The sequence below is a fragment of the Trichocoleus desertorum ATA4-8-CV12 genome (assembly GCA_019358975.1).
Classification (GTDB): Bacteria; Cyanobacteriota; Cyanobacteriia; order FACHB-46; family FACHB-46; genus Trichocoleus; species Trichocoleus desertorum_A.
On the sequence record JAHHIL010000051.1, the window covers coordinates 1 to 43690 of the forward strand.

The following is a 43690-nucleotide window of genomic DNA, read 5'->3' on the forward strand; positions in this document are numbered from 1 at the left end:
GCTTTAATCGTGTCATTGAACATCGTTGGAGGGTTTCCTTCACTAGCAAGCTTGAGCAAGGGAGGGAACTCCCGGCTCCATTCTTGCTAGAGTGACTGGTATCTTATTTATTTGCAAGCCCCTTACAGGTGATACAGTTACAGCTTGTAAAGATTAGGGCTGCTGTCGCACATAGTTGCGTTTCATAGGCATTTTTTGGCTGATCGGGATGCACATAGGTGTGCCTGCGATGGGATCGCGGATAATGCTGCTCTTGACGCCAAACACCTCTTCTACTAGGGATTCAGTCATAACTTCTGGTGGCATACCCTGAGCGTAGATATTTCCCTGCCGCATCACCACTAAATAATCTGCGTAGCGACAAGCTTGGTTTAAATCGTGCAACACCATGACGATTGTACGTCCTTGGGTTTGGTTCAACTCATATAGCAAATCTAGAACTTCGATTTGATGAGCCAGATCTAGAAATGTAGTAGGTTCGTCCAGCAGTAGGATGTCTGTGTCTTGGGCCAAAGACATGGCAATCCAGGCTCGCTGGCGTTGTCCCCCGGAAAGGCTGTCGAGCGGGCGATCGCTCAGTTCCGTCATGCCCGTGATCGCTAAGGCTTGTTCCGTCAACCGTTCATCTTCTTTCGACCATTGTTGCAACCAACTCTGGTGAGGATAGCGTCCCTGAGCTACAAGTTCACGTACAGTCAAACCTTCGGGAGCAGATGGGTTTTGGGGTAGCATACCCAAGCGCTTAGCAACTTCTTTGGTGGAGAGTTTGGCGATCGCTACGTTATCCAGATACACCACACCACTCTGAGGCTTGATTAATCGGGCGAGTCCTTTGAGCAAGGTAGATTTGCCACAACCATTAGGACCCACTAAAGCGGTGATTTGCTGAACTGGAATGTCTACATGCAAATCTCGAATAATAGTAGCCCGATCGTATGCCAGGGTGAGTTGCTGAGCGGTGAGTGCTGGTTCCATTGAGGTGCGTTTATGCATTCCGGTTTCGATAGAGCAGGTAGAGAAAATAGGGCGCACCCACTACAGCAGTAATCACCCCACAGGGCAGTTCGATCGGGGCAAAGAGCGATCGCCCCAAAAAGTCAGCGAGAGCCACCGTCAACCCACCTACCAAAGCCGCTGTCGGTAGCAGTCCCTCATGAGCAGGGCCAACCAACTGACGTGCCAAATGGGGTGACATTAGACCCACAAACCCGATTGTACCTGCTGTCGCTACACTTGCTCCCGACAAAGCCACACAAGTGATCAGCAATAAGCCGCGCTGCCACTCGATCGGCACACCTAAACCACGGGCAACCTCATCTCCTAAGTTAAGCGTGTTTAGATCACGAGCGCACAATAAAGAGAGTGGAATGAACACTCCCAACCAAGGCAATAACGCTTGCACATGCTCCCAAGTGCGGCCATAGACGCTACCTGCTAACCAAACCAAAGCTTGACTGACATCCTCAATATTGCCAAAGGTAATTAACAAGCTACTAAGAGCTGAGGCGATCGCACCCACACCAACCCCCACCAAAATCAGCCTAATTGGGGCGCTACCCCGCTCCCAAGCCAATCCATAAACTAACAGCGCTGCGATGAAGGCTCCTGCAAAGGCAGCAATGGGCAAAACAAAGGCAGGAAGAGAGGGAAACAGCACAATCAAAGATACTGCGGCTAAACCTGCACCCGCTTGCACGCCCACAATTTCTGGAGATGCCAAAGGGTTGCGAGTCAGCCCTTGCAGAATAGTGCCAGCGATCGCTAACCCAGCCCCTACCAAAAACGCCACAATGACGCGGGGCAAGCGCAAGGTGTTGATTACAAAAGCATCATCAGGGTTAGTAGTCGGCAACCCTAAGATAGTTTTGATCACATCCAATGGTGAAATCGGATACTCCCCATAGCCCACGCTCCAGATCATGACCAGCAGCGCAGCAACCGCAAGACCCAGCAGCACCAGCGGAGCCCGGCGGTTAATCTTAAATGAGAGTGGCCAAGCGGATGAACGAATGACTAGCCAAGGCGGTTCTATTGGTTTCATTGCATCCCTCTCACCGTTTTACTTGCGATCGCGCCAGGTAGATAAAAAACGGAGCGCCTACCAAAGCGGTCATAATGCCAACGGGTAGCTCCTGAGGTTTGATCACTAAGCGGGCAGCGAGATCAGCCAGAGATAGCAAAATTGCCCCCCACACAGCGGCATGAGGCAACAACCAACGGTAATCGACTCCCACCCAAAAGCGCACGATGTGAGGCACCACCAAACCGATGAAGCCGATCGGCCCTGCTAAAGCCACAGCGCTACCTGCCAGCAGTACTACTACCAAAGCCGCGATCGCCTTGACCCATCCAGTTTTTAGCCCTAACCCTTTCGCGACATCTTCACCCAACGTTAGCGCTGTAATTTGTTTACCCATGCTAAAAGCTAGGACTAGCCCAATTAGGAGGTAAGGGAGAACCTGCAAGAGAATATTGAGATCGCGTCCTGCCACTGAGCCTGCTAACCAAAACCGCACTTCATCTAAGGTGCGCTGGCTCAAGATCAAAGTTCCTGTGGTGAGGGCAGATAACAAATAGCTCAAAACGGCCCCTGCCAAAATGAGCTTTAGAGGTGTAATGCCACTGCGTCCCACAGAGCTTAACAAGTAGACACTAACAGCCGCGATCGCCCCTCCAGCAAACGCTACCCAGGCCTGTACTTGAACCGATACATTCCCCCAGAAAAACGTAGATAGCACCACTGCGAAGGCTGCCCCAGTGCTAATGCCTAAAATTCCCGGATCAGCGAGGGGATTGCGAGTTAACCCTTGCATCAGGGCACCTGCCACAGCTAACGCCGCCCCCACCAACAGTGCCACTAAGGCTCTCGGCAACCTCACATTGGTAATAATCAGGTGATTGGTGGAGCCATCAAAAGCCGTTAGAGCTTGCCACACAGTAGCAAGATCAACATCGGCTGCCCCTAACGTAATGCTGAGCATCAGGCAACCGATCAACAGAAAAATCCCCACAACCAGACCGACAAGCTGGAACTTATAGGGTTGGTTTTTCCCTCTAGTTGAGGAGTTTGAATCGTCTCCCCATTTCCTCATCTCCTCATTCACCATGCTTAAGGACGACGAGTTGAGATTCCCATCTTCACGCCTTCTATAGTGCGTAACTGATCCATCACCGTAATTACTTCACCATGAGGAACCTTTTCATCGGCATTGACTACCACCAACGCCTCCGAGCCATTTGCCATCATAGCTTTGACTTTCGCTGGTAAATCTTGAACTGTGGTTGGTTGGCGATTGAGAAACACGTTTCCTTGCGCGTCAACGGTGACTGCAATTTTGCTCTGTTGTTGCGACTGAGCCGTTTGCGCCTTAGGTAAGTTGACGGGTAGTCCCTCGGAGCGAGTCAAAAACAAAGATGACATGATGAAAAATGTCAAGATGGCAAAGATGACATCAATCATCGGCACGATATTAATTTGAGGAATATCATCTGCCTCTTCGGGAATGTTCATAACTGCTTAACTCATCACTTTTGAGACTGAACTAAAACCTTCATGACGGCTGAGATGCAGAACTTCAAGCTGACTGCCATACTCTTGAATTGCCGCAAGCTGCCGTCGATAGAAGCCCCGAAAGAGACTAGTAAAAACTAGCGTAAACAGCGCCACAATCAGACCTGCCGCAGTTGAAACCAGGGCTTCACTGATACCCCCCGTCACCTGCACGGCGCTCTCACTGCCAACACTTCCCAAGTTGAGGGAGGCAAATGAGCGAATTAAACCCAGAACAGTTCCTAGCAGCCCTAGCAAGGGAGATGCCGCAATAATCATGTCAAAGACCGAATTAAACCGTCTAAACATGGGCAACTCTGCCTGTGTCGCTCCTTCTAGCGTTAGCCGAAAGGCGTGAGGTGGAAAGTGATCGACTTCCAAAGCTTCTAAAAAGATACGAGCGATCGGGAGGTCAGCATTTTGTCTGAGCTTGAGTATTGCGCTATCAAAATCATGGGGATAAATGCGAAGTGTATCGCGGATTACTCGCTTTTGCCGCCGATTAACTCGGAACCAAAAGGTCAAACGTTCAATAATCAAGGCGATCGCCACAATCGAGAACCCCAACAGGGGAAACATGACGACGCCACCTGCAAGAAACAGTTCAACAATTAGCATTTCTAGCTCACACGGCAATAGAGCTGACCTTGGGAGCCAGCAAAATAATTTCAGAGAAGCATGATTGAAGAGACTCACTATTGACATCTCTTCTCAAAAGAGATTAGGTCTTGCAGTAATTAATGTCAAGTATTCGCATTACAGCAGTTATTATTTTAGAACCCTTTAAAGTGCTTTAACTTCCTGTATCTGAAGGTACCAGTACCTCAAAAGCCTTTGATTCAGTTGTTCTAGTGTTAGGCGAAGCAGCTAGTTAACAGCAATTAATGGATTGACAGTACAGCCGTTGAATTTTAGGATGGGCAAGTCAACTAGAAATATTTGCAATAACTATTCACCGCCCAGCAAACAGTAAAGCAAATGACATTCTCAGACACGGTTTTTCAACAACGCGAACAGCAAGAGAAGACCCTCAAGCGGTTTATTGCTTACAGTCTTGCGGGATCATTTGCCTTGCACGGAGTTGGACTGTGCCTGAAAGTCAATAATTTCTGGAAGCCAGAGCAGACAAAGGTAGAAGAGATCCTCATCGTCGCGACTGATACGCCAGAAGAAGAGTTAACCGAGCCAACTCCCGAACCAGAGAACCTCCCAGAAGCAACGGTGGAGACTGAGGTCGCAACTGCTGCTGGTACAGAGGAAGCGGGTACCACAACTGTACTAGCAGCTGCTCCAGCATCCTTTACCCCTGCTGTTGAAGCGGCTCTCCCAGACCCTATAGTGCCTGAAGAGCTAACCCCAGAACCCCCACCCGAACCAACCCCCGCTCCAGTCGTTGAAGATCTGCCATCGCCTACGCCTGAAGAGCCAACCCCAGAGCCACCTCCCGAAGAACCTGTAGCTGAAGATAAACCCCAAGAACCAACTCCCGAACCCCAGGCGGAGACGACTGAAGCAACTCCCTCTCCCGTGGCAGAGCAAAAACCAAAAGAGGAAGTCGCGAAGGCACCCCCCCCCGCTCCGCGCAACTCGAACAATTTTCTACAAGACCTATGGCGTCCTCGCGAACGAGCTAGCCAACCCACTGCAAATCGCAGTAGCTCGAATGCTTCTGCTACAACCTCAAGTCGTGCCACAGGCAGCTCAACTACAGGTAGTTCGACCGGAAATGGTTCTGGACAAGGCACGAGCACAGCGGTTGGGCCAAGCCGACCAGGTACTGGTTTAGGCCCAGGCTCGGGTGATGGCAAGAACCCAGGATCACAAACAGGTGCTAGCCAAACTCCTCCGGCAGAGAAGCCGCCTAAGCGAGGCAACCAATCGCGCGAGATTACATGTCAAGGTTGTGAAAATGCTACGTTTGTACGTCCCAAGGAGGCTAATGGAGCTAAAGGTGAGCCTGAGCTAATCTTTAGCTTCGGCGAGGGAGGAAAGCCACAGGTTACTCTCTCCAAATCCAGCGGTAACAGTGTGTTGGACGAAGCTGCATTAGAGCAAGCTCGTGAGCAATTAGAGAAAGAGAGTGACTGGGAAGGAGCCAAAGCTGGCGATAGGGTCCGGATTGTAGTTGAATTCACTGATAAGGATTCAGCGCGCGATCGCCCACAAGAACGCCGCAGTATCACTGTTTCTGAACCTGCCCCAGAACCCGTTGCATCTGAGATTCCTGAAGTCCCATCTGCTGCCGTAGATCAACCAGCAAGCTCAGAGACTACCACAACCACGAATACTCCATCGACTACTGCCAGCCCCTCTGCTATACCGAATCCAGAATCAGCAGATAGCTCGGAAACTCCACAGCCCCCAGTGGAATCTAGCTCACCAGCAGATTCTCCAGCACCAGAAGCAGAGCCGATCCCAGAGGCTGCACCAGAACCAGAGTCTATTCCCGAACCAGAGCCTATTCCCGAACCCGAACCGATCCCAGAAGCTGCACCAGAACCAGAGCCTATTCCCGAACCCGAACCGATCCCAGAAGCAGAGCCGATCCCAGAGGCTGCACCAGAACCAGAGCCTATTCCCGAACCCGAACCCGAAGCGATCCCTTAGTCTCAAGATCACTACTCAAGAAAGTTCGCTGAATATGGCAGCAAATCCACAGGCAGCGGCGATCGCTACCGTAGCCCATTTGAATGGCGGGTTGCGATCGAGCCAATCCGGGCGTTACTGAATGAGGGTATGAATCAAGCTGGAACAGGTACATCAGACTTCCTACATGAATAGGAAAGCGTGTGACAGTAGCCGATCGCGGTGAGGTCAAGCACGCTAGATTTGAGTAACTACTCAGGTAGGAGAACAGGGAAAGTAGGGGTTCCAGCAAACACTTGTTGAAGCGCATCCAGCACATCAATGCCTTGCTTTGTGAGGGTGGAAAGATAGCCTCGAATGCAACAAAACATCTGAGCGCCCTTGATGGAACGAAAGCCTCCCGAAATCTTCTGCCGCAATTTCATCAGGCGTAAATCCCGCTCCGCCTGATTATTATCAAACGGCACTCGAAAGTCATACATAAAAGCGAGCACTGCCGATTGCTAGGCCAGACGATTCAGTAAGTTTCTAGGTGGACTTTGTTTAGGGCGACCTCTTGACTTGGGTTTTAATCTCAATCAGTAAGCTCATCATCGACTCTGCCCAACATTGCCCGTAGCGTTCCATCACAAACAGCAACTCGCGCAGGGGGTGAGCGTTGCACAAGCCATGCTGACATCCATAGTGAGCGCATAGCTTGACCAGCCATCGTGAACGCTTGTGCCTGTAAAGTGGGGTAGAATCCCCATCGCGTCCATCGCCACCTGACCTCGTTTCGGGTGGATGAAGTAGTGGGCCAATGCCCCGCTACACGCGACATGTAACCAGATCAATTTAGCGCCAACCCGTATCCCTGTCTCGTCAAAATGCCCAACGGCATTCCACCCACGACGCCAGAGTCAAACTCAAGCACCTTTATCCTGTCTTTGAAGCGACAGAATCAACCCAGGTTAACGCACATCTTTAGCCTTGCCAGTCCAGTAGAGGATTTGCAGACCTTTCATAGAAGCAACAAAGCGCTCTCTAACTATAGGTTGTAGAGAGCGCTTTAAGAGCGATCGCCCCGTTGAATACACTGCATACAAACATTGAACAAGACGATCACTGATGTGATTTCAATCAGAATTTGCAGCGGCAGCGGAGCCGTAATCAGCCCAGCCAGGATGAAACCTAAACCGACAAAAATAGAGACAATCAGAATCACCTCATCGTCAAATAGCTTCAGACCGACCCATAAGGTGCCAAACCCAAGTGCCCAAAAGATGAAATGATTCATGGAGTGATGACTCGTGATTTAATGTGCCGATGCCTTACAGCAGTTTCCGCTTGAATAAGCCATACGATTCTCTAGATAAAGCAACTGCCTAGCACTGCACCTGGGGCTTATCAATCTGAAGATTGCTGTAAGTACCGGACAAAAATCGGAGGACATGCAAGCTAGTACTGTTTAGGATTGCTGGGCCACGGAGTTAATCATACTTGCGTTTTAGCTGTTTTGGAACTTTGCGCAAGGGGGTGCGTGGCTCTTGCCGTAAGTAGCGGAACCAGTCTTTGCCGATGAACTCTCGGTCCGCGCTCAAGCAGGCCAGCGATCGCTCTCCTATTTGGCTATGCAGTTCGTTTGCTCAATCCAGACTGGTTTCTCTCCGGTACACTCATCGGGTACTGGCTCTCAAATGTGCTGGGAATTCTCATGATGCAGTTTGGAGCAACGGATATGTTTCTGAGCGACGAGAAACGAAATACCAAACGGGATGTGCTGATTGGACTGGGCGGCTCAACCCTCTACACCCTCATAGCTGCAGCCTTAGTTTACTTTCATGTGCTGGATATCCCTGATTTTTTGGAAGGCTTCTAAGGGGGATGGGCGGCAAAGCCACCAAGTCATTACAGTTCCAAACCAGAAATGCTTGTGCGATACCCGTGTGATAACTGAAGGAAGGGTTAGCAGCTATGCCAGACGGACTCTATCCGAGGGTGGTTTAGTCGGCGGGCTAAATCAAGTAAAAGTAGAATGCTAAATGTTATTACACGGATTGAATTCTATGAAACTGAATTATTTGGTAAGACAGCTTTCGACTGTAGGCCGTTTGATGACTACGACTTTGCTTTGTGTGTTAGCGATCGCTTTCGCTTGGCAAGGTGCGTTTTTCTCTAACCCCTCAGCGATCGCTGCTCCTACTACTACCCTGATTGCAACATCAGATGTGGGGGATCAAGTTAAAAAGGAAAACAAAGGTTTTGTTCGAGATGCGGCAGAGAAAGTGAAGGAAACTGCCAACAAAAATGCAAGTCGCGTTGAGGACTCAACTGACGGCACTGCCAACCCGATTCAGCGCAAAGCTCAGAGAGATGTTGCTCGCATTGAAAAGAGAGCCGATGAAGATGCTGCTCGGACTCAGGAAGCAATTGATCACAATGTCAATGCATTTGAGCGTGCGGTTGACAGCATCAAGGATGCCTTTAGCGGCGAATAAATACTAGCTAGTATTGTGTCAAGCAATTTCTAATTAGCATAACGATTGTCAGGGTACCTCTCGTGGGTGCCCTGTTTGGTGAATGGTAGGCCCAGACAGGCACAAGACCTGCCCTTACTCCGCTAGATCCTGAAACAACACCCAAAAAGTTGTCCAGCCTGCTCTACTTTCTACCTGAAGCTCCCCCCCTAGCTGCTCTGCTAGCTTCTGCACCAAAGCAAGTCCTAATCCTGTTCCCCCTTGTCTCCAGGGGTCAGCATTGGGAACTCGGTAAAACTTCTCAAAAATATGGGAAAGAGCCGTAGCGGGAATTTCGACTTGATTACTCACCTCAAACCGAGTCGTAGGAGTTAGAGTTTGGTTGGGGTGGGATGAATTGAGAGACTGCTCAATCCGGAGCTGGATGGCGCTGTGGGGCGGAGTGTACTTACAGGCATTGTTCAGAAGCTCACTCAAAAGGCGCTCTAAACTATTGCTATCTGATTGAATGGGTAACAGTTCAGAGGGCAAGTCAACGCTGAACTTTTGGTTCCGCTCTTGGATGCGTGATAAGAAGGGTTCAATTACATTAGTAACCCAGTCTCGCAGATCAATGGTTTCAACAGATAGGGGATAGCGATCTGCCTCTAGTCGCTGCAAATCTAACAAATCATTGATCAGGCTAGCTTCTCGCCCACACTCAGATTGCAATATGTCTAAATACCGTTGCTGCCGCTCTGGGCTAGGAGACAGTTTTAGCATATGAATTGCTAACTTCATGTTGGAGATAGGTGTGCGGAGTTCGTGAGAGACAGTACTGAGAAAATCATCCTTTAGCTGATGGAGATTTTGTAGAGTCGTCACTTGAGCTTGGACTGCTTGATATAGTCGAGCTTGACGAATGGCGATCGCGCACTGGTTGGTAACTTGTTGGACTAAGCGAATCTCTAGGTCATCGAATACAAAGTTAGGCAGGCGAAACAGCCATAGATCTCCTAAGACTCCCTGACTATCAAAAATTGGACAAGCCAAAATAGCTGCTTGAGGTCTGTCAAACTTGGGAACCAACCGACAAAACTGTACCGTTTGACCGTTAAAAAGAGCTTGGTGAACATCAGCAGATGTTTCTACAGGTAAAGCGGTACTTTGACTAGAAGGCCAACCTGGTCTAGCAGCTTCGTAGTGAATGATGATGATGTTTTGCTCTAGGTCATACATCGCTGCATTGCAGCATTCAGCCGTGAGAGCTTGGTTTAATTCCTGAACCACTGTTTCTAGAATTTGGGCTTCGTCAAAACTGTCCCGCACTTTATCCGTGACTCGCTTCAGCATAGCCTCAAATTCGAGCGATCGCTGGAGTTGTGAGGTTCGTTCCTGAAGTTCCACAGTTCGTTGCTCAACCCGCAACTCTAGCTCATTTTTGGCTGCTGCCAGCTCTGTAAAAGATGCTAGTAGTTGAGCGGTCATTTGGTTATGAGCTTGGGCTAAAACTTCGAATTCATGAATGCCGCCCAAGGGCACACTTTGATCAAATTTACCCGCCGCGACTTCCTCTGAGGCAGCGCATAAGCGCAGGATCGGTTGAGTGACCCAATGAGAAGTCAACACGCCTACAACTATTGTCAAGAGCAATGCGCCTAAACAAAGCAAAATGGTGGTTCGCCTATTAGCTGCGATATGCTCCATAAAGTCGGCTTCTGGCACGACCACCACAATCACCCAATCCAATCCATAGGGGTCGGTAAAGGGCATGACTTGAGCAAACTGTCGTCTACCTGCAATGGCAAAGTCTAGTTGTTGGCGATGCTGAATGTTGTCGAAGCTGCCGAAGTGGTTCTGTATCTGTTGAGCAGTCGCGCGGGTGACGAGATTGCTGCTAGCGATCGCACTCAACCGTTGTCGCTCCGTGGGGATTGCTGACTGACTTGGCACAAAAGGCAGCTCCGCAGTCGAGCTAGCGATTAAGTTGCCTGAATGCTCCATAATAAAGGTCTGGCCAGAACGACCCACTTTGAGACGACTGAGAAATTCGCCGATTTCTGAGAGCGACACCGTGGCATTCGTCACTCCTAGCAAAGTACCCCCCTCGCCATAAATCGGTCGCGTGGCACTGACAGCTAGGCCCAGAGAAGAGAAGTATGGATAAACTTGTGTCCAGGTGGGTTTACCTGCTTGCACCGCTTTCTGGTACCAAGGGCGGGTACGAGGATCAAAAGTTGTATTAACTCGAATCAGTTTTTGGCGATCGCCCTGCGGGCCTGCCTTATAAGTGTGGTACTGCCTGTTTGTGGATTGATCGATAGCTCGAATAACAAGAGTACCATCTGGCAAGCGATCGACCGCATGAATCTCGCCTTGCTCGCTACCAAAGGCGATCGGACTTAGAGACGGGAACAACTGCATTTGCCAACTAAAATGGCGCTCTAGACTCTGGGGGTTCTGCAAATCCAACTCGCCCAACTGCACCAAATCTGCATTAATCTGCGTTACGAGTTGCGGAGTTTCTAAATAATCAATCAGATGTTGCTGGATACGGCTTGTAAGTTCATCCCTCAACTTAGCAGCCACCTCGTTAATCGCTCTCTGGCCATCCCTCAAGGAAAAATAGGCGGTGAGTCCTACCGCCGCTGAAATTTGCAGGACAAAGGGCACAATGAGCGCTACCCGAAGCGGCACCCCTAGTACATTTTGACGGAACCGATGCGAGAGACGTTGCCGTTGCATTTATCCTGACAAAGAATTGCGGGAAAGTGTACGAGCTGTTGAGTCAACATTCCAGACAAGGCAAAGATCTTAGTCTTTTTCGGGATTGATGTCATGTAGCTCAAGATTGAGAGAAGATAAAACGGGTGTGGTGGTACTGCAACGATCCACATAGAAGATTCTTTTGGCACAGTGTTTGGTCCCATTACAGAGTTTGCGGTGACCGTACAAACCCTACTTCAAACAGGTTGAAATCCGCTCCTGATTTATGTTTTCGCCTTATTTGAATTCAACCATAATAGATGTAGTTCCAGTGCGGAGAACCGATTTTGTCTTTACCTACAACGGTTGCTAGCTCTACTTCTACTGCCCCTGCAAGGACATCTACCTTTGGAACTGCAAAGCCCCGCTTATGGATACCCGATCGCGTTCTGTTCACACCAGCAGCTTTAGAGGAGGCTGGGGGACAACGAATTCTAGAGCGGGTGCGATCGCTCAACTTGCCGATTGAAGAGTTACCCCGCAATCGCTTAACCAATTTACGTGGAGAGACCGAGCGCGAAACCTACGATATTGCCAAGCGAACTTTGGCTGTGGTAACTGCGCCGCCGAGCCAATTTAAGCTCAGCCCCATTCCACCCTCCGCCGATTGGCAATTTCACTTAGCCGAGGGTTGTCCCGCTCACTGCCAGTACTGCTACTTGGCGGGCAGCCTTCAGGGGCCTCCAGTGATTCGAGCCTACGCCAACCTACCCCAGATTTTAGATAATTTGGCTGCTTACGAACGAGAAGGCCAAGCAACCAGTTTTGAGGTGAGTTGCTACACTGACCCGCTCGGCATTGAACATCTCACAGGCAGCTTAGCCGAGTGTATTCGCTACTTCGGCACTCGTGAGGACGGCTACCTACGCTGGGTTTCCAAGTTTGATGCGGTAGAGAGCTTGCTAGACTTGCCCCATAATGGCCATACGCGCTGTCGTGCTAGTGTCAATGCTACCCCTGTCTCTGGTCGCTTTGAGGGAGGTACGGCTTCAGTCGCGGCTCGACTCGCTGCCCTGCGGCAATTAGCTCTGCCACGAGAGCAAGGGGGCGGGGGTTATCCGATTGGCTTGGTCATTGCTCCCATCATGCCGATCGAAGATTGGCAGCAGCATTACACCCAGCTATTCGACGACATTAGCGCCGCTTTAGATTTTGACTGTGACCTGACGTTTGAGCTGATTTCTCACCGCTTTACTCCCGGTTCTAAAGAAGTGTTGCAGCAGTGGTATCCCCAGAGCAAGCTAGATTTAGATGAGTCTACGCGCAGCGTCAAACGCAATAAGTTTGGTGGCATTAAGTATGTCTACCACACAGATACGATGAAAGAACTCCGCCAGTTCTTCGAGCGGGAAATTGCTCAGCGCTTTCCTCAAGCCCAAATTCTCTATTGGACTTAATTCGATTCTCCTCTGTACTGGAACGCTGTTTCGCCTAGACCCGATCAAAGATTAGTGATAGAAACGCTCCTCTAACCAAACCCGCACCTCATCCTCAGATTGCAGATAGGTCTTCTGACCTGTCCTAGGATTGGCAACAGACCACCCCTGAGAGCCATCGCGATCGCTGAATTGCTGAATCTCAGGTTCTTCAGAAGTGATCAATTGATTGCTCAAAGCTTGTCTCACGTTGAGCCAGAGCAAATGGCAAATATTGAAGGGGTTGGTAGGTTGCCCCTGAGGAGCATCCAATGACCAGCATCGATTTAAGTGTTCCGTTTGTTCTTGATCAGAAAATGCTTTAATCCCAGCATCCACTAACGATCGCCAAATCTGAGCCAGGCGATCGCTAAACCGTAAATCCTGTGTTTGCCGTTGCGGTTGCAAATTGGCAATTAATTTCCAATCGCGATAATTTTGCCACTGATTTTTCATATCAACGCTCCATCCAATTGGCCTGACAAAATGAAGCGCGTTCCTTCGGGACAACCCCTACTTCCGTCTCCCGCTTAAAGTTTCACTTAAATTTCAGTCAAGCTTACTCAAGGTGGGTGGAGATGAACGATTTTATTTCTGTATTAAGTATGACAAAATTCTCTGCTTGCTAGTAATGATGTTTTATTTCCCTGACATCTGTAACTAATCCTTTATTCACGCAATTGAACTAATTTGTCTCTCCATTTAGCACCTTGGGAATACTGAGGATTGCAACCGCTTAAGGGGTTCCCCAATCCCTTAAGGCTGACAGCTCTAAGGATGAAACTGGGTGACGAATTATTTAACTGAAGAAACCATCTTTTCTCTAGGTGAAGTGATTTCGGAATCGATCGCCAGGATGGAACCTTCTGTGGCTCCACCCCTGAGCGCGAAAGTTCCTAAATCTGCGATCCGCTCTAGCCTCCGCGCTTCTACCTGGGATGGTGTTTTCGCCACACTCTTCAGCAATATCACCGGAGGCGTGTTACTCAGTAATTTTCTTGTAGAGCTAGATGCCAGTACTTTGCAGATCGGTATGCTCGCCTCAATCCCAATGGTGGCCAACTTACTGCAACCTTTAGGCGCTTATTGGGCCGATCGCACCATTAGTCGTCGGTGGTATAGCCTCTGCGTCTATGGCATTTCGCGCTTGTTGTGGTTGCCATTGGCGATCGCGATTCTCGCCTTTAGTGCCCACCCCACCAGCAACCAAACCCTGATTCTTGCCACGTTGGCTGTGATGTTGGCAACCCATCTATTAGGCGCGATCGGCAGTGCTTCTTGGCTGGCTTGGTTAGCGACATTAGTACCTCGGCAGTTACGGGGGCGCTATTTTGGCTTTCGTAATAGTGCCTTTAGCTTGACGAGTTTGGTAGCAATTCCGTTGTTGGGACTGGCCGTCTCTCGATTTCCCGGCGGTAGCATTCAAGGATTTGGCGTGCTGATGTTGGTGGGCATCGTAGCAGGACTGATCAGCTTAGGTTGTCAATCTGGGATGACCGATGTCAACCCTCAAGCTCGCTTGGCTGCTCTTCCAACTAAATCAGAGCCTACGGTGGGTGCTAGTGCTGCTGTTCCTATCTCGGACGCAGCTCACATCAGCATGCTCAAGCATCCTCATTTTTTGATGTATCTGCTCTACTTTGGACTGTGGGCCTTTGGCGTCAATCTCTGCAATCCTTTCTTCAATCTTTATTTGCTCGATAACTTGTCTGTAGACGTGAGTTGGGTGACGCTCTACAACGGCCTAGGCGCAGGCGCGACATTACTGATGCTGGTGCTTTGGGGCAAATTAGCCGATCGCATTGGTAATCGCCCCATTCTGGTGCTAGATGGCATCTTGGTGGCAATTATTCCCTTACTGTGGTTAGGCACGGGGCATAACTCACTCTCCCTTTGGTTGTGGTTTCCCTTGCTGCACCTACTGGGAGGAGGAGCAGGAGCCGCGATCGATCTCTGCATTAATAATTTGCAATTAGCGATCGCCCCTGTGCGTCACCATACTACCTACTTTGCTATTACTGCCGCGATCGGTGGCGTGTGTGGAGCAATGGGAGCAATGGTGGGAGGTACGTTAGCACAACTAGCAGGCTCTAATGGCATTACAGAATTATTTGTGATCTCTAGTGGGCTGCGATTAGTAGCATTATTACCCTTGTTCTGGCTGCAAGAACCGCAAAGCCGCCCCCTCGGACATGTTTGGGAGCAACTGAAGCAACAAGCCAACTATTGGTTTCTGGGTATCAAGCCAGCAGAGCTATAAATTGGTTAGGTTTCAGACATGAGAAGATGAGACTACAAGGTTCTATCAACGCTTCTCAGTCATGACTCAGGTTGTAATTGTTGGGGCTGGTCCGGCGGGGGCGGCACTGGCTCTGCTTCTAGGGCAGCGGGGTATCTCCGTGAAGCTCGTAGAAGCTGCTCCCACGTTTCGGCGCACCTTTCGGGGGGAGGGTTTGATGCCGAGCGGTCTGGATGCCCTAGAGCAAATGGGCTTATCTGCTGTGCTCGATCGCCTTCCTCATCGCGCCTTGGATGCCTGGGAATTTTGGCTCAACCAGCGACTTCTGTTTCGGGTGGCGGAACCGATCGAATCAGGGGGTAAACCTTGTACCCTAGTGTCGCAAACGGCTTTGCTAGAAGCAATGATTGAGCAGGCAAAGACTTATCCGAGCTTTGAGTTGGTGCAAGGCACGCCTGTGCAAGACTTGTTGTGGCAGGAACAACGAGTGGCAGGGATTAAGCTGAGCGATGGTCGTGAACTCGCAGCGGATTTGGTGATTGGGACAGACGGTCGCAATTCCATTGTGCGTCAGCGATCGCGCTTGACTCTAGAGCAACAGTCTCAGAGCTTTGACATCCTCTGGTTCAAGCTAGCCGATCATCCCCGCTTTGAATCGGAAAATGTCTTTTACTCGATTTTGCAAGATCGTGATGCCTTAGGTTTGTTTCGTAGTTCCGAGGGCGAGCTTCAACTGGGTTGGGCTTTGCGTTCATCGGAGTCAAAAGATTGGCAGCAGGTAAATTGGGCTGAGCGACTAGCTGCCACTTCCCCAGATTGGCTAGCTGAGCATTTCCGCCAAAACGCCGCGACCCTAGAAGGCCCGATTTTACTATCGGTGGTCGTGGGACGCTGCCCCCAATGGTCTGTACCAGGGCTGTTGCTCCTGGGGGATGCGGCTCATCCCATGTCTCCAATTCGCGCCCAAGGCATCAATATGGCGTTGCGAGATGTGATTGTGACGGCTAATCATCTAGTGCCTCTACTACAGGCAGAAGCAGAACCTATGGCGATCGCGGCTGTATTACCCCAGATTCAAGGCGATCGCGAACCAGAAATTATCCGAGTGCAGCAACTTCAGCGCCAAGAAGCAGCCCAAGCTGACCTTCTAGAGCATAGTGCCTTCCTGCGTTGGGGAGCGAGCCAGTTTGCGCCCTTGGTTCGTCCTCTAGTGCGGTACTCCTGGGTGCAACGTCAACATCAATTACGCCAAGGGGTTGCACCTATTCAGTTGATCGTGTGACTGGTCAGATCACGCAGTTTGTTGCATGAAATGGCTGAGGTTATCTCACTCCAGTGTGAGTACCCTGCAAATAGGCAGGCTAATGTACGAGAGAGTGGCTGATAACCCATGCGAAAGAGCGTCCGAGGCAAGCATTCTAGCGCCAATTTCTTTGGGGGGTATAACCGGATTATCCTGGCTACCTTTTCGCTAGTCACTGTCGTATCATGTGGGCTGTTTTACCTACAATTTCGTTCTCGTTACCAGAATGAAGTAGAGCAACTGCAAACTAAATTTTTAGAAGAAGCCTCCAGCCTCAACTATTTGGTCAAAGGAGCGGCTGACCATATCAGTGCGCTGCACACGGAAGCTGAATCCTATTTGCTGACTCATGCTCCAGGTGAGCCGCCTTCGACGCTGTTCTCTCAACTGAAGAATCTACCGAATCAAGATTATTTTGCGCTGGACCCTATCCAGCCGCCTTTTACCGAAAAAATGGTAGGAGCTTTGAGTGGTAAAGGTTCTTTAGAGCAACTATCACCTGGCGTTAAGCGAGAGATTGAGATGGCGATCGCGCTCAATGCTCTGTTTCAGTCATCCAAAAAAAATATCCCGAATCTGGCTTGGGTATATTACATCTCAAAAAGTAAGTTTGTCACTCTTTATCCTTGGGTGCCCAGCAAAGATTATTTGTTCAAAGAGGGTGACTACAATGAGGATTTTTACAAGTTAGGGTTACCGGAAAATAATCCGCAACGCCAACGGTTTTGGACTCGCGCCTATACAGATACAGCGGGTAAAGGTTTGATGGTGACGGTGGCTCAGCCTATCTATGACCAAGATACTTTTCTAGGCACCGTGGATTTAGATTTCACCCTAGATGTCCTGAATGACTTTATTAAAAACTCGGATGCTCAGCGCGATCGCCAAGCAAATTTATTTGTAATTAATCAATACGATCAGTTGTTAGCTCATCCTTATTTAGTCAGTTCTACAGATAAGGAAGTTAAATCAGCTCAAGTAGCATTGCCACCCAATCTACAAAGTCAGTTAAAACAAATCTTACAAACTCCCGCTGACCAAGTTAACTCCATTGATTCCTATTTAGTCTTGCATCACCCCTTAACTAATGCTCCCTGGCAGTTAGTTCTCTGGGTACCTCAGCAAGCCCTTGCTATAAAGGCTTTGTCTGGGACGAGTTGGCTATTTCTAGCGCTTCTCCCTGGACTGGGTTTGATTCTCGTTGCCGCCAGTCAACTAACGCGCCGAGAATTTATTGAGCCTGCTCGCAAATTGGTAGAACATATCGAAACTACCAGCCAAGGAGCTGGACAGGAATCTATCTCTGAAAAGTTGGATATCCCCAGTAGTTGGCAGCCTTGGTTTGAGAGGATTTCTCGTATTTTTGATGAGAACCGGAGATTGTTGCAGACCCTAGAAGCCTACACCCAAGAACTAGAAGCCAAGAACGCAGCTCTGCAAGCTACAGAAAACTTACTCGCTGAAAATAACCGTAATTTAGAGATGCAGGTTGAGGAGCGAACAAACCAATTGCAACAGGTGATTGCAACCTTGCGTCAGCAGACCCAAGATTTAGAAAGCACTCTTCAAGAACTGCAACAAACTCAGTCGCGGTTGATCCAAAGTGAGAAGATGTCGAGTCTCGGACAACTAGTGGCAGGCGTAGCGCATGAAATCAATAATCCTGTCAACTTTATCTATGGCAATTTGGCCCCTGCTCATGACTACATCCAAGAGCTACTAAACCTAATTAGTTTGTATCAGGAGCATTATCCTCAGCCAGTTGCTGTGATTGAAGCTGAGACAAAAGCGATGGATCTAGAGTTTCTCAGGGCAGATTTACCCAAGTTGCTGTCTTCCATGCAGATGGGGGCCGAGCGGATTCGGCAAATTGTGCTGTCGCTCCGCAATTTCTCCCGCTTAGATGAGGCAGAGTTCAAAGCAGTTGACATCCACCAAGGAATTGATAGCACCTTAATTATTTTGGAGAATCGCCTCAAAGCTAAGCCAGAATCCCCTGCGATCGCCGTGATCAAAGAATATGGCAACTTACCGTTGGTGGAGTGCTATGCAGGACAGCTCAACCAAGTATTCATGAATGTGCTGACCAATGCGATCGATGCTTTGGAAGAAAACAACAAACAACGCAGTTGGGAAGAACTGATCGCGTCACCCAGCCAAATCCGCATCAGCACTCACCTCAACCTTGACAACCAAGTTGTGATCAAGATTTCTGACAATGGTCCCGGCATGTCTCCAGCGGTAAAGCAGCATATCTTCAATCCCTTCTTCACCACTAAGCCAGTAGGTAAGGGAACGGGCATGGGGATGTCAATCAGCTACCAAATCATTACCGAAAACCACGGTGGATCGCTAGACTGTATCTCCATTCCCGGAAAAAGAACCGAATTTATCATTGAGATTCCTTTACACCAGCAGGTTAAAGCTTGGTCAGATTGATTAACGTCTAGGCACACGAATGTACCCCCACTCGCCGTCTGCAAAACTAGTTGTATACGGGCCTTCAGGACCTAGAGCTTGAGCAGTCCAGCGTCCACCCACATTCACCCGTGCCAACCCCTCGGAGAAAGAGTCTGCATCGGCAAACTGAGCCGCGATCGCAAACTTTCCAGTTTTATCAATAAAGCCTGCTTTGTCGCCCAGCCGTACCATTGCCAGCCCACCAGAGAACGGTAGAACCACCTCTCCCCCAAAAGGCTCTACGGAGGCTCCTGTCTCACTTCGAGCTTGGGGGGCATAAAATTGAGCTGGAATGGCGATCGCCCCTTGAGTGTTAATGAACCCCCATTTATTTGCGATTGACACAGCTGCTAAGCCTTCAGCGAAAGACTGGGCACGATAGAACTGAGGCTGGATCACGAGCTTGCCGCTTTTATCAACATATCCCCAACCCGCCTCTGTTTGCACAGCCGCCAGTCCCCCAGCAAAAGACTGAGCATCAACAAATTGAGGTGGAATCACAACCGCACCAGTCCGATCAATAAAGCCAAAACGATTGTCGCGTTCAATTCTTGCTAAACCTTCGCTAAACGCTTTCACTGAGCCAGAGAATTGCGGAGAAATTACCCACTGCCCTTGAGGATTGATGTAACCCCATTGCTGATTGAGTTGCGCCGCTGCCAATCCTTCGGTAAACGAGAGCACGCTGTCAAATTGAGGCGTAATCACCAGCTTGCCAGTACGATCAATAAAACCAAATTTATCGCCGACTCTCACCGCTGCTAGCCCTTCCGAGAAAGGCTCGGCATTAGCAAACTGAGGTTCTATCAGCCATTGCCCTTGCCGATCGATGTAGCCCCAGCGAGTCCCTGAGGCATCCGGAATCACACCTACAGCTGCAAAGCCATCCGAAAAGGGCAAAGCCACATTGAAACGAGGTGCGATCGCGGTCTTGCCCGTAGTGTCAATATAACCATAGCGTCCATCAATGCTAGCGACGGTTAATCCTTGAGAAAATCGCCGGAATCCAGTGGTTGCAGGCGGAATTGCAAACAAGTTTTGAGTCCCAGGACTGGAATTTCCAGCCACATATTGCCCTAGAATCGTTTCACCTGGAGCTAGCGCCTGACAAAGCAGGGCTGCGACTTCGCCTCTGGTGGCTCCTTGGTTGGGCCGTAGCTGTTTAACTTGAGGATAGTTCACTACCAAACGGTTGAGGGTAGCCGCTGCGATCGCGCCTTTGGCATAGGTTGGCACCTGAGCCGCATCAGTAAAGTTTTGCTGCAAAATCAAATCAGGATTACTAGGCGCTACCTGCTTTAGGGCACTGGTCACTACCGCGATCGCCTGCACTCGTGGAATCGGCTGAGTTGGCTTAAAAGTGCCATCAGGATAACCAGAGAAAAACTGGCGTTCCGCAGCATCTCGAATCGCTCGGTAAGCCCAATAGGTAGGCGATACATCACGAAACGTTGGAGCACTGCGCGATCGTGGCAGATCAGGAAAGGCGTTGAGCATAAAGACCGCAAACTCAGCTCGTGTAACGCTGGCATCGGGACGAAAGGTACCATTTGGATACCCGTTGACCAATCGGCGCTGGGACAACTGCTCGATACAAGCCCGCCCCCAATAAGCAGAGGTATCAGTAAAACCCCAAGCTACCGACGAACTCATACTCCATAAGGAAAAAGTAGCGATCGCCACCGTCCCCAATCTTTTGGCACCGGACATGAACAAGTTCTCCCAGAGATTCAGGCTTCATTACCAGTCTGAGCAATCTAGAGGGCTAACCACTACGCCTGATTGGATGAAGCTTTATAGTCATTTGGGACAACCTAGCTTGAGGTAACACAGTCACGCAACCAATTGCGCCATTCAGTTAGCTCCCGATCAGTCAACAGCGCTTGATGGGATTTCTGATACCAATTTAAATTAGGCAGAGGGCAGATAAGCTAGGCTGAGAGGAGTTGTTTCGTCTGCTCTGCTGATGGCTGGCGTCACCTCAATTGACGTGAAGGAAAGTTTGGATGACCTCGTAGAACAGTTGCGCCAAGCAGCTACGCCAACCGCCAAAGAACGCTTGCAAGTGCTCTACTGGCTCAAGCAAGAGCAGGCACCGAGTATCAGCGCGATCGCCCAAGCGGTGGGGAAACATCGCAACACGGTGCAAACCTGGTTATCGATGGATCGAGAAGGGGGAGTCGAAGCGATGCTGGACGTGAAGAAATCGCCGGGAGGGGTGCAGGTGATTCCGCGATGGGCAGAAGAGGCCCTAGCCAAGCGCCTAGAAGAACCTAATCATGGAGGATTTCAAAGCTACGGAGCGCTGCAGCAGTGGTTGGCTCAGACGCTGGGGATAGAGGCTCAATATCACGCGGTCTATCAGATGACGCGCTATCGACTCCAAGCCAAACTGAAAGTGGCCCGTCCTCAAAATTGCCGACAAGACCCTCAGCAGCGAGAGGCGTTTAAGCAAACCTTACAGACGACCTCAACCTGCTGAGTCAGCACGCCACTCCAGTGCGCCAAGACAACCGCCCGATTCGCTACTTTGCTCAGGATGAGAGCCGCTTTGGACTGCACACGCTGATCGGACACTTGATTACAGCTTGTGGAGTCAAGCCCATTGGACAGTGGCAGTGGTTGTTCAAAGCCTTCTGGCTCTATGGAGCAGTCGAACCAGCAACGGGAGAAGCCTTTTTTCTGCAATTTTCCCCTGTCGATACCGAGTGCTATCAGCGCTTCTTGGATGAGTTCTCTCAGGCTTATCCAGATAGTCTCAATATTGTTCAGGTCGATAACAGACGGTTCTACAAGGGTCAGGGTCTAGTGGTGCCAGAGAATATCATTCTGTTGTTTCGACCGCCTTACTGTCCCGAGTTAAATCCAACGGAGCGATTGTGGGAACATCTCAAGACAGATCTCAAATGGGCCTCGTTCAAGACCTTGGCTCAACTACAAACCAAAGTCGATCAGCTGCTAGCTGAGTTAACGCCTGAAGTGATTGCTTCTATCACAGGTTATCCCTTTATCTTGGATGCTCTATCTGCCTTGAACGCTGTTTAAATTGGTATCACAACTCGGTTTAGAATCCTTCGATGCGGCCTCGTCTCTGTTCAAGCAGTCTCAGGCCAACCGCTTGTTTGTGTGCCGAGGAGCCAAGTGGCAAGCGTTAACAGCTCAAGCTCTACGCGATCGCCTCAATCAAGGACTAGTTTGGGGAATCAGAAATGAAGAAGAAGTCTTGCAAAGTGTATTTCTTCAAAGCCACTTGGAAAGCTCTAATGAGGCACTGTGGGCGGGCTGTGTTGAAGGCAGAGCAGACAGCTTATCGATGCTATTGAGCGAGATGCGTCAATTAGCCCAACAGCAAGGCTATGAAGTGGTGAGTGGCTTTTTTCCGAATCGTCAACCAATCTTTAAGGCACTTGAAGAATCTGGCTATCAATCGCCTCCAGGAGAGGAGTTTTGGATTTACGAGAAACTATTGCGACAAAACGGAGCCAGATGAGTCAATCATGAGTCATCAATTTAACTGTTGTATCGTCTAGTTATTTTCAAAACGCTAATCCCCTAATCTATGAAAGCTTTGGTTTCAATTTTAGAAATCGTTTCAGAAGTTACAATCACGTTGTCACAATTCAGCTTTTCGTGAAAGTAATTGATTTGCCTCAGGGTCATCAACGCTATCTCTGTCCTGCTTGCCATCAAACTTTTTCCGAATCCTCGATAGTCTCTACTACCGTCGTCATATCAGTGCTGAACAAATTCGCCAAGTGCTGCAAGCCCACAGTGAAGGGAGTAGTTTGCGGGGTATCAGTCGCACGACTGGGCTGGCCTACAATACCGTCGTCAGCCTTGTTCGCGCTGCCAGTCAAAAAGCACAATTAGTACATAACGCCGAAGTTCAAGCAGTACAAACAAAGGAGGTGTGTGCCGATGAAATGTGGTCATTCGTTTCAAAAAACAGAAGCAATGTTCCCCTAAGAACGGGAGCAGGGAGATTGCTGGATTGGGCTAAGTCTTGCCCGTTGTAGTGGTTTAATTCTCGCTGCCCGTGTGGGCAAACACACTGATGTGTTCATTGAGCAGTTAGGGGTCAGCCCCGAAGGAAAAACAGCGTGCAAGCAGTTGAATCCGGATGACTAGGGAGGGTACGAACGAGTGTTACCTGGTGAGATTCAGCACCATATTGGCAAAGACACAACCCAGCGATTAGAGCGCCCCAATGGAACGATACGGCAACAAACGGGAAGATGGCTAAGCCTGCGGCACGCTACGCGAACGACGACAGAATAAGTTTGGCAAGGTGTGGGAACAAACGAGAGTGACAACTCGCCTAGTGGTGAGCTACTTCAACGGGATCTGGCAACATAGCCGATTCAAAACCACAGCAACACAGCGGGCAGGATTACCCACGCGATCGTGGAGCTGGCACGATATTTCCTCCTATCCCACAATGATTTAATGCACTACCGAGAATTGCAACTTTTCCCTCGTTTGGTTGCCCAATCCGAAACGCATAAACGTCGTACCAACGGTGTAAAGCTGCGGCACGATTCTCAAAGCGATTGGATTCACCCGTGAGCGCAATGTTGCCATAGATTTCAAACCAATGCTCTTCATGATCAGGCGCTAACTCACGCATTCGCTTGCCTTGTGCATCAATCAGTCCCGTTTGTTGCTCAAAGGCAGGATTGATTTCTAAGAAGCGGTAATCAATCGGCTTACTGTTTTCATCGAACAGCACCTCAATCACACAAAAGCCTTGATCAATTGACTCAAATAGCGTTCGATAACGGGTTTCAGATTGACGCAAAGCAACTTCTGTTTGTTTGCGATCAGTAATGTCATAGGATACGACCAGCACTGCTTCTACTTCACTGCGATCGTCGTATAAAGGAACGCCATGCGAGATATAGTGGCGATCGTGGCTATTATGCTCCCAGCTAAAGGGTTCACCGCACAACGCCTGACGGTAATGAAGCTCGTAAATTGCTGCGAGACTGGGATCGAGTGCCTCCCAGATAGTTTTGCCCACCAAATCTTGAGATGTAAAGCTTGTTGCCTCTAGTGCTTTGCCCTCTGCCAGTTGATAGCGCAACTCACGATCTACAATGAAGGCAACCCCATTTGGCAAGTTGGCAGCAACGGTACGGAGACGAGCTTCACTCTGATGCAATGCTGTCTGAGCATCAATCTCATTCTGAATATCCGTGCAGGTTCCGACCCACTTCGTGATTTGTCCAGCCTCATCTTTGATCGGAGTACCGCGAACCAACTGCCAGCGCCATTCACTTGTGTGGAAACGGAAGCGATGTTTAATCTCTAACGATTCACCTGTTTGCAGACTGTATCTCCAATCGCGCAGTGTGTTTGACAAATCCTCTGGGTGAACAACATTCTGCCAGTGCCAGTCATAAAGCTGCTCTGGCGGTAAACCGATGTAGTCTGCCCATTGCTGGCTCAGGTAGTCTACGGTGCCATCGGGTGTTGTTGTCCAAATGAGTTGGGGAATTGTAGCGGTCAATGTGCGGAACCGCTCCTCACTTTCCCGCAGAGCCATTTCTGCCTGCTTGCGCTTAGTAATATCAACAGCAGTCCCGTAAATGATCTGTTCGGCTGGGTAAGGCTTAGCATTCCAGAGCAACCAGCGGTAAGAGCCGTCTTTGTGCTGATAGCGATTTTCAAATGCAAAGATTTCGTTGCCAGAAAATAAGCTGGCAGTTTCCAGTTCGGAGGTGGGAATGTCATCCGGGTGGACAAGCTCAAGCCAGGGTCGAGAGATCATTTCGGCAGATGTCCAGCCCAGTAGTCGTTCAAAGGTGGGGCTGACCCAATGGAAATATCCATCGTTGCCCGTAATCACTTGCAAATCTGAACCAACTACCAGAAATCGGCGGAACTGTTCTTCAGATGCTTGTAAGGCGGCTTCTGTTTGCTGGCGATCTTCTTCGGCACGCTTGCGTTCGTTTTCAACGCGCTGGTGCTCTGTAATATCACGCGAGATGCACAACAACTGTTCAATGTGCCCCTCTGCTCCTCGCATGGGGCTGACCTTGCTATCCCACCACTTCGGTTCACCGCTGGTTGTTGGACGGTATCCCTGAAAGGTATACACTTCCCCTACCTTGGCTTTGGCGATCGCCTCAATCGAGACCCGCTAATCAGCTCCTTGCCAGAAATCCGCCCAAGCGGTATTGAGGAAAGGCGTTAGATCCTGGATACCCAACAACGCTTGCCCACTCCGGTTCATGAACAGAATTCGCCCGTCTAAATCCAACACCTGGATGCAGTCATCGCTACTATCGAGGATTTGCAGCGCTAAATCGGGCAGTTGGGGTGAACAACTTGCGACCTCTGTTGTTGATTGAGCATTCGTTTCGGTCATGCGTTGAGGACTGTTTTGAGACGAATTCTTGCCTGAAGAACTAGAGGAATGCAGATTGGGAGAATTAAGCCTCCACTCTTACTTTGAAAAGTATTGAACCAGCAGATCTTTACCTGTCTCGCCCATTTGATGCAGCAAGTACTCAATCTGTTTCAATGCAACAGGTAAGGGTTTGGTGCGCCCATTTTCCCAGCGATTCACACTTTGAAAAGAAACTCCCAGTTTTTCAGCAAACTTGGCTTGCGAGAGTTTAAGCCGCTATCGGGTTTCTCTCACCAACGCTGCCAGATCTAACTGTTCGATTCCTTCAGCGTTGCGCTTTGTGCTGATTGCAGGCATAGAGCGTGACCATACTAAATTGCGTACATTAGTTATACCGTCTGGTATAGTCTTGTCCTATGCATCGGAAGAGATAGAAACATGAAGAAACTAAGCATCCTTCCGTTGAGCCTTAAACAAATGCATGGCATTGAGTGTGACGAACAAGGAAGATCCCATATAGCAATCCTTTTTGATTCTTGAATGGGGTGCAGGGGTAAAGGGAGCTTTTCGGAAACCTATTTTTCAACTTTTTCTGGGTTGAGAAGATCGACGATCGCAGCAATTAATGCCGCTGACTCGATCGGTTTAGCAATGTGTTGCTGAAATCCTGCCGCGATCGCCTGTTGCTGATTGATCTCTCCAGCATAAGCAGTCAGGGCGATCGCGGGAATTTGACCGCCGGGTGGAGATAGCTGTCTCACCTGCTGCATTAGCATATAGCCATCCATGTCAGGCATACCAATATCGCTCAACAAAACATCTAGCTGGAACTGAGCGAATGCGGCGATCGCTTCTGCGGCTGAAGCGGCAGTCACAACCTCTGCCCCTTCCTGTTCTAAGACAAAGGCGACATACTCGCGCATATCAACCGTATCGTCTACCACTAACACCTTGATTCCCTGGAGACCTGAAGAAGGTTTGGACTCGCGACCCGTCTGAGGAAGCCTTGATTGTGGCGGCATCAGCGGGAACTTCACCAAAAAGGTAGCTCCCTGCCCTTCACCCGGGCTGGCTGCATGAACAGTGCCACCGTGTAGCTAACGATTTGACGGACGATCGCTAAGCCTAAGCCCAAGCCCCCAAATTGTCGAGTGGTGGTACTGTCAGCTTGCTGGAAGTACTCAAACACATGGGGCAAGAAGTGAGGAGCAATCCCTTTCCCGGTGTCGCTAACCGTAATCTGAGCCTGTGCCTCAACCTGCTCTAAGCGAATTTCGATACGTCCTCGTTGGGGAGTGAACTTAACAGCGTTAGATAACAGGTTCCAGATGACTTGCTGCAATCGACCAGAATCCCCTAAGATTTGCCCAACCTCTGGTTCCAGTACTGTCTGAATTTGAATCAACTTTGTAGATGCTGCTACCCGTACGGTTTCCAATGCAGCAGTAATGATTGTTGCTAGATTGACGGGAGTGGCATTGAGGCTAAGTTTGCCTTGCAGAATTCGAGACACATCGAGTAAATCATCAATCAGTTGCACTTGCAGTTTGGCGTTGCGCTCGATCGTCGCCAGGGCATCGGCGGTTCGCGCTTGATCAAACTTGCGGTCTTGCAACAGCTTTGACCAACCTAAGATGGGGTTGAGCGGCGATCGCAACTCATGCGATAGCACGGCTAAAAACTCATCTTTGAGGCGATTCACTCGTTCGGCTTCTTCTCGTGCCGCTCGTTCTCGTTTCAGAAGCTGCTCTCGCTCTGCTTCAATCTGTCTTTGGATGGTTTTGTCCTGCAAGATTTTGATCAATCCCTGTGCGACACCCGTTTCATCCTGTAACGGCATCACCAAGCCACTACCCCAGAAGCGGCTACCATCTTGCCGCACATGCCAACGTTCATTTTCTGCCTGCCCTTGCGTCAGAGCAGTTTGTCTTTCCCGCTCAGCAGCTCCCCGTGCAGCGTCTTCTGGCGTGAAAATGATGCGACCGTCTCGACCGAGAATGCCTGCTTCTGCATATCCCAGCAAGCGTTTGGCACCCGCGTTCCAACTGGTGACAATGCCATTGAAATCGAGGGTAAAAATGGCATATTCTTTCGCACTTTCAATCATTAACCGCAAGCGCGCTTCACTTTGGCGTAAGGCGATTTCAGTTTGTTTGCGATCGCTGATATCAATGATAAATTCCACGCCCTCTGTTTCATTGATCCGTTCTGCTGTAAACAAGCCCCACCAGCGTGAGCCATCCTTGCGGATGTATTCTTTTTCGTAGGGAGTTGTGTGCCCGGTAGATTCAAACTCCCGGATGGCACACAGAGAAGCGGGCATCCACTCTGGTGGTGTCATTACATCCCACCGCACCCGCCCTTGCTCAACATCTTCCTGGTTGTAGCCGATCATTTGTAAGAAAGTGGCGTTGGCATCGGTAATGCTGCCATCGGCTTTGAAGAAAATGACCCCAACCATTTCGATCGCTAACGCTCGTCGCAGCCGTTCTTCCGATTCGCGCAGAGCAAGATTGGAGCGATCGCGCTCAAGGGCGATGCTGGCGATTTGAGTGTCAAACTCAGCCGAGGTAAACCGCCCATCGCGATCGAAGGCATAAAACCCATCCCGGATGCTCGACAAAATGGTTTCAACTTGCTGCTTGGCGGCGACTGCCTCCTGCTGAAACTGCGATCGCTGCTGCTGCATCTGCACAAACTCGGTCACATCCTCTGATCGGTTAAGGATGTGCGTCAATTCTCCAGTTTCATCAAAGACGGGCGAGTTTACCACCTTCCAGTAGCGTTCTTCAGACCTACCCCCTTCAGATTCGGGGCGACGAATGTCATACTTCAGCACGTCCATTGTATGCGGCTGGCGATTCTGCACCACGCTCTCTAGGGATGCTCGTAAATTTTGGGCAGCCTTAGCATTTAGATGGTTGAAATTCTCTGGAAAGACATCAAACACATTCCGACCGATAACCGCTTCTCGTTTTGTGTTGGTTGCCTGAAAGTGAGCATCACTGCCCTCGACGATCACAAAATCGAGGGCTAATACGAGGTACAGATCTGGCACCGCTGCAAACAACCGTTGAAAATCCAGCATCAGTCTCCCCTCTTCACCCCCGCAAACAAATTCTCAGAAGCAGATTCACCACCTTCGCCCATCACGCACTCTATTCTTCCTGTGAGAAATACTGCGTTAGAACCTGCTGGCTACCCGATCGCAGCAAGTTTATAGAGATAGCATACATAAGAGATGTTATAATTCACCATCTCTTACATCCATAAAAGTTGCATTCCCTCGTTGGAAGTAGATATTGCGTTGCGATCGCCCTCCCTGCTTATGCTATAGCTTAAATTCTGACCAACCTGAGCATAATCACTTCTACTGGCTGAAACAGAGCGATTAACCGCACTACGACGATATGGCATTCTTGATACACCACCTGAACCTGCCTTCCAGCGCATCACCCTTCCAAATCTCTTGGTTGCTTCTTTATAGGATTCACTAGACTAGAGGAATAGCTTTATCTTGCCACTGAAAAGAGTGGAAACTGATGTAACGACTGCAAGATAGAACCAGTTAATAGGCGACATCACTAGGCATGATTTATGAGTGACGATCAAGTTAAGCTGCATTTTCAAGTGATTCGGCAGCGAATTGCAGCGTTGCAACGGGAAGATGTAGAAGCTTGGCAGGAAATTGATGCTGCACTTGAAGATCTGCACGTGATTTATGAGCAGATGCAGACAGATTTGGAGGCGATCGGGCTTATTCAGGACGATTTGCTCCACTATCACAGTTTGTTTCAGTCCGCTCCGATCGCTTATTTGGTCACCGATGCCAATGGTGTCATTCTGGAAGCGAATAGGGCGATCGCTCAACTCCTCAACGTGCCCGAACGTTATCTGGTCGGGCAACCTCTGGTTTTGTATGTGGCAGAAGGCGATTACCCCTCCGGGGAACTGCGAAGCAACCGCTTAGCCTTTCGGACTCAATTGAGCCAGCTTTCCCAACATCATGGGACACAAGTTTGGCAGATGAATGTACGCCCACGAAACGGGCAACCGTTTGCTTCTGAGTGGCATGTTGCGCCCGCTCGTAATCTGGATGGGCTAATTGAAAGCCTGCGGATTGGGGTGTACAACTTGAGCCAATCTCAGCAGGTGGTTTCGCCTACAGAGTTGCCCAAAGCGATCGCTCCCCTGGCTGGGCAACAACCCCTGAAAGCCACCTCAACAGAAGGAAGAACTCCCCTGTCACAATTACCTCAAGCTCTAGATGGCTTACGGGTGCTGGTGGTCGATGACGAAGCAGATATCCGCGAATTTATCACCACTGTTTTGGAATCCTATGGCATTGGTGTCAGGGCAGTTGCCAGCGCAGCGGCAGCGTTAGAGGAGCTAGAGCAATTTCATCCTGATGTGTTGATGAGTGATATTCGGATGCCTAATGGAGATGGCTACAGCCTGATTCGGCAAATTCGTGCTTTGGAAGCTGGGCAGGGGGGGCATATTCCTGCCGTCGCGATCACCGCTTATCTGGATGAGGATCGAGAGAAGGCGCTGAAGGCTGGCTATGAGGCGCGTTTACACAAATTAGCTCATCCCACCGAATGGATTGAGATGGTGGCTCAATTGGCTGGGTATTGAGGAAAGTGCTGAGTTTTCAGGGCTGAGTAAAGGGTTGAACTACAATTCAAAATTCAACCCCACTGGCAGCAATTCTCGGTTGGGCACGCTTATTACAAACCCGATCGTTTGACCCAGAGACAACAGCACGGGCGCTGGAAACGCTCGAACGCAATGCCACGAGTGAAGCAAAATTAGTAAAGGGCTTGCTGGATGTTTCCAGCATTCTCTTAATGAATTCTGCTGATCCTCTAGGAGAAGAGGGATAAGTGCTATGCAACGACAAACATCTGAAATCGTCACCTTAAACGATATTTTGATTACCGAAGAGCTATCCCAACGCCCTTCCCGTTCTCCTAACTGGCAGGCAGAAAATCGGGCAATGCGAACTCTGGCTCAAGAGATGACACATAATTCAGCAAGCTTGCAGCAAACCCTGGTCGAAATCGCGCTAGAGCTATGTCAGGCAGGAACGGCAGGGGTGAGCTTGCTAGAAACGACAGCGACAGGGGAAGAAGTCTTTCGCTGGACTGCATTAGCCGGAACCTTGGCGAAATCGGTCGGTGACACTACCCCCCGCGACTTTAGCCCCTGTGGGGTCTGTTTAGACCGGGGAACTCCTCAGCTTTTTGGGTATCCCGAACGCTATTTCACCTACCTCCAGGACGCGAACACACCGTTTAGCGCAGAGCGCAACTCCGAAGGAATTGTGGAAGGGCTAGTGTTGCCTTTGATTGCTGATGGTCATGCCCTCGGTACGATCTGGATTGTGTCGCACGATGAGCAGCGGCATTTTGACTTAGAAGATGTGCGGGTGATGAGCAGTCTGGCTGACTTTGCAGCTACCGCCCTCCTGCTAAACCAGCGGCAGGCTCAAGGATCGCGGTTGGCGAACAGCAACCTAACCCCACTGGAAGATCGGTATCGGTTGGCGCTAGAAGCAGCGGAATTGGCGGCGTGGGATTGGAATATTATCACCAACCGCGTGGTCTGGAACGATCAGCACTATCACTTGTTAGGGCTAGAACCCGACCATCGAGAGCAGTCGGCTGAAATGTTTATACAGTACGTTTATCCCGCCGATCGCCAGCAGATGAGCGAACGACTGGAACAAGCGATCGCCACCAACGGCACTTACCAGGCAGACTTTCGCATTGTGCGGGCTGACACGGGAGAAATTCGCTGGATGAGCGGCTACGGGCGGGTGATGGAAACCCACCACGGCAAGGCGACTCGTATGTCGGGGGTGATGAGCGACTCGACTGAGCGGCAACAAGCCGAAACGAATTTGCACGAATCGGAAGAAAAATATCGATCGCTGTTCAACTCTATTGATGAAGGCTATTTGCTCATTGATGTGATTTTTGATGAAGCCGATCAGCCCGTTGACCTCTTATATGTGGAGGCAAATCAAGCGGCGATCGCAATGGTTGGGCAAGATTTCACCGGACGGCGGCTCAGCAAAATTAACCCAGAATATGAACCCTTTTGGTATGAAATTTTTGGTCGTGTTGCCCGTACAGGTGAAAGCGAACGATTGGAACGATATGCCCAGCCAGATCAAAAATGGTATGACTTCTACGTGGTTAAAGTCGGTGATGACCGCGATCGCCGTGTTGCAGTCGTCTTCCAAGACATTACCGATCGCAAGCAGAACGAGGAAGCCCTGCGCGAAAGCAAAGCTCAAATTGCGGCTGACCTGGCGGGGATACGCCGACTTTACGAGCTACAGTCGAAGCTGGCAAACCAAAACGATGTCAGGGCGGCACTCCAGGACGTGCTCGCAGTAGCCTGTGAGTTTACCAGCACTGATCGGGGCTGCGTGCAGCTTCTTAGCTCAGACGGTAAGCGGCTGGAGATGGCTGTCTGGCAGGGGTATGCGGATGACGGCCCCTTTATCTCCTTCTTTCGCTACGAAGGTCTGGAAACGGGGTGTGAGGTGGCGCGCGTCCATCGGCAACGCCTGATTATCGAAGACACGGTGGGTTTCCCAGGTTTGGAAGGCACCGATGCTGGCGCTGCCTCCCACGCCGACGGAATTCGCGCCGCGCAGTCCACCCCGATGGCAAGTCGATCGGGAGAGACCATCGGCGTGATCAGCACTCAGTTCCGTCAGCCGCATCGTCCCAGCGACCACGAGCTGCGGCTGATGGACATGCTTGCTTGGACTGCCGGGGAATTTCTTGAGCGTCACCGGGCGGATGCGGCGCTGCGTCAATCGGAGGAAAAATATCGATCGCTGTTCGAGTCAATTAATGATGGCTTTTGTCTGATCGAAATGATTTTTGACGAGAACGAGCAGCCTGTTGACTATCGCTTTTTGGAAATCAGTCCATCTTTTGAGCAACAGACGGGGATGGCAAACGCGCTGGGTAAACGGATGCGCGAACTCGCTCCAGACCACGAAGAATTTTGGTTTGAAACTTACGGCAACGTTGCTTTGACAGGTCAAGCTGTGTGCTTTGAGAGCCGTGCTGAACAGTTGCACCGTTGGTTTGACATTTATGCCTTTCCTGTTGGCGAACCCGAAAACCAACAGGTTGCCATTGTTTTCAACGACATTACCGATCGCAAACAAGCAGAAGCCGATCAAATTCAACGGATTCAAGAACAAGCTGCCTACGAAGAAGAACGCCAACGCGCGGAGACATTGGCAGAACTCGATCGCGCCAAAACCATCTTCTTCAGCAACGTTTCTCACGAGTTCCGCACTCCGCTAACCTTGATGCTGGCTCCCCTACAAGATGCGTTGAACGAGGGGCTACGCCCGACCGAAGGTCAACGCACCCACCCCCTCAACTCTGTTAATCGAGAACGGATAGAACTAGCGCACCGCAATGCTCTACGCCTGCTGAAACTGGTCAATACCCTGCTCGACTTCTCCCGCATCGAAGCTGGACGGATGGAAGCCGTTTATGAACCAACAGATTTATCTCAATTTACGACTGAATTAGCGAGTGTGTTTCGATCGGCGATCGAGCAGGCAGGTCTGCGGCTGATTGTCGATTGCTCACCGTTACCGGAAGCGGTGTATGTCGATCGCGAGATGTGGGAAAAAATTATCCTCAACCTACTCTCCAACGCCTTTAAGTTCACCTTTGAGGGGGAAATTACCCTATCCATACGAGCAGAATCTGATGTTGTTCTAGAAGTGTGGGATACGGGCGTTGGGATTGCACCCGATGAACTGCCTCATCTGTTTGAGCGGTTTTATCAGGTGCGGGGCACACAAGCCCGAACCCATGAAGGATCAGGAATTGGTCTAGCCCTGGTGAATGAACTCGTTCGACTACATGGCGGCACAATTGAAGTGAGTAGCACTCTAGGACAGGGAACCTGCTTTGCGATCGCCCTACCCTTTGGCACAGACCACTTACCCAGCGATCGCCTTCGACCTGAAGGCGATCGTATTCAGCCTACCCGTACTCTAGCATCAACCGCGATCGATGCAGCCCTCTATGTCGAAACGGTAGAGCGGTGGCTCCCTGGGAAGGATGAAAGCGGAAGGATGAGGGATGAAACAGAAGCCGCACTTCATCCTACTGCTCCGCAGAAACAAGCTATATCTCTCATCCCTCATTCCTCATCCCACCCTTCGGGAACGCCAAAGGCGTACATCCCTCATCCTTCAAAATCCCGCGTTCTCCTGGTGGATGATAACGCCGACATGCGAGAGTATTTGACACGCATTCTGAACGAACATGTTCAGGTAGAAGCAGTGGCAAATGGAGAAGCCGCACTGACAGCCGCTCAAGCGCACGTCCCTGATTTGATCTTGAGCGATGTGATGATGCCAGGGCTAGATGGCTTTGGCTTGCTTCAGGCATTACGGGCAGACCCCCGCACCAGAGAAGTCCCCATCATCTTGCTCTCGGCTCGGGCTGGAGAAGAAGCGATCGTGGAAGGACTGGAAGCAGGAGCAGACGACTACCTGATCAAACCCTTCTCAGCCCAAGAACTGGTGTCTCGCGTCAATGCCCATCTTCAGATGGCGCAACTGCGAGGGGAAGCGCTGCATCAGGCTAGAACCACCATCCGCAGAAGAGATGAACTGCTGTCAACGGTTTCCCATGAACTGAACACACCTCTAGTCTCGATTTTGGGTTGGACGCGCTTGCTGCGAACCAGTCCCTCCAGTCCATTGATGTTGACCAAAGCCCTAGACACCATTGAGCGCAACGCAACGCTGCAAGCCAAACTGGTGCAAGACTTGCTGGATATTTCTCGGATCACCACAGGCAAGCTGCGTTTGCATCTTCAACCCGTCGAACTAGCAACTGTGATCGAGACAGCGATCGCCACTGTTTATCATCTTGCTGAAGCCAAAGGGATTGACTTGGTGTGGTGGGGCATCACTGATCCAGTCAAAGATCCAGTCAAAATGGCTGAGGTGATGGTGATGGGTGACAGCGATCGCCTCCAGCAAGTCATCTGCAATCTCCTGACCAACGCGATTAAGTTCACGCCAGAAAGTGGACAGGTAGACGTTCAACTGATTACTCATGCAACTTCGCAGCCCGCAGATTACGCCGAAATTCGGGTCACCGATACAGGCATTGGGATTGCGGCTGATTTTCTACCGCATGTCTTCGATCGCTTCCGTCAAGCCAGAGATTCGGATTCAGAGAATGGGTTGGGATTGGGGCTGGCGATCGCCCACCATTTAGCCGAACTCCACAACGGTACAATCCATGCCGAAAGTGCAGGAGAAGGAAAGGGCACAACCCTGATTGTCCGCTTGCCACTTCTAACATCGATGACCCATGAGCCATCATCCATGCCCTAATCCCCAACTTCTAAGGAGATTTCCAGAAAATACCAACTCGCGGTGCGTTACGCTTCGCTAACAGCACTCTACAACAGGTATATTGTTTCATAGAAATCTTCCAGGCACTCCGCACTCAAAAACACGGGCTTTGATACAGGGGGATAGTTCTCGTCGCCACTGGTAGCCATTCGTTGTGAACTCAAAATACCGCGATCGCCTGCACGAGACGAGTGAGACAATCTACGACATCTCCTTGCCTCTGGATTGCGTTCTTTCGATTACGCTTACCATGAGTGATGGCACAACTGCTGAAACAGAAATAGTCGAGAGGCGTAAAATGATTGGTTCCTCTTCTATTTTCGCTAATCCTTGTTGGGTTCCCCCAACCGTTAGATGCGCCCAGTTGTGGTTAATGTTATGGCTAATACAGATGAAATGTGGAGCGGTTATGTTGCAAAAAATTTTCTTGAAGCTACACCCAAAATTGTAATTTTTATACTACAACTCTGTAGATAGTGCTTCTCAAATTTTTTGCAACACAACAGTTTCCTTACTTCGATTGTCAGCTCACAAGCAGCTACATTCCTGGGATACCACCACCGCCGGTGAATCGTGTGAGTAAATCTGGTAAGTTGATGCCGAACTTCTGTAGTAGTTGTTGATGCTGCTGATTATCGGTGTCTACCTGCTGGGGTAGCTCCTGCTCAGCTTGTCCAGAGTGGTCTTGATTCCCCGACTGCCCCTGAGAGCGAATCATACTTATAATCTGCTGCTTGTCAATTTGCATTATTATTCTCCTGTGGATGTTCCTTTCCCTAGTTGTTACTGGGAAAGTGTAAATGTTGCTAAGCGTGGATAAATCGGTACCCTACCTTTGCCATTTACTTTTAATCCGCCTTATCACGCTTAAGCGTCAATCATTAGATAGATTCCAACAAGACAGGCTAACTATAGCAATCCTAAATGGATTGGAAACAGGGGGTGGGGGCGCAGCCCCCACGCAAGGGTTTTACCCCTGCACCCCATTCAAGAATCAAAAAGGATTGCTATATCACATCCCAAGCATGGGCGGCAACCAGCCAAACCTCACCATCACACTCCTGTTTGGCCAAAGCATAAACGTCTGGATAAGGCTTTGTTTTTGCACGGCATCACAAAAGAGAATGCGATCGCAAAACGGTAGAACATTGGCTGGTGTTGTGCTGACCAAATTGCAATAGAACGAGATTCCTCAGTGTTAGGCAATGATCCAACCCAGATGTGGATTTTGAGAATGGGGGAGTGCCGTTAGGCGATTGTCAGGAAAACTATAGTTGAGCAACTTTCATTACCTACAAACATTACAAAAACTCCTTCAAAAGACTTAAGCGCGTCATTAGCCAACATGCCTCAAGAGTTGGAGGAAAAGAGAGGTTTAGCCCCTTAGTCTGGTGCCATAAGCGATCGCCCTGAAGGGGAATTGCTCCGCAATACAGCTATTTCTAATGACTTCATCTCAACTTTCATCAACAAATGGCGATCGCAAAATCCGATATGCAATTGTCGCACTGGGCTGGTTTGTTCAAGAAGCAGCTTTGCCAGCCTTTGCTCAAGCTGAAAATTCAGAATTAGTAGCACTGGTTTCGGATGATTCAGTCAAACTCAAGGAACTGAGTCAAAAATATGGCGTGCAGCACACCTATTCCTATGAAGAGTATGAGGATTGCTTAACCAGTGGTGAAGTTTAGAGTTCGGCACAGCAAGATAGAAACAGCAATGGAAGAACGTGAACGGCTTCAAGCGTTAATTGCGGAACAACACAGACTGCTAAATCACATCAAAGCCCTGCTACAGCGAATCAAAGAACTAGTGAGTTTTACTGAAAAGCCCCCTGAGCCACAGTCGATGTGTATGAGTTCGAGTTGCTGCCGTAACCTTGATGATACAAACTCACATCGTCCCTAAAGATGGCAGGGCTGTTTCATACAACGAAAGCGTTCCGAACCAGGCCCCCCTAGCCCCCCAAATTTGGGGGGAACAAGACTCAAAGTCCCCCAGAATAAAGCCCTATCGGGCATCCCAGAAAGGGGGATTTAGGGGGCAGTGCAGGGAGTTGAACCACATTTCAATTTTTCCTCTTGTAACATGAAACAACCCTGCCTAAAGATGGGAATCTTGCCAAAACCAAACAACTTTAAAGGATTTGATAACGGAGTTGAATTATGACTGAGAAGAAGCTGGCAATGGTGGATTAATGCAAAACATGGGTCAAGGTGCCTGCGATAAGGATTCTCTCAGACGATACAGCAAATTACATGACAGTATTCCGTATAAGCCTTAACACATCGCCTTTTCAGCCTTTAGACAGAACAGTGGCAAGCTAAGGTTCGATACCTTGACTGTGTATGCCGTTTTTGGATAAAAGTAATGACTTCAACTAGCGAATCCGTCAAAACAACTGAGTTTGAACAATCGATCACGGTTGCTGCACCTGCCGATCGCCTCTTTGATTTTCTGGCAGATGTGAAAAATGTGCCGCAGTATCTACCAACGGTGAAAAGTGCTCAACCCCAAGCAGGCGATCGCATTCGCACTCAAGGACAATCGGGAGAGCGTTCCTATGACGCGGATGGTCATTTTCGAGTAGACCAAGCAGCACATCGCCTTGAATGGGGTTCCGATGGTGAGAATGACTATGGTGGATGGATGAAAGTGGAAAGCAATGGAGATTCACAATCTCAGGTAACGGTGCATATTCACTTTTCGCCTAGACCTGAAATGGCACAAAAGATGGCAGAGCGATCACCAGGACACAGCTTTGAAGCTGCCATGCATGAGGGCATTACTAAAACCCTAGAATCTATCAAACGGATTTGTGAAGGGCAGGGTGGTAAAGAAGAGATCGAAGCCAACAAGTAATGTTTTCAGGCAATTTCTTTCTGCGAGTCAGGCATTAGTGCGATTCGAACTCATGCCTATTGCGATCGCTGCCATTGGATACAGCACTTACTATCTGTTCTTTGGCAACTTAGGAAAGTAATTAGAGTGCTTCTGGATCAAGCTCTGGCGGCAGACCCATTGGTTCTGGGTCAGGCTCATCAGCAACAGGTTCTGGATCAGGTTGGGGAGTAGGTTCTAGATCAGGCTCCGGAGCAGATTCTGGATAAGTCATTGGCTCTGGAGTTTGTTCTGGAGGAACCTGAATTTCAGTCGTAGTGATTTCTAAAGTAGATATCATGATGTGTGCGTGTGGTAGGGTCATACTGCTGAACTAAAGCAACCATGTAAGCCCTAGGGAATGTGGTGCTTGAGGGGTAGGCGGGCGATCGCGTTCCACAGCACGAAGCTACCGAGTTGCCGGGGGAAGTTGCTCTGGTTGGATTGTCAATGCCACAGTTCGTTCATTGCGTTGCAATGTGACGGGTAGCTTACCCCCGACTCCCGCTTCTTCGATGAGTTGCTGCATTTTATTCGCTTGGGTGACAGGTTGATCGTCAACCCTTTGAATCACATCGCCGACTCGCACTCCTGCTTTAGCCGCCGGGGAGTTGCGTTGAACCTGAACCACCAAAATTCCCTGGTCTGCCTCAACCTGCATGCCGCTATCGGGAGATGTATTGATAAACTGCTTCACTTGCGGGTTGAGCGCAGCCATCTGCACCCCGATATAGGGATGTTGAACCTCTCCGGTTGCAATGAGCTGTTGGGCAATGGTTTGGGCGGTGTTAATCGGAATGGCAAAGCCAAGTCCTTGCGCTCCCTGGAGAATGGCAGTGTTGATGCCAATCACATCTCCTGCCGCATTCAGGAGCGGTCCCCCTGAGTTACCTGGGTTAATTGCCGCATCCGTTTGAATGAAGCCAACCCGCTTATCTGGAATGCCGATCGCCGCACTAGACCGCTCAGTGCCGCTAATCACACCTACCGTTACAGTTTCCTGCAAACCAAGTGGATTACCAATAGCGATCGCCCACTGCCCTTGCTTCACTGCATCGGAATCCCCAATTGTGACAGTCGGCAAGTCCTCAGCTTGTACTTGAATCACGGCTACGTCTGTGACTGGGTCTTTACCCAGTACTTGCCCATCCAAGATGCGACCGTCTTGAAACGATACGGTTACGGTATCGGCTTCATTCACCACATGGGCATTGGTGAGAAGCAGTCCATCCGAATCAATCACAAAGCCAGAACCAATGCCTCGCAACACAGGAGCATTCGATGGTACTGGCTGTCCTCCGCCCAAAAAGGGTCTTAGGGAACTCGGTACATCTCTTGTTCCTGCTAAAGTACGAGACACATTCACCTGAACCACTGCTGCTTCTGCTTTATTCACGGCTGTGGTAACAAAGTTATCCTCCGAGCTATTTTGCTGAAGTGGTAAAGCCTGAGCAGAACTGTTGTTCAAAAATCCAATACCAAGGCTAACACACCCAATCAACAGATAAGTTGCTAGTCTCTGTACCCAACGTTGATAAAGGGTTGCTCGCCGCTCAGTTTTACGAGTTGAGCAGGAAGAATTAAAGTCAAGATTGATAAGGTTGCGATCGCTGTACATATTTTCTAATTCTGTTCTAAGTGATTTCTGTTATGGGTTATTGTGGATGACTAATTGCTGATCAATTAATTCTCAGTGCGCTGGATTCTTGGTGTGTGGCTTCTTACCAAGTTCATGCCAGTTCTGCTCTTCAATATGAACCCCATAATGCTCAGCCGCTTTTTGGATATTGGCAAAGGCTAAATTTCGGTCTTCGTCAGATACATCGTGGACTTGATCGAAACGAGCCAGGGCGTTCTGAACATGGGAGGCGTCAGTTAATGGTTCTTTTCGCTGTTTGGGAAACGCAAATACATTATCTGGTAATTCTTTGCGGTCTTTGGTACTCAGTTTGCCATGTTCAGTATGGGGTTTCCATGTAGGTTTAGCTGTCATGAATTTGATTCTCCTGTCGCGATCGTGCCAAATTGCTCAGTAAGCTTAGTAAGCTGACCAATAGCTATCTTGATTCCAATTCTTCTGCTTACACAGATTCGTTCAACTCATTTAGTTCATCCAATAGTTCTTCCGCTTCTGTGTCGCCTGCATCTGCTTGACGCAACAAGTAGTTGAGAACTTTATTAACCAATCCATTGGGAATATCCATAGCTGTCATTTTCTGAAATACGGCTCAATCAAACTAACCACTGGGGTTCTCGGTAAAAATCGTGATAGATTCGCCAAGACTTGGTTGCTAACACCACCAGGAACCCTATTAGATTCCTCCTTCTCTAAAGCTGCAAGGAAGTGTGAATCCTATACTGTTCTTGCAACTGCTGTGCAAGTTGTTGCAATTTAGTTTCAGAACGAGCCACTAGAACCAAATTGGTTTTACGAGCAGCGAGTTCCTGAGCAAAGACAGTACCGATACCAGCAGACGCTCCGGTGATGAGAGCTGTTGTCATACGGATTCTAAAAAACAGAGCATTTACACGTTACGAAGCTTAAGCTGGCTTTTCCTCAGCCCAAATAGTGAATCAGCGATCGCTCTAACGGTTCTACAGCACGTATAAGTCGTTGGGCGATCGCTAACCTCAATTCACTGGATATGGGTAGAACCACACTCAGGACATTGCATCAAGAGTAACCTCAATTCATACTTCTATTCTGCAATGCCCTTTTATTCATCGTTGACTTTACCTGTCATCGCTTTAATCTGCGATCGCTTGGTTCTACTCTCCAGCCGCCTTCTTTGCGAACTCCGGGTTGGCTTGCTAACCTTACGAGGTTTTGGCACCGCGATCGCACTTTTGATCAATGCTTACAGCCGTTGTGATGCCTCTTCCTGGTTCTCCTCTTGGCTGCGGTGCTCCTGCGCTTTGATGATAACGACCCCTTCTTTGGTAATCCGTTGGTCATGCAACTGCAATAGCCGCTTTTCGGGTGCAGTCTGCTCTTTATTTCTGACCAAAATTTCTCCTAGAGCCGCCGGACGAAACAGACCAGACTCCACGCAACCTACTTTTTGGGCCGAGAACTTGGTGCAGAGGTCATTCCAGGCTATGAAGATCGTCTCTGGCGGCAGGGATTGCACAAACTGTTGGGAGCCAATGGTGCCAGGGGTGAACCAGGTAATCCGCACTGCTTCACCGCGATCGACTAAGCGATCAAGGGTGGCAGTTTGCTGAGAAGTTAAGGCACCTTGCTTCGCTAGCGCCACAGGCGATCGCATCCCTTTTTTCAGCACATAGACAATGGTTCCAGGATTGTTGGCCCGCAGAGGAGTAGAAATGGCACAGCCGTTTTCAAAGGGGATGGGCAAAGTCTGAATTGGGCTTTCAGGAAAGTTCGTGACGGTTTGGCACTGAGCAGTTTGTGGAGATGCTGACTGCTTCAACTTGGGTGCCTCTAAGCCAATGGCTACAGAGCTAGCGGTTAGTAGGCCAACGATAAGCGCGATCGCGGGAAGTTTTACCATTTTGATTATTCTCCTCAAGCCGAGAGCATCACGTTTCTCTAACCTAAGCAACCTTAAAGCTGTGGTTAGAGCGGTTACCGATTTCGAAACTAGGTTGTCTGTTTACTAACGCCTCTGATAGAGGTGGGTTTATCGCTCAAACATTACGATGCCCTTAAACTGACGGATGGTAAGCGTCACGATGGCACGAAGCATTGCCTATACCTGGGGGTCAACACTCGAAGAGAGGGGCATGCCGTTCCCGTGCGATCGCTACATCGGCAATAGTGATGACGCTTATTTCCGAGCCATTGATGTGGATGCACCCGCAGAAGTTCTATTCCGGTGGTTGTGTCAACTGAAGCTCGGGTCTTATAGCTATGACTGGCTGGATCGCTTGGAACGGATGTTGTTTGATGTGCGGGAGTTGATCCCCGATCGCCCTAGCCCCAAACAGCTGTTACCTGGAGTGGAAAACTTAGCGCTGGGTCAAAGTGTGATGGGAGTTTTTAGGCTGGTTGAGTTTGACCTGAATCGACATTTGACGATCGTCCTGGCGGATCAGCGGGCGATCGCAATTTTTGGGGAGATTGCTGCGAGTTATGTGGTGGTGCCGAGAGCTGCAAACACCTGTCGGCTGATTCTCAAGGGACATGTACGCTATCCCAGAAACCTGTTAGGAGCGGGGATGCGGACGGTTTTACCTTGGGGAGATTTGGTGATGATGCGCCAACAGTTTTTGCGGCTGAAGCATCTAGCAGAGAGCCAAGTGAACGGTCATCCTGAGGAAAAGAGGCCAGTCGTGATATGAAGTGGTATAAAAGCGGTCTTCAAATTCTGCTGGCGATCGGGATGATTGTGGCTGGGGTGAAGCATTTCACCGATCCAGAGCCGTTTGAAAGAATTGTGCCAGATTTTTTGCCGTTCCATTGGTCGCTGGTATTCGGCAGCGGATTTCTGGAGGTGTTGGCTGGAGTGGGTTTACTGATTCCTCGATTCAGGCGGGCTGCGGCTTGGACTCTGGTAGTGCGGTGCTCAGCGATCGCTGAGGTCTAGGAATACCAACGTTGCCAAATGCAAATATGATCCAGTGGTTTCTCGGTGGGATGGCAACCTAACTTTAAAGCTTTAGTAAAGTCTAAGCAAAAACACTATGAATCTCTGAGTAAATGGGTGAGGATAGCCCCGGGCACGCTGCTAGTTTATGAATAGGAGTGGTGTTTCCCAAACTGGGGTGGACGCTCCTTGTCATGCGGTGTCTCTCTGCTGTTTATACGCTTAGAGCCATGATCAAAGCTATTCAGATGCAGTCCTCGATTGCAGTGATCGGATCGGCTTGTCTTGGGTTGGGGATGGGACTTCCCGCGGTTGCGTTTAGTCCTGAGCCAGTATTCAATCGCGTCGATCGCTTCAACGCTACGATTCCCAGTGCTACAGGTGTAGATGAAGCTGACATCTACTATCCTGTTTCATCACCCAATGCTCCTATTGATTCGCTGCCTGTTGTTCTACTCCTGCAAGGCGCGCTAGTTGATAAAGCAGATTACACAAACTTTGCGAGTCACGTAGCTCAATATGGCTTTGCAGTGATTGTGCCAAATCATATCAGAACTGCGATCGATCCAGTGACGGGACAAGCTTTCACCGGATTTTTTCCAGAGCAGCAACAGGTCAACGATGTCCTGGCCTATGCCACTGCCGCCAACACAAATTCAGCTTCTCCACTCGCCAACCTGCTGAACCCTAACAAATTCGGGTTGATTGGGCATTCTCTCGGCGGAGCCGTTGGGCTGAGTGCCATTCAGGATATCTGTTTTCCTTTTCTTTGCACGGGTACGTTCTCACGACCACAAGAACTGATGGCAGGGGTTTTTTACGGCTCAACCTTTAGAGATCCTCGCTTTGGCGACATGATTCCCCCAATTGAGAATGACGGGATTCCTGTGGCTTTAATCGCTGGCGATCGCGATGGGGTTGTAGGCAATTTTGCTGCGGTTGAAGAGACTTATGAGCAGATTCAAGATCCGCCCAAAGTATTGATCACTGTACAAGGTGCCAATCACTATGGGATTACCAACCAAGACAGCCTGCGTGACCCAGTTCGACCGACGTTAGACCAGGACGTTGCTACAGAAACGATCGCTCGTTGGAGTGGGCTGATCTTACGAGCCTCTCTGCTCAATGACGTTGAGGCGCTGGATTATGTCTATAACCGAGGAGACGTGCTAGATGAAAACGTCAGTGTCACCAGTGAGGTAGCAACTGTTTCAGAGCCCGCCTCGTTTGTCGGCATCTTAGCCTTTGGGTTGCTCGGAACTGCTTGGAAGCTGAAGCGTGGTAAATAACAGCATCAGCTCAAGTGTGCTCAGCAAAGCCAGTTCCGGCAAGCTCTCCGCAGCTCTAGAGCAGAAATTTCTCCAGTTAGTCTTGCCGCCCTAGAAAAAAATAGCGGCAGTTGATGTCTCAACAGAAAGCTCCTGGTATCAGTGCCAAAGGCTTCTCATAGGTGCCAGTTAAGGGCGACGGGAAATTTCTCAGTGTGCCAGTTGAGGCCTGAGAGTCAGCGATCGCCGTCCTCATCTGCAAGTGATTGTTGATCTGACGACCCTGGAGAAACGAGGTAAGTTCAAAGCTTTTGAGCACTTAGTCTCTGTCTTTCACGGCAAACGGGGAGTGCATCTGGTGGTGCTGTATCTGGTGGTTGGACCTTGGCGCATCCCCTGGAGCTTTCGAGTCTACCGAGGCAAGGGCAGTGCTTCCCCGGCTCACTTGGGTTTGCAATTGGTGCG

At 49.7% G+C, this 43690-nt stretch carries 41 protein-coding genes and 2 pseudogenes; 20 read left to right on the forward strand and 23 right to left on the reverse strand.

The genetic code is table 11. From position 1 onward, the window contains the following. Positions 1 to 153: 153 nt before the first annotated feature. From KME12_23205 to KME12_23225, 5 genes are read right to left on the reverse strand one after another with little or no spacing between them, the layout of a single operon-like run. Complete coding sequence (locus KME12_23205) at positions 154 to 975, reverse strand: ABC transporter ATP-binding protein (GenBank protein MBW4490693.1); 822 nt, start codon at positions 973 to 975, stop codon at positions 154 to 156. A 10-nt stretch (positions 976 to 985) separates the two neighbouring features. Continuing rightward, on the reverse strand, positions 986 to 2041 hold the full coding sequence (locus KME12_23210) for an iron ABC transporter permease (protein ID MBW4490694.1): 1056 nt from the start codon (positions 2039 to 2041) through the stop codon (positions 986 to 988). 10 nt (positions 2042 to 2051) lie between these two features. Next, entirely contained in the window at positions 2052 to 3092 is a 1041-nt protein-coding gene (locus KME12_23215; protein ID MBW4490695.1) for an iron ABC transporter permease, read from the reverse strand. Positions 3093 to 3109: 17 nt separating this feature from the next. Next, positions 3110 to 3511, reverse strand: coding sequence for a biopolymer transporter ExbD (locus KME12_23220; GenBank protein MBW4490696.1), 402 nt, complete (start codon positions 3509 to 3511; stop codon positions 3110 to 3112). A 6-nt stretch (positions 3512 to 3517) separates the two neighbouring features. Next, a complete protein-coding gene (locus KME12_23225; protein ID MBW4490697.1) occupies positions 3518 to 4168 on the reverse strand; it encodes a MotA/TolQ/ExbB proton channel family protein in 651 nt (216 codons plus the stop codon). A gap of 1773 nt (positions 4169 to 5941) precedes the next feature. Between KME12_23225 and KME12_23230 the strand changes: the two are divergent. Further along, a pseudogene (locus KME12_23230) lies at positions 5942 to 6145 on the forward strand (hypothetical protein). 242 nt (positions 6146 to 6387) lie between these two features. Here KME12_23230 and KME12_23235 read toward each other — a convergent pair. The 3 genes from KME12_23235 to KME12_23245 form a co-directional block, all read right to left on the reverse strand. Continuing rightward, positions 6388 to 6618, reverse strand: coding sequence for a transposase (locus KME12_23235; GenBank protein ID MBW4490698.1), 231 nt, complete (start codon positions 6616 to 6618; stop codon positions 6388 to 6390). Positions 6619 to 6762: 144 nt separating this feature from the next. After that, positions 6763 to 6987 carry a transposase gene (locus KME12_23240; GenBank protein MBW4490699.1) on the reverse strand — a complete coding sequence of 75 codons (225 nt, stop codon included), beginning with the start codon at positions 6985 to 6987 and terminating at the stop codon, positions 6763 to 6765. Positions 6988 to 7184: 197 nt separating this feature from the next. Beyond that, positions 7185 to 7412 carry a hypothetical protein gene (locus KME12_23245; GenBank protein MBW4490700.1) on the reverse strand — a complete coding sequence of 76 codons (228 nt, stop codon included), beginning with the start codon at positions 7410 to 7412 and terminating at the stop codon, positions 7185 to 7187. A 345-nt stretch (positions 7413 to 7757) separates the two neighbouring features. Between KME12_23245 and KME12_23250 the strand changes: the two genes are divergently transcribed. After that, positions 7758 to 7994, forward strand: coding sequence for a hypothetical protein (locus KME12_23250; GenBank protein MBW4490701.1), 237 nt, complete (start codon positions 7758 to 7760; stop codon positions 7992 to 7994). A gap of 187 nt (positions 7995 to 8181) precedes the next feature. Next, entirely contained in the window at positions 8182 to 8613 is a 432-nt protein-coding gene (locus KME12_23255; GenBank protein MBW4490702.1) for a hypothetical protein, read from the forward strand. Positions 8614 to 8727: 114 nt separating this feature from the next. Here KME12_23255 and KME12_23260 read toward each other — a convergent pair whose 3' ends face one another. Continuing rightward, positions 8728 to 11316, reverse strand: coding sequence for a GAF domain-containing protein (locus KME12_23260; GenBank protein ID MBW4490703.1), 2589 nt, complete (start codon positions 11314 to 11316; stop codon positions 8728 to 8730). Between the two features lie 395 nt (positions 11317 to 11711). Between KME12_23260 and KME12_23265 the strand changes: the two genes are divergently transcribed. Then, positions 11712 to 12734, forward strand: a complete 1023-nt coding sequence (locus tag KME12_23265; protein ID MBW4490704.1) for a radical SAM protein — start codon at positions 11712 to 11714, stop codon at positions 12732 to 12734. Positions 12735 to 12785: 51 nt separating this feature from the next. On the opposite strand, the gene KME12_23270 is transcribed toward KME12_23265, so the two are convergent. Beyond that, complete coding sequence (locus tag KME12_23270) at positions 12786 to 13208, reverse strand: hypothetical protein (GenBank protein MBW4490705.1); 423 nt, start codon at positions 13206 to 13208, stop codon at positions 12786 to 12788. A gap of 400 nt (positions 13209 to 13608) precedes the next feature. On the opposite strand from KME12_23270, the gene KME12_23275 reads away from it, so the two are divergent. From KME12_23275 to KME12_23285, 3 genes are all read left to right on the forward strand, one after another. After that, positions 13609 to 15012: an MFS transporter gene (locus KME12_23275; protein MBW4490706.1), complete on the forward strand. Its 1404-nt coding sequence runs from the start codon at positions 13609 to 13611 to the stop codon at positions 15010 to 15012. A gap of 61 nt (positions 15013 to 15073) precedes the next feature. Next, entirely contained in the window at positions 15074 to 16273 is a 1200-nt protein-coding gene (locus tag KME12_23280; GenBank protein ID MBW4490707.1) for an FAD-dependent monooxygenase, read from the forward strand. A 108-nt stretch (positions 16274 to 16381) separates the two neighbouring features. Further along, a complete protein-coding gene (locus tag KME12_23285) occupies positions 16382 to 18733 on the forward strand; it encodes a hypothetical protein (protein MBW4490708.1) in 2352 nt (783 codons plus the stop codon). Here the strand turns inward: KME12_23285 and KME12_23290 are convergent, their stop codons facing one another. Beyond that, positions 18734 to 20464 carry a WG repeat-containing protein gene (locus tag KME12_23290; GenBank protein MBW4490709.1) on the reverse strand — a complete coding sequence of 577 codons (1731 nt, stop codon included), beginning with the start codon at positions 20462 to 20464 and terminating at the stop codon, positions 18734 to 18736. Positions 20465 to 20720: 256 nt separating this feature from the next. On the opposite strand from KME12_23290, the gene KME12_23295 reads away from it, so the two are divergent. From KME12_23295 to KME12_23310, 4 genes are all read left to right on the forward strand, one after another. Beyond that, on the forward strand, positions 20721 to 21236 hold the full coding sequence (locus KME12_23295) for a helix-turn-helix domain-containing protein (protein ID MBW4490710.1): 516 nt from the start codon (positions 20721 to 20723) through the stop codon (positions 21234 to 21236). Between the two features lie 17 nt (positions 21237 to 21253). Then, positions 21254 to 21799 carry an IS630 family transposase gene (locus tag KME12_23300; protein MBW4490711.1) on the forward strand — a complete coding sequence of 182 codons (546 nt, stop codon included), beginning with the start codon at positions 21254 to 21256 and terminating at the stop codon, positions 21797 to 21799. A 1-nt stretch (position 21800) separates the two neighbouring features. After that, positions 21801 to 22244 carry a hypothetical protein gene (locus tag KME12_23305; GenBank protein MBW4490712.1) on the forward strand — a complete coding sequence of 148 codons (444 nt, stop codon included), beginning with the start codon at positions 21801 to 21803 and terminating at the stop codon, positions 22242 to 22244. A 190-nt stretch (positions 22245 to 22434) separates the two neighbouring features. Then, the gene (locus KME12_23310) at positions 22435 to 22770 is read left to right on the forward strand and encodes a hypothetical protein (protein MBW4490713.1); all 336 of its coding nucleotides are present in this window, start codon (positions 22435 to 22437) and stop codon (positions 22768 to 22770) included. 374 nt (positions 22771 to 23144) lie between these two features. Here the strand turns inward: KME12_23310 and KME12_23315 are convergent, their stop codons facing one another. The 5 genes and pseudogenes from KME12_23315 to KME12_23335 all read right to left on the reverse strand — a co-directional run bounded on the left by KME12_23315 (position 23145) and on the right by KME12_23335 (position 28194). After that, a complete protein-coding gene (locus KME12_23315; GenBank protein MBW4490714.1) occupies positions 23145 to 24854 on the reverse strand; it encodes a PAS domain S-box protein in 1710 nt (569 codons plus the stop codon). Positions 24855 to 24896: 42 nt separating this feature from the next. After that, positions 24897 to 25124, reverse strand: coding sequence for a PAS domain-containing protein (locus KME12_23320; protein MBW4490715.1), 228 nt, complete (start codon positions 25122 to 25124; stop codon positions 24897 to 24899). Between the two features lie 78 nt (positions 25125 to 25202). Next, positions 25203 to 25463: pseudogene (locus KME12_23325) on the reverse strand (helix-turn-helix transcriptional regulator). A 218-nt stretch (positions 25464 to 25681) separates the two neighbouring features. Next, on the reverse strand, positions 25682 to 26128 hold the full coding sequence (locus KME12_23330; GenBank protein MBW4490716.1) for a response regulator: 447 nt from the start codon (positions 26126 to 26128) through the stop codon (positions 25682 to 25684). Between the two features lie 11 nt (positions 26129 to 26139). Continuing rightward, positions 26140 to 28194, reverse strand: a complete 2055-nt coding sequence (locus KME12_23335; GenBank protein ID MBW4490717.1) for a PAS domain S-box protein — start codon at positions 28192 to 28194, stop codon at positions 26140 to 26142. Between the two features lie 509 nt (positions 28195 to 28703). On the opposite strand from KME12_23335, the gene KME12_23340 reads away from it, so the two are divergent. The 3 genes from KME12_23340 to KME12_23350 are packed head-to-tail and all read left to right on the forward strand — an operon-like array spanning position 28704 to position 34509. After that, positions 28704 to 29744 (forward strand): response regulator, encoded by a 1041-nt coding sequence (locus tag KME12_23340; protein ID MBW4490718.1) that lies wholly within the window; start codon positions 28704 to 28706, stop codon positions 29742 to 29744. A 44-nt stretch (positions 29745 to 29788) separates the two neighbouring features. Then, positions 29789 to 29992, forward strand: a complete 204-nt coding sequence (locus KME12_23345) for a hypothetical protein (GenBank protein MBW4490719.1) — start codon at positions 29789 to 29791, stop codon at positions 29990 to 29992. A 5-nt stretch (positions 29993 to 29997) separates the two neighbouring features. Continuing rightward, a complete protein-coding gene (locus tag KME12_23350) occupies positions 29998 to 34509 on the forward strand; it encodes a response regulator (GenBank protein ID MBW4490720.1) in 4512 nt (1503 codons plus the stop codon). 68 nt (positions 34510 to 34577) lie between these two features. Here the strand turns inward: KME12_23350 and KME12_23355 are convergent, their stop codons facing one another. Together KME12_23355 and KME12_23360 are read right to left on the reverse strand one after the other, a co-directional pair. Beyond that, positions 34578 to 34730, reverse strand: coding sequence for a hypothetical protein (locus tag KME12_23355; GenBank protein MBW4490721.1), 153 nt, complete (start codon positions 34728 to 34730; stop codon positions 34578 to 34580). A gap of 338 nt (positions 34731 to 35068) precedes the next feature. Next, positions 35069 to 35278 carry a hypothetical protein gene (locus tag KME12_23360; GenBank protein MBW4490722.1) on the reverse strand — a complete coding sequence of 70 codons (210 nt, stop codon included), beginning with the start codon at positions 35276 to 35278 and terminating at the stop codon, positions 35069 to 35071. 697 nt (positions 35279 to 35975) lie between these two features. On the opposite strand from KME12_23360, the gene KME12_23365 reads away from it, so the two are divergent. Both KME12_23365 and KME12_23370 read left to right on the forward strand, forming a co-directional pair. Continuing rightward, positions 35976 to 36218, forward strand: a complete 243-nt coding sequence (locus KME12_23365) for a hypothetical protein (protein ID MBW4490723.1) — start codon at positions 35976 to 35978, stop codon at positions 36216 to 36218. A 679-nt stretch (positions 36219 to 36897) separates the two neighbouring features. Continuing rightward, complete coding sequence (locus KME12_23370; GenBank protein MBW4490724.1) at positions 36898 to 37389, forward strand: SRPBCC family protein; 492 nt, start codon at positions 36898 to 36900, stop codon at positions 37387 to 37389. A gap of 121 nt (positions 37390 to 37510) precedes the next feature. Here the strand turns inward: KME12_23370 and KME12_23375 are convergent, their stop codons facing one another. The 5 genes from KME12_23375 to KME12_23395 form a co-directional block, all read right to left on the reverse strand. Beyond that, positions 37511 to 37708: a hypothetical protein gene (locus KME12_23375; protein ID MBW4490725.1), complete on the reverse strand. Its 198-nt coding sequence runs from the start codon at positions 37706 to 37708 to the stop codon at positions 37511 to 37513. Positions 37709 to 37816: 108 nt separating this feature from the next. Continuing rightward, positions 37817 to 39025: a trypsin-like peptidase domain-containing protein gene (locus KME12_23380; protein ID MBW4490726.1), complete on the reverse strand. Its 1209-nt coding sequence runs from the start codon at positions 39023 to 39025 to the stop codon at positions 37817 to 37819. Between the two features lie 72 nt (positions 39026 to 39097). Continuing rightward, positions 39098 to 39400 carry a hypothetical protein gene (locus KME12_23385; GenBank protein MBW4490727.1) on the reverse strand — a complete coding sequence of 101 codons (303 nt, stop codon included), beginning with the start codon at positions 39398 to 39400 and terminating at the stop codon, positions 39098 to 39100. Positions 39401 to 39735: 335 nt separating this feature from the next. Further along, positions 39736 to 39909, reverse strand: a complete 174-nt coding sequence (locus tag KME12_23390) for an SDR family NAD(P)-dependent oxidoreductase (GenBank protein MBW4490728.1) — start codon at positions 39907 to 39909, stop codon at positions 39736 to 39738. Positions 39910 to 40265: 356 nt separating this feature from the next. Beyond that, positions 40266 to 40922: a hypothetical protein gene (locus tag KME12_23395; protein ID MBW4490729.1), complete on the reverse strand. Its 657-nt coding sequence runs from the start codon at positions 40920 to 40922 to the stop codon at positions 40266 to 40268. Positions 40923 to 41103: 181 nt separating this feature from the next. Between KME12_23395 and KME12_23400 the strand changes: the two genes are divergently transcribed. From KME12_23400 to KME12_23415, 4 genes are all read left to right on the forward strand, one after another. Further along, positions 41104 to 41712: a hypothetical protein gene (locus KME12_23400; protein ID MBW4490730.1), complete on the forward strand. Its 609-nt coding sequence runs from the start codon at positions 41104 to 41106 to the stop codon at positions 41710 to 41712. Beyond that, positions 41709 to 41957: a DoxX family membrane protein gene (locus KME12_23405; GenBank protein ID MBW4490731.1), complete on the forward strand. Its 249-nt coding sequence runs from the start codon at positions 41709 to 41711 to the stop codon at positions 41955 to 41957. The genes KME12_23400 and KME12_23405 overlap by 4 nt, the downstream gene beginning before the upstream one ends. Before the next feature lie 230 nt (positions 41958 to 42187). Next, positions 42188 to 43246 carry a chlorophyllase gene (locus KME12_23410; GenBank protein MBW4490732.1) on the forward strand — a complete coding sequence of 353 codons (1059 nt, stop codon included), beginning with the start codon at positions 42188 to 42190 and terminating at the stop codon, positions 43244 to 43246. Between the two features lie 241 nt (positions 43247 to 43487). After that, positions 43488 to 43690: IS701 family transposase (locus KME12_23415; GenBank protein MBW4490733.1), on the forward strand; the 203-nt coding region annotated here is incomplete at its 3' end.

What these genes read in the sequence shown, in the direction of transcription:
- KME12_23205 (MBW4490693.1), bottom strand. Translation starts at nt 975, where the DNA reads ATGGAACCAGCACTCACCGCTCAGCAACTCACCCTGGCATACGATCGG.
- KME12_23210 (MBW4490694.1), bottom strand. Translation starts at nt 2,041, where the DNA reads ATGAAACCAATAGAACCGCCTTGGCTAGTCATTCGTTCATCCGCTTGG.
- KME12_23215 (MBW4490695.1), bottom strand. Translation starts at nt 3,092, where the DNA reads ATGAGGAAATGGGGAGACGATTCAAACTCCTCAACTAGAGGGAAAAAC.
- KME12_23220 (MBW4490696.1), bottom strand. Translation starts at nt 3,511, where the DNA reads ATGAACATTCCCGAAGAGGCAGATGATATTCCTCAAATTAATATCGTG.
- KME12_23225 (MBW4490697.1), bottom strand. Translation starts at nt 4,168, where the DNA reads ATGCTAATTGTTGAACTGTTTCTTGCAGGTGGCGTCGTCATGTTTCCC.
- KME12_23235 (MBW4490698.1), bottom strand. Translation starts at nt 6,618, where the DNA reads ATGTATGACTTTCGAGTGCCGTTTGATAATAATCAGGCGGAGCGGGAT.
- KME12_23245 (MBW4490700.1), bottom strand. Translation starts at nt 7,412, where the DNA reads ATGAATCATTTCATCTTTTGGGCACTTGGGTTTGGCACCTTATGGGTC.
- KME12_23255 (MBW4490702.1), top strand. Translation starts at nt 8,182, where the DNA reads ATGAAACTGAATTATTTGGTAAGACAGCTTTCGACTGTAGGCCGTTTG.
- KME12_23260 (MBW4490703.1), bottom strand. Translation starts at nt 11,316, where the DNA reads ATGCAACGGCAACGTCTCTCGCATCGGTTCCGTCAAAATGTACTAGGG.
- KME12_23270 (MBW4490705.1), bottom strand. Translation starts at nt 13,208, where the DNA reads ATGAAAAATCAGTGGCAAAATTATCGCGATTGGAAATTAATTGCCAAT.
- KME12_23275 (MBW4490706.1), top strand. Translation starts at nt 13,609, where the DNA reads ATGGAACCTTCTGTGGCTCCACCCCTGAGCGCGAAAGTTCCTAAATCT.
- KME12_23280 (MBW4490707.1), top strand. Translation starts at nt 15,074, where the DNA reads ATGACTCAGGTTGTAATTGTTGGGGCTGGTCCGGCGGGGGCGGCACTG.
- KME12_23285 (MBW4490708.1), top strand. Translation starts at nt 16,382, where the DNA reads ATGCGAAAGAGCGTCCGAGGCAAGCATTCTAGCGCCAATTTCTTTGGG.
- KME12_23290 (MBW4490709.1), bottom strand. Translation starts at nt 20,464, where the DNA reads ATGTCCGGTGCCAAAAGATTGGGGACGGTGGCGATCGCTACTTTTTCC.
- KME12_23295 (MBW4490710.1), top strand. Translation starts at nt 20,721, where the DNA reads ATGGCTGGCGTCACCTCAATTGACGTGAAGGAAAGTTTGGATGACCTC.
- KME12_23320 (MBW4490715.1), bottom strand. Translation starts at nt 25,124, where the DNA reads ATGACCGAAACGAATGCTCAATCAACAACAGAGGTCGCAAGTTGTTCA.
- KME12_23330 (MBW4490716.1), bottom strand. Translation starts at nt 26,128, where the DNA reads ATGCCGCCACAATCAAGGCTTCCTCAGACGGGTCGCGAGTCCAAACCT.
- KME12_23335 (MBW4490717.1), bottom strand. Translation starts at nt 28,194, where the DNA reads ATGCTGGATTTTCAACGGTTGTTTGCAGCGGTGCCAGATCTGTACCTC.
- KME12_23340 (MBW4490718.1), top strand. Translation starts at nt 28,704, where the DNA reads ATGAGTGACGATCAAGTTAAGCTGCATTTTCAAGTGATTCGGCAGCGA.
- KME12_23350 (MBW4490720.1), top strand. Translation starts at nt 29,998, where the DNA reads ATGCAACGACAAACATCTGAAATCGTCACCTTAAACGATATTTTGATT.
- KME12_23360 (MBW4490722.1), bottom strand. Translation starts at nt 35,278, where the DNA reads ATGCAAATTGACAAGCAGCAGATTATAAGTATGATTCGCTCTCAGGGG.
- KME12_23365 (MBW4490723.1), top strand. Translation starts at nt 35,976, where the DNA reads ATGACTTCATCTCAACTTTCATCAACAAATGGCGATCGCAAAATCCGA.
- KME12_23370 (MBW4490724.1), top strand. Translation starts at nt 36,898, where the DNA reads ATGACTTCAACTAGCGAATCCGTCAAAACAACTGAGTTTGAACAATCG.
- KME12_23375 (MBW4490725.1), bottom strand. Translation starts at nt 37,708, where the DNA reads ATGATATCTACTTTAGAAATCACTACGACTGAAATTCAGGTTCCTCCA.
- KME12_23380 (MBW4490726.1), bottom strand. Translation starts at nt 39,025, where the DNA reads ATGTACAGCGATCGCAACCTTATCAATCTTGACTTTAATTCTTCCTGC.
- KME12_23385 (MBW4490727.1), bottom strand. Translation starts at nt 39,400, where the DNA reads ATGACAGCTAAACCTACATGGAAACCCCATACTGAACATGGCAAACTG.
- KME12_23390 (MBW4490728.1), bottom strand. Translation starts at nt 39,909, where the DNA reads ATGACAACAGCTCTCATCACCGGAGCGTCTGCTGGTATCGGTACTGTC.
- KME12_23395 (MBW4490729.1), bottom strand. Translation starts at nt 40,922, where the DNA reads ATGGTAAAACTTCCCGCGATCGCGCTTATCGTTGGCCTACTAACCGCT.
- KME12_23400 (MBW4490730.1), top strand. Translation starts at nt 41,104, where the DNA reads ATGGCACGAAGCATTGCCTATACCTGGGGGTCAACACTCGAAGAGAGG.
- KME12_23405 (MBW4490731.1), top strand. Translation starts at nt 41,709, where the DNA reads ATGAAGTGGTATAAAAGCGGTCTTCAAATTCTGCTGGCGATCGGGATG.
- KME12_23410 (MBW4490732.1), top strand. Translation starts at nt 42,188, where the DNA reads ATGATCAAAGCTATTCAGATGCAGTCCTCGATTGCAGTGATCGGATCG.